Source organism: Sandarakinorhabdus sp. DWP1-3-1 (genome assembly GCF_049896705.1).
Lineage (GTDB): Bacteria > Pseudomonadota > Alphaproteobacteria > Sphingomonadales > Sphingomonadaceae > Sandarakinorhabdus.
This window is the reverse complement of the sequence record NZ_JAFCUV010000002.1, coordinates 108,055-163,611: the sequence shown is the minus strand read 5'-3', so window position 1 is coordinate 163,611 and position 55,557 is coordinate 108,055. Positions and strand designations below refer to the sequence as shown.

The window sequence follows — 55,557 nt, the reverse complement described above, 5'->3', positions numbered from 1 at the left end:
AGCAGGTCGCCGGGCTGGATGACGGTGTCGCCCTCCATCACCTCGGGCACGCCCTGGCGGTGGATGCCGACCGACGGCTGGAACCAGGTGCCGAGCTTCAGGCCGGCGATGCGTTCGCGGTACCACCAGACGACATCCTTGGCGGTGGTCTTGCCCGGCGTGATGACCTTGCCGGAAAAGCCTTCGGCGATGATGGCGTGGGCGGTGCGGACGATCGACGGATAGACCGCCATTTCGGCGGGGATGCGGGTTTCGAGCCAGTTGACGGCGAGCCGATCGGCCGGGACGATGCGGTCGCGCAGGTCCGCCGGCAACGCCGCGACCAGGTCGTCGCGCTGGCTGGCGGTCAGCCCGTCGCCGAAGGTGACCTGCGACGAGACGTTGAGGGCGATCTTGGCCGGGTTGCGCGCCTTGATGATGTCGGCAAGCGCCGCCCATTGGTCGGGCTGCTGCTCGGGCTTCCAGGCCGGCGCGAACAGGCCGCCGAGGCCGTAGCGGCTGACGGTCAGCCGCTCGACGGGCTTGCCGGCGCCGGGATCATGAAAGACCAGAATGGTGCGCCGCCGCGCGTGCATCGATTCGGCATCGAGCATCGTGGCGACGACCGGATCTTCGAGATACTCGCGCGCCACCAGCACCCACATGTCGATGCCGTTCTTGCGCATGATGGCGGGAAGGACGGTATCGAGGCGTTCCTTGAGCCAGCGGTCCTGCAGCGCGGCGCGGTCCTTCAAAGGCAGGATGGCGGGGATGGCGGGGTCGCTGGCCTCCACCTGGCAGAAGGGTGCGGCGGTCGCGGGTACGGCGAGCAGCAGCAATGCGGCGGCGAGTGATTTCATGGGGTCCCCCTTGGATCGGGGCACCTTAGGGGCTGCCTTGGCACCTTGTCATCAGAACTCGAACGCCGCCAGCAGCGCCCGGCGAGCCTGCCACGCCTGTTCCCACAGCGCCGGATTGCCGAGGTCGCCCGGGCCGATGGTTTCGGGCCAATGCGCGGTGACCAGCGCCGCCAGCCGGTCGGCCTTGGCGTCATCGAGCAGGAAACGCGGGTCGATCGTCGAAGGGTCGGCGACGACGCGCAGCCGCAGGCAGGCCGGGCCGCCGCCGTTGCGCATCGACTCGCGAACCTGGACATAATGCACGGCGCGGATCGGGCCGTTGCCGGCGACGAGGCTGTCGAGATACGCCTTCACCGGGGCGCAATCGTGCGATTCCATCGGCAGGATCAGCGCCATGCTGCCATCGGGGACCGTCACCAGCTGCGAATTGAACAGATAGGACCGGATGGCATCGGCGAGGCTGACGGCGCTGGCCGGGACCTCGACGACGACGGCTTCGGGCAGCAGGCGGGCGAGATCGGCCTTGAGCGCGCCCGCGTCGGCGAAGGCCTGTTCATGGGCGAACAGCACATGTTCGTTGGCAACCGCGACGACATCATTGTGGAAGGCGCCGGCGTCGATGGCGGCGGTGCTTTGCGCGACGAACAGCGTGCGTTCGGGCGCGAGGCCGTGGCGGCGGGCGACGGCCTCGCTGGCGCGGCGGTTCTGGCGGGCGGGAAACTTGCCGCCCTCTTCGCCATAAACGAACACTTCCACGCCGACGTCGCCGTGCGCGCTGGTGAGGCGCATGTGGTTCGCGGCCCCTTCGTCCCCGAACGTCGCCGGCACCGCCTCGTGCACCGCGAACGCCGGATTTGCGAAGGCGAGCCGCAGTTGCGCCAGCGTGTCGGGGTGTTCGAGGCTGCGGTGGGTCATTCGCGACAGGTTGGCGACGCTGAGGTGGGTGCGGCCGTCGGCGCAATCGGCGGCTGGCGACACCGTGGCGGCATTGGCGGTCCACATCGAGGAGGCGGAGCAGGCCTGCGCGAACAAGCGCGGGTCGCCGGCATGGGCGGCGGCGCAGACCTGGGCATCGCTGCCGGCGAAACCCAGCTGCCGCAGCCAGGTGGCGTTGGGGCGCTCCAGCGGCAGCAGGAAGCCCTGCGCCAGACCCAGGCCCATGGCGAAGCGCATCTTGGCAAGGCCCTGCAGCGCCGCGTCGCGCGGGCGGCTCGTGGCGCCCTGGTTCGACGCGCTGGCGAGGTTGCCGAAGCTGAGCGCGGCATAGTTGTGGGTCGGGCCGATCAGGCCGTCGAAGTTGATTTCCCGGATCACGCGCGCAAGCCCGTCGCGATGCCGCCTTCGGGCGCGTCGGCTTCCAGGCTGGCGACCGGCCAGGCGGTATAGTCAGCGGCGTAATAGGCGCTGGGGCGGTGGTTGCCGCTGAGGCCTATGCCGCCGAAGGGGGCGTTGGACGCGGCGCCGTTGGTCGGCCGGTTCCAGTTGACGACGCCGGCGCGGCTGGCGGCCCAGAAGCGGTCGTACAGCGCCGCGTCGCCGCCGATGAGGCCGGCGCTGAGCCCGAATTGCGTTGCATTGGCGGCGGCGATGGCGGCGTCCCAATCGGCGACGCGGATCACCTGCAGGAACGGCCCGAACAGCTCGGCGTCGGGCAGGCCGGACAGGCCGGTGACGTCGTACAGCGCCGGGCTGAGGAACGGCCGGTCCTCGCGGTGGCGGGTCAGCGGCCGGATTACGCGGGCGCCCTTGTCGGCCAGCAGCGCCGCGCCGGCGAGCAGCCCGTCGGCGGCGTGGTTGGCGATCACTGGGCCCATGAACGGCTGGGGCTCGTCGAACGGCGCGCCGACGATGATGCGATCGATCAGCGCCGTCACCCGGTCGAGCAGCGGGCCTTCGCTGCCGTCGGGGACGATCAGCCGGCGGGCGCAGGTGCAACGCTGCCCGGCGCTGAGGTACGCCGACTGGACGACCAGCGCCGCGACGGCATCGAGCGTCGCCGGGTCGGTGTCCCAGACGACCAGCGGGTTGTTGCCGCCCATTTCGAGCGCCAGGATCTTGCCCGGGCTGTCGGCGAACTGCCGCGCGAGGGCGCCGCCGACCCCTGCCGAGCCGGTGAACAGCAGCCCGTCGATGTCGCCGGCCGCCAGCGTCCGGCCGGTGTCGCCGCCGCCATGGACGATTTTGAGCACGCCCGGCGGCAGACCCGCCGCCGCCCAGCAGTCGGCCATGAAGTCGGCGACCGCCGGCGTCAGCTCCGACGGCTTGAAGACGATGCTGTTGCCGGCCAGCAGCGCCGGCACGATATGGCCGTTGGGCAGATGCGCGGGGAAGTTATACGGCCCGAGCACCGCCAGTACGCCGTGCGGCTTGTGGCGCAGCACCTGGCGGACGCCCGCCACTTCGCCGGTGCGCGATCCGGCGCGTTCGGCCTGGGCGGTGATCGAGATGTCGACCTTGGCGGCGACACTGGCGACTTCGGTCTTCGTCTCCCACAGCGGCTTGCCGGTCTCGGTGGCGATCAGGCGGGCAAAGGCGTCGGCGCGGTCGGTCACCACCGCCTTGAAGGCGCGGACGACGGCAATGCGATCGTCGAGCGAGGCCAGCGCCCAGCCCGGCAGCGCGGCGCGGGCGGCGGCGATGGCGGCGGCGACGTTGCCCGGCGTGCCGGTCCAGATGGCTTCCCCGGTGCAGGGGTCGATCGACACGAGTTCAATATGCGACATGACGGATCGTCTCTCCAGTGCCGATCCCGATGGCATCGGCCTCGCCCTCGGGGATGCAGCGGCCGTCGTCGCCGACGTGGCCGATCCACGCCTCGAACGTCGTCAGCCGGCCGCGGGCGAGCAGCGCGCGATGGCAGCCGCCCTCGCACGGCGCCAGGCGGTCGATGACCGCTTCGCGCGAATCGCGGATACTGCGGACCTGGTCGGTGCGCGCCGTCACCGTCGGCCCGCCGTCGAAGATGTCGACATAATTGTCGTAGGTGAAGCCCTCCGCCATCAGCATCGCCAGCGCGGCGCGGCCGGTCGGGTGCGGCTGGCCGATGGCGTCGCAGGCGGCCTGGGGCAGCAGCGCCGTATAGATGGGGTGCTTGGGCATCAGGTCGGCGATGAACTGGTTGCCATGGACGGCATTGAAACCGTCGGCCTCGGGAAAGCTCATGCCGAAGAACTTGGCGCCGAGCGCGTCCCAGAACGGCGAATGGCCGTCGGCGTCCATGACGCCGCGCAGCTCCGCGAGCAATTTGTCGCCGAAGCGGGCGCGGTGCTGGGCGATGAACAGGTAGCGTGATCGCGCCAGCAGCCGGCCGAGGCCGCCGGTGCGCAGGTCCGGGTGGAGGAACAGCCCGCCGACCTCGCTGGCGCCGTCGTGGTCTGTCGTCAGGCTGAGGAATTGCAGCGCGAAGCTGCGGCCCAGCTCGCGGCTCGACTGGCTGAGCGTGCCGATCTTGTAGCTGTAGAACGGCCATTCGACGCCGATGCGGCTGAACACCATGCCGCAGCCGCCGATGCGGCCGGTGGAGACCTGTTCGAGCAGCAGGATATAGAGCTCGTTTTCGGGCGGCGCGTCGGCGCGGGCATAGCTGGCGTCGGACCAGGCCAGGCGCGCGGCCAAGGCACCGCGGTCCTGTGGCAGGTTGGTGAAGCCGCCGCCGGTCATCGCGGCGAGATCGAGCAGCGCATCGATATCGGCGCCGGAGGCGGCGCGGACCCGCCAGGTCACGGCTTGGGCTCCGCAACGCAGCCGCGCGTCCACCCGTGCTGTGCAACGCGGCAGAGGATCAGCGCCGACAGTTTTGCGCGCTCCTCGAGCGAATCGACGCACAGAAACTCGTCGACCGAATGGATGGCGCCGCCGCGCGGCCCCAGCGTGTCGACGACGGCGAGGCCGGTGGCGGCGAGGTTGTTGCCATCGCAGACGCCGCCGGTGTCGCGCCAGCCGATCGGCAGCCCGATGGCGGCGCCGCAGTCCTTGACCAGGTCGAACAGCCGCTGCTGGTTGGCGTCCATCGGCTTGGGCGGTCGGGCGAACCGGCCGTGGACGTGGATGGCGACCTCGTGCAGTGCGGACACCTCCCCGACGAGTGCGGCGATCGCAGCGTCGGCACGCGCCTGCGCTGCCAGCGTCGAGGGCCGCATGTTCCAGCGCAGTACGGCGCTGTCGGGGACGATGTTGTTGGGCCCGCCGCCGTCGATCTTCGCCGGATTGATGCTCAGGTCGGCAGCGGTCAGTGCCTTCAGCCGCAACGCCAGGTCGGCGGCGGCGAGCAGCGCGTTGCGGCCCTTTTCAGGCTCGCGGCCGGCATGGGCGGAGCGGCCGGTGACGGCGGCGGAGAAATTGCCCGAGCCCTTGCGGGCGCCGGCGAGTGTGCCGTCGGGCAGCGCCGGTTCATAGGTCAGGCCGAGGTGGCAGCGCCGGGCGGCCTCCACCAGCAGCGGCGCCGAGCCGGGGGACGACACTTCCTCGTCGCTGTTGATGACGATTTCCCAGCCGAGCCGATCGGCAAGGGGCGACGCCTCGAAGGCAGTGAGGGCCGCCAGCATGACGGCGATGCCGCCCTTCATGTCGGCGGTGCCGGGGCCGTTGAGTGTATCGGCGTCAAGCCAGCGGCAGGCCTGGAACGGGTGATCGGCGGCGAACACCGTGTCCATGTGGCCGGTCAGCAGCACCCGCACCGGCGCATCGGGGCGGCGGACGATGTGCAGGCTGCGGCCATGCGCCAGCGGCACCTCGGCACCGGTGGCATCGATCGCGGTGACCGCGGCGGGACCGCGCAGCGTCGCGGTGCCGCCCAACGGCGCGAAGGCGGCAACCAGGCGATCGGCGACCGCGGCCAGCCCATTGAGGTTGCGGCTGCCGCTGTTGATCGCGGCCCAGTCCTCGACCTGCGCCAGCATCGCGGCGCGGCGCCCGTCGATACCGGCGAGCGTCGCCGCTTCGGCGATCGAAAGCACGGCGGCGTCTGCCAGGGCGGGTTCGGCGTTCATGCCTCCCGATAGCCGATGATGCGGCGTCGCGCCACACGGCTTGTGCCAGAAAATAACAAGATGCTGCGAATGTGATATCGGAAACGCGATCGACGATCCTCGCGCCACCGCATCTTGCCTTGACCGGCAATGAAGTTTGCTACCCTATGCGCCGCCATGGACCGGTCGCGACGGGACGAGGGGCTCCGGCGCGCCAATCGAGGGGAATATTCTTGGCTGACTGGCGTATCAAATCGCTCGATTCAATTCTGGCGACGGCGGAAAAGAAGTCGCTCACCCGCTCCCTGGGAGCATTCCAGCTGACCATGCTCGGCATCGGCGGCATCATCGGCACCGGCATTTTCGTGCTGACCGCCGAGGCAGCGCAGGTCGCCGGCCCGGCGATGCTGGTCAGCTTCGTGGTCGCCGCCGTCGTCTGCGGCCTGGCCGCGCTCTGCTACGCCGAGCTGGCGTCGATGGTGCCGGTTTCGGGCTCGGCCTACACCTATAGCTATGCGACGTTCGGCGAGATCCTGGCCTGGGTCGTCGGCTGGGCGCTGGTGCTCGAATATGCGGTGGCCGCGAGCGCGGTCGCGGTCGGCTGGTCGGGCTATGCCGTCGGCGTGCTGCAGAATTTCGCCGGGATCGAGCTGCCCAAGGCGCTGGTCAACGGCCCCTATGCCGGTGGCCTGATCAACCTGCCCGCCGTGGTCATTTCCGTGGCCGTCACCGCGCTGCTGGTCGTCGGTACCAAGGAAAGCGCCACCGTCAACGCCGTCCTGGTCGCCGTGAAGGTGCTGGCGCTGACGGCGTTCGTCGCGCTGGCGGTGCCGGCGGCGCAATCGTCGAATTTCGTGCCGTTCATGCCGCTGGGCGCCAGCTCGGCGATCGGCGCGGCGGCGATCATCTTCTTCGCCTTCGTCGGTTTCGACGCGGTTTCGACCGCGGCCGAGGAAACCAAGGATCCGCAGCGCAACATTCCGATCGGGCTGATCGGCAGCCTTGTCATCTGCACGATCTTCTACCTGCTCGTCGGTGTCGGCGTCATCGGCAGCTATGGTGCCCAGCCGATCATGGATGCCGCCGGCAATGCGCCGTTCCCCGGCTCCATCGAGATGGCCGCGCTGTGCGAGGCCGACAAGGCATCGATGGTGGTCTGCTCCAAGGAGGCGCTGGCCCATGTCCTGCGCTCCATCGGCTATCCCGGCATCGGCAACGTCCTCGGCCTGGCGGCCGGCTTTGCGCTGCCGTCGGTGGTGCTGATGATGATGTTCGCCCAGACCCGGGTGTTCTTCGTGATGTCGCGCGACGGCCTGCTGCCAAAGGGGCTGTCGAAGATTCATCCGCGTTTCAAGACGCCGCACATCGTCACCATGGTGACGGGCGCCGCTGTGACCGTCGCCGCCGCCTTCTTCCCGGTCGGGCAGCTGGCGTCGGTGTCGAACGGTGGCACGCTGTGCGCCTTCTTCTTCGTGGCGCTGGCGATCATGGCGTTGCGCCGGACCAATCCGGACCGCAAGCGCAGCTTCCGCACCCCGGCGGTCTGGGTGGTGGCACCGCTCGCCGCCGCCGGCTGCCTGATGCTGTTCGCCTTCCTGTCGCTGGTCGCGCAGATGGTGTTTTTCGGCTGGGCGGCAATCGGCCTGGTGTTCTACTATCTGTACGGGCGCACCCGCTCCAACGTCGCGCTTGGTCTCGACGAAGTGAACGAGCTCGACGCCGACATCCCGCCGCAGGGCGTGCCGCCGCTGCCGGGTATTCCGACGCCGGGTGGGAAGCAGGCCTAAGCGCCGCGCGCGCCGAAGCGCCGATTGCGCCAGCAATCGAAGCATCGGCGCCGACAGGCGCCCGGCCGGCCAGCGGGGCGGTCGGCATCGCCGGCCGAACCCTTCTGACGTCACGACGGGGCTTTGCCGCGGCGCCGCCCACAAAAAAGGGGCCGGTCCTTCGCAGGACCGGCCCCTTTTCTCGTCAGGGCTTTAACCGATTTTCGCCTTCACCAGCGCCTTCAGATCCGCCTCCGGCCGCGCGCCGTAGTGGCTGATGACCTCCGCCGCCGTGATGCAGCCGATGCGGGCGCAATCGGGCAGCGAGCGGCCTTCGACCAGCCCGGCCATGAAGCCCCCCGCGAACATGTCGCCGGCGCCGGTCGAATCGACGACGCGATCGACCTTTTCGCCAGGCACGACATGGCGGTTGCCGTTTTCCAGCACGACGGCGCCTTCGCTCGATCGGGTGACGACGGCGATGCAGCTGTGCTTGGCCAGTTCCGCCATGGCTTCGTCGATGCTGGCGGTCTGGTAGAGTGCGCGCACCTCGTTTTCATTGCCGAACACCAGGTCGACATGGCTGCGCAGCAGTTCCTGGAAATCGGCGCGATGGCCCTCGACGCAGAATACGTCGGACAGGGTGAACGCCACCTTGCGGCTGTTGGCGCGGGCGACCTCGATGGCCTTCTTCATCGCGGCGCGCGGGGCGGCCGGGTCCCACAGATAGCCTTCGAGATACAGGATCTCGGCGGCGGCGACGCTGTCGGGGTCGAGGTCGGCCTCGGAAAGTTCCTGGCAGGCGCCGAGATAGGTGTTCATCGTCCGCTCGCCGTCGGGCGTCACGACGATCAGGCAGCGGCCGGTGGGGTCGCCGCCCGCCGAGGCAGCGGTCGCATAGGCGACGCCTGCGGCGCGGATGTCATGGGCGAAGACGCGGCCGAGCTGGTCGTCGGCGACCCGGCCGACAAAGGCCGGGCGGGCGCCCAGCGCCGCCATGCCGGCAACGGTATTGGCCGCCGATCCGCCGCTGATCTCGCGCCCGGGGCCCATCGCCGCGTACAGCGTCTCGGCCTCGTCGGCGGGGATCAGCCGCATCGAGCCCTTGGCGATGCCGCGATCCGACAGGAATTCCGGCGGCGCGGTGGTGATGACGTCGACAAGCGCGTTGCCGATGGCGATGACATGGTTGCGGGCGGTCATGGACGAGCCTTGGCTGTGGGAAAGTCGCTCTCCTAGTCGCAAGCCCGGCGCGCGTCATCCCCTGCTGCCCTCGCTGCGGCTTGTGCCGGGTCGCCACCCGCGCCACGGTGCCGACATGAATCGCGCCGCGCCCGCCAGCCTGTCCCTGCTTCTCGCCCTTGCCGCCTGTGCCACGCCTGTCGTCGCGCCGCCGCCGGTGGTGCGGATCGCGCCGCCGCCGCCGGGACTCGATCGCATCCTCGGTGCCAGCGTCGCCACCGTCACCGCGCTGCTCGGGGCGGCATCGCTCGACCGGACGGAGGGGCCCGCGCGCCAGCTGCAGTTCGTGCGGCCGCCGTGCGTGCTCGACGTGTTCTTCTATCCAGGGCCGAACAACGGCCCGCTGGCGGTACGGACGGCGGCGGCGCGGCGGTACGACGGCAGCCGCATCGATCCCGCAACCTGCTTGACGCTGCTGGCGCCGCCAGTGGTGCCGGCGGCGACGCTGACCCCGGCGCCGCGGCGTTAAGGCGCGCCGCGGCAATGCTTGCCGCGCGCCGGAAATGCAGTTAACGTAAACGTCAACCAACCTGGCTTTTGGGGAGCTGATCGATGGACCTGAATTTTTCCGCCGAAGACATCGCGTTTCGCGATGAAGTCCGTGCCTTCATCAAGGACAGCTATCCCGCGCACTTGAACGGCAAGATCGAGGAAGGCGAGGAGCTTTCCAAGGAAGATTTCCTGTCGTGGCACAAGGTCCTGGCCAAGAAGGGCTGGATCGCCCCGGCGTGGCCGACGCAGTACGGCGGCACCGGCTGGACCAGCGTGCAGCGCTATATCTGGTCGGAAGAAACCGCCGCCGCCGATGCCATCCGCCTGATGCCCTTCGGCCTGTCGATGGTCGGCCCCGTCATCTACACCTTCGGCACCCCGGCGCAAAAGGAACGCTTCCTCCCCGGCATCCTGTCCGGCGATGTCTGGTGGTGCCAGGGCTATTCGGAGCCGGGCGCCGGGTCGGACCTCGCCAACCTGCGCACCAAGGCGGAGCGCTTCACCGGCGACGACGGCAAGGAATATTACCGCGTCAACGGCCAGAAGACCTGGACGACGATGGCGCAACATGCCGACTGGGGCTTCTTCCTCGTCCGCACCGATCCCACCTCCAAGCCGCAGGAGGGCATTTCCTTCCTGCTGATCGACATGAAATCGCCGGGCATCACCGTCCGCCCGATCATCACCCTGGGCGGCGAGCATGAAGTCAACGAAGTCTGGCTGGAGGATGTCATCGTCCCCGTCGACCAGCGCATCTATGAGGAGAACAAGGGCTGGACCTGCGCCAAGTTCCTGCTCGCCCATGAACGCACCGGCATCGCCGGCGTGGCGGCATCGAAGCGCGGTGTCGAGCGGATCAAGAGCATCGCGCGGTCGGAAATGGACGAAGGCGAACAGCTGATCCAGAACCCGTTCTTCAAGCGCAAGATCGCCGAGCTCGAGGTCGACCTGTCGGCACTCGAGTTCACCGAGCTGCGGACGCTCGCCGGCGAATCGTCGGGCAAGGGCCCGGGGCCGGAATCGTCGCTGCTGAAGATCAAGGGCACCGAGATCCAGCAGCGGATCACCGAACTGGCGCTGGAAGCCGCCGGCCATTACGGCGCGCCCTATTTCCGCGGCTTCGGCGAGGGCGACAACGAGCATCCGATCGGGCCGGATTACACCCACCGGACGGCGCCGACGTATTTCAATATGCGCAAGACCAGCATCTACGGCGGGTCGAACGAGATCCAGCGGAACATCATCGCAAAGATGGTGCTGGGGCTCTAAACCAGGACTGCGACACGTGGCCGGCGTGGGGTGCGACACCCCTCGCCGGCATTGTGCTTAATAGTGGCGCCCATCAGAGAGCGCCGGGGAGAGAAGCGATGGATTTCAACACCACCGACGAACAGACGATGCTGCGCGACACGGTCTCGCGCTATCTTGCCGACACCTACAGCTTCGACAACCGCATGAAGACGGTGCACGGCGGCGCGGGCTGGAACCCGGCGGTGTGGAAGGCCTTTGCCGAAGAACTCGGCATCCTCGGCGCGCCGTTCAGCGAAGCCCATGGCGGCCTCGGCGGCGGCGCCGTCGAGAACATGATCGTCATGGAAGAAATCGGCCGCGCCCTGGTCATCGAGCCCTATTTGCCGACCGTCGTCATCGCCGGTGGCGCGCTGAAGGCTGCCGGCGGTGCGCTCGCCGATGCCGTCATCCCCGAAATCATCGCCGGCAACGCCATCATCGCCTTTGCCTATGCCGAGCCGCAGGGCCGTTACAACCTCGCCGACCTGCGCACCACGGCAAAGAAGGACGGTGCCGGCTATGTCCTCAACGGGCATAAATCGGTCGTCTATTCGGCGCCCTATGCGACGCACCTGCTCGTCACCGTTCGCTCGGGCGGCAGCCAGCGCGACAAGGACGGCGTGTCGCTGTTCCTGATCCCCGCCGACACCAAGGGCGTCACCCGCCGCGATTATCCGACCGTCGACGGCTCGGCCGCCTCCGAAGTCTATTTCGAGAATGTCGCCGTGGGTGCCGAGCACATGATCGGTGGTGAAGGCGCCGCGCTGCCGCTGATCGAGCAGATCGTCGACGAAGGCACCGCGGCGATCTGCGCCGAAGCCTGCGGCGTCACCCGCGTCCTCCACGCCACGACGCTCGATTATGCCAAGCAGCGCAAGCAGTTCGGCAAGGCGATCGGTGACTTCCAGGTCATCCAGCACCGCCTGGTCGACATGTTCATGGAGGTCGAACAGTCGGTCTCCATCACCCTGATGGCGACGCTGAAGCTCGACACGCCGGAACGCGCCCAGGCCGTCTCCGCCGCCAAGGCCAAGGTCGGCAAGGGCGCCAAGTTCGTCGGCCAGAACGCCGTCCAGATCCACGGCGGCATCGGCATTTCGAACGAGCTGGCGGTCGGCCATTACTTCAAGCGCTCGACGATGATCGAAGGCCAGTTCGGCTCGGTCGATCACCATATGGGACGGTATGAGCGGATCGTGATCGGGTAAAAGGGGCAGCCTCCGGCGGCCGGGGCCTTGGCCCCGGACCCCGGTTGTCCGGGCGTCGGCTTAGGGTGGTTAGCGGACATTAGGCCGAGACCCTCACTTGAGGATATCCGCGTCCACAACCTCGACACCCATGTGCCGGACGAACGCTTCGCGAAGGCTGTGTGCGTGCTTCAGGGCGTCCTCCCCATCCGGGTCCATGCCTTCTGCTCTAAAGACCCAGTTCACGAACTGGTCAGCGCTCACGGGTCCGCTTTCTGGAATGAACTGGTCTACGTGCAACAATTCACCATCATCGACCGAACCGCAAAAACCGAGGCCAATGCAGACCTCGTGTAACAATGCATCATACCCGGGGTTGCAATCCATGACCGCAGATTAGCACCCCTTCCAATGTCCGTAACTGGGCGAAAGCGGACGGACTCCCTGGGTCAGCATTACCAAATCCTCCAAAAGTCTCGAAAGTCACTTAGTTGGCGGCCTGTGCGTGCCAAGATATATCTTAGTTCGCAGGGTGTGCCGCTACTCACGATGTCAAAGAGCGAAATGCTCACCCTAATAACCAGATCGGTGATAAATGTCAAGCCCTTCCTCTCCCGCTTGCGGGAGAGGCGAGACGCGCATCAGCGCGCCGGGTGAGGGTGTAGCCGCGCATCGACACGAGAAAGACACCCTCACCCGCTCGCCGAAGTCGGCGAGTCGCCTCTCCCGCAAGCGGGAGAGGGAAGTGGACAGGGGTCCGGGGCCAAGGCCCCGGCCGCCGGAGGCTCTGTCACGGCCCTATGGCCGGCAAAAGCCCGTCGGCCGCCAATCGCCGCCCGGGATCAGAGGGGGCTTGCCCTGCGGCGCCAGGATGAGGACCAAGTTGCGGCGGCCCTTGGGTGCGGCCTGGAGATGGGGGCCGCCTTCGACGACATAGGTGCCGCCGGCCGGGATCAGGCGTTTGTCGCCGGGTGAATCCATGCACTGCTCACCTTCGACGACATAGAAGGCCTCGGGGCCGGGATGGGAGTGGACGCGGGTCTGCATGCCGGGCGGGAAGATCGCCTCGGCGAAATGTGCCGTGACCGGGCCGGGCAGCATGCGCAGTGGGCCGATTGTCGCCCGCCGGGTGCCGCCGGTGATGGGTTCGGATGGTGTGCCGAGCACGTAGAGCCAGGTCCGGGAATGCGCTTGGGTGACGGTAGCCCAGCGGTGTCGGCCGGCCTCTGCTGTCGCAGCGGACATGGTCGGAAATTCGTGGATCTGCCAATAGAGCGCGTCGGGTGCTTCCGCGATCTCGATGCGGCCGGTGGCATAGCAGCCGGGCGTGTCGTGATCGGCGGGCACCGGGGCGGTGCACAGCCCCGGCACCGGCGGCACATCGGCTTGCGCCACGATGGCGGCCAAGATGAGGATGAGTGCCGGCATAGCGTCATCGCCTTTCCGTCAGGGGGTCAGCCGGGACCCTGCGCTGCGTGCGTCATTCCCGCAATATGGGCCCGTATGAATGCCGCGCCCGCAATATGGCTGACGGTTCGGCCGAACTGCGTCGCTGAAGGCAGGGGCCGGGCGCAGCCGCCACGGTTGTTCAATCGGCTTTGACCTGGGACAGTGCAACGCGGTTGCCTTCGCTGTCTGCGAACTCGGCAACGAAGCCGGCCTCGCCGATGTCCTTCTTTGCGTAGAGGACCTTGGCGCCGCGTTGTTGCGCGCGTTTCAGCACGGTGTCGATGTCGGGCACGTCGAAATAGACCAGCGTCCCCGCTCTTGACGGCGTGTAGACATCGCCCTTCGCCAGCGCACCGCTGGCGCCGGCGGCGCCATCGGCGCGGGGAAAAAAGGCCATGTCATAGCCATCGACCTTCTGCCGGGTCAGCCGATAGCGGAAGACGTCCTCGTAAAAGGCCTGGGCCCGGTCCATGTCCTCGACCGGTATCTCGAAATGAAACACCGGGTTGTGCATGGTGGACGCCTCTTGTGCGGGTTCGCCGGCCTTCGGCGAGTCTGTCCGGGCACTGCACGCGGCGACCAGCATGCAGATCACGGCAAGGCCGCGTCGTCTCAGCATGTCCGGTGCCCGTACATTGCCGAAATATCGCCGATTCGATCAAGGGCCGCAACGAAGGAAAAGGGGTCCGGGGCCAAGGCCCCGGCCGCCGGAGGCCCCTTACTTCAGCCCCGCGATATAAGCCCGCACCAGCGCCACACCCTCGGCATGGCTGACGGTTCGGCCGAACTGCGGCATCATCACGCCGGGCTCGCTCGATTCCATGCGGTGCAGCAGGATCGACGCCTCGGGCTGGCCGGGGGCGATGGCAAACAGCAGCCCGCCGGAACCGCGGCCGGCGGCGACGGGGCGCTTGCCGATGCCCTGATGGGCGGGGTCGGGCTCGTCGTGCTGGAGGTAGAGGCCGGAATTGGAGGCGAAGCCCTTGGGCGAATGGCAATGGCCGCAGTTGACGTCGAGATAGGCCCGCGCACGGTCGGCCACGGGGGCGGCGGTATCGTCCCAGCGGGCCAGCTTCGGCGGGTTTGCGGGTGGCCCGGTCAGCTTGCCGGTTGCCGCCCATGTCGCCAACTGGTTCGCGCCGTGCCCGTCGAGGCCGCCGTTAAGATTGCTCGCCGTCGGCCCGATCGGCACCGCGGCGCCGTCCTGCTGATGGCATTGCTTGCACTGGTTGATGTTGGGCACGGCGTAATCGAGCTGCTTCGGGGCCCCGGCGGCGTCGATGTAGGCGACCGGTACCCGCACCCCGGCGCGCTTCAGCACCGCCTCGGTTTGCGCGGCGTTCCAGACATAGGACAGCGGCACCCAGCCGTCGGCGCGGCGGACCAACAGCCGGGTTTCGATGATGCGCACGTCCTTGTCCGGCGCGCGGAAATCGGCCGGATAGGCGAAGGATTTGACGATGGTGGTGCCGACCGGGAATTCGAGAACGCCCTTGGCGGCATAGGTCGCCCTGGTGCCCGCCGGCATCCAGACATAGCGGAATTTTTCGGCATAATCGCTGAACAGCGGCGTGTTGAGCGTGTAGCGCATGACCCCCGGCGCCGGCACGCGCCCGGCGGTGTCGGCGAACAGCCGGTAGGCCGACAGCAGCGGCGCGGCCTCGTCGGCGAGCAGCCGCGCCGCATCGACCGGGCGGGCGACCTGGCGGGCGGGCGCGGCGCCGATGAGCAGCAGCGCGGCAAGGATGGCGACCCGCTTCATTTGCCCCTGGCGCGTGCTTCCTGCGTCGCCGGCAGCACCACTGTCGGCGGCTCCGGCAGGGTCTGCATGGCGAAATTCGTCACCAGCTCGGGCTTTGCCGCGCTCGTCGGAGCGCCCTGCATGCCGAGGTTCAGATTCACCATCGGGCCGTCGTTGACGAAGATGCCACCATCGGCCTTTACCAGCATGTCGCCGCCGACCTTGTAGCCCACGACCCCGTCCCACATCACCGGCGGCAGCGTGCCGCCGAGCGCGCCGGCGATCTCCTTGCCGCCCGGAAACGCCGGGGCGGTGCCGTTGCCGGCATAGCGGTTGCCGCGCACGGCGATGCTGCGCGGCAGCGGGTTATAGGCCTTGTCGGTAAAGGCGTTGCGATAGGCGACGAGCATCACCGCGTTGCCGCCATTGTCCTTGATATCATTGTCGAAGACATGGACGTTGCGGTTGGCCATGACCATCACCCCGGTGCCCGGCGGCACGCTGGCGACGATGTTGCCGACGCCGGCGAAATTGGGATGGTTGTTGGCGATCACCTGGTTCCTGAACAGCCGGATGCTGTGGCCGCCCTGTTGCGGCAGGTCGGGCAGATCGAACACCAGGATGCCGCCGGTGTTGCCGGTGGCGACATTGTCGAACACATCGGCGTTGTAGCTGTTCTCGATCTCGATGCCGGCGACATTGCCCTCCGCACGGCTGTTGCGGACGATGATCTGCGACGACTGGCCGACATAGATGCCGGCGTCGGACGCACCCTTCACATAGACCTTGTCGATGAGGACGTGCCGCGACGACACCGGATAGACGCCATAGGCGCCGTTGGTGGATTTCGGACCGCCCGTCCATTCGACGCGCAAATTGACAAAGCTGATGCCGTCGCTGCCCTTGGACTTGATGCCGTTGCCCTTGGCATTTTCGACGGCGAGGTCGCGGACCAGCACGTCGCTGGACGTGATCAGCAGGCCTTCGCCCTCACCCTTTTGCCCGGTGAAATCGAGGATGGTCTTGTCGTCGCCGGCGCCGGCGACGGTGACGCCCTTCACATCGAGCGACAGCCCGTCGGCGAGCGCGAACCGCCCCGCGGTCAGCTGCACCCTGTCGCCGGGCCTGGCATCGATCAACGCGGTCTGCAGCCGTTCCTGCACGTCGCCGCCGGGCTGGACGGTGATGGTGCGCGCGCTTGCGGGTTGCAGGGCAAAGGCGGCCGCGGCGAGCAGCAAGGCAGGTTTCAACATTTCGGTCCCCAGGAACGTTAAGCGCCAGTTTCCGACGGTTGTGCCTCGGGTTCAACCCCCCGCGGACAGATAGCCATACCAGAGCACCAGCAGCACCAGGCGCGGTGCAAAGGCGGAGCCGCTGACGGTGGCGAGGCCGATGGCTACCAGCGAAGCGACCGCGCCGGTGGCGAGCGCGGTCGGGATGACGACCAGCCCGGTGCCGGGGATGGCGGGCAGGTCCAGCAGCAGCGCCCAGCCGGTGCCGGCGATGACGAACGCCAGCCGCCGCGCCCAGGGCGATTGTGGCGCGGTGCGGGTGAGCAGCAGCAGCCCACGCGCCTCGCTGCGGCCGGCGTGAGCGGTCAGCGCAAAGGCCAGCAGCAGCAGCGCCGCCGGGCTGGCGGCGGTGCGGAAATCGGCGGCAAAGGCATAGGCGGCGACGCCGGCGGCGACGAGCTTGAACAGCCGCCCGGCACCGATCAGCCGGTATTCGGCGGCGACCAGCCCGGCGAACGGGATGGCGATCACCCGCGGCGCCGGGGCGTTCGGCACGACGGCGGGTGGCGGCCCCAGCGCGCTCAGCCGGGCGATCCGCCCCGGTACCAGGTTGCGCTGGCTGGCGCGGTGCGGGCGATAGACGAGGCCAGCCAGCGCCGCGACGGCGACGGCGATCAGCACCCAGGCCAGCCGCGATTCGACATAGCCGGGTGAAAACAGCCCGGCCATGACGTCGAGCGGCACCCGCCCGGGCAGTACGTCGACGCCGCCGATGGCGAAATCATCGGTGCCGCCCGGGGCGCCATATTGCAGCGGCCGCAGGAAGCCGGGGAAATCGACGATCGCCGTCGCAAAGCTCGCCGCCTTGCCCTGGCCGATGACCGGCGCGATCAGCGAGGCCATCCACGACACGAAATAGAGGAAATCGCCGAAGCCGCCGCGGGTTGGCGGCAGCGCGTCGAACAGGATGCGCAGCGCCGCCAGCCCGAGCAGCGCCGGCGCCGCCACCAGCCACAGCGCCAGTGCGATCTGCCCGGCATCAAAGCCGCCGGCGGCCAGGATCAGCAGCCCGAGCAACCAGCCGGCCAGCGTCAGCGCCAGCAGCATGCCGAGCAGCACCGTGCCATCGGCCGCGAAACGCCCCAGCGCGATGGCGATGCGCGGTGCGGCGGTCACTTCCTCCACCTGCCACGGCTGCCGGCGGGTGGTGTTCGACCGCAGATACAGCCAGGCGATCGGCAGCAGCAGCGTCGACACGACGATGCCGAGCGAGACGCCCAGGAACGGCGCCGTCATCACCGGCAGATGCCCGCCGATGGCGATGACGGTGCCGCCGCCGCCGTCGCCGCGCGGCAGCATGTACCGCGCCCCCACCGGCGCCACGAGCAACAGCAGCCACAGCCCCCAGCTGCGCGAATAGCGCAGCAGCGAGGTGTGCAGCGATGACCGGATGATGGCCTTCACGCCGTCCGCACCAGCGCGCCGTTTTCGACGCGCAGCACCGCGGTGGCGTGCGGCGCCAGTTCGTCGGCGAGGTGCGTCGTCATCACGACGATGGCCTCGCTGGCGCGCTGCAGGATCAGCGTGCCGAGCTTGCGCGCCGTTTCGCCGTCGAGCTCCGCCGTCGGCTCGTCGAGCGCCAGCAGGCGTGGTGCGCCGAGCAGCGCCTGGGCAAAGACCAGCCGCCGCCGCATGCCGCCCGAAAAGCTGGCGATGCGGTTGTTGATGTCGGCGTGCAGGCCGATGGCGTCGGCGATCGCGCCGAACTGGGTGTCGGCGGCCTTGGCATCGAGACCCTTCAGCGCGGCGATGTGCAGCGCGAAGTCGCGTGCCGTCAGGTCGTCGGGCAGCTCGACCGCCTGCGGGGCATAGCCCAACGTGCGCCGCAGCGCGGCGCGGCCGCCGGGCAGGGCGACGCCATCCCAGCTGATGCTGCCCTTGCCGGGCTTTTCGGCGGTCGCGAGCAGGCGCAGCAGCGTCGATTTGCCGGCACCGCTGGGGCCGATGAGCAGCGTCAGCCCCGGCTCGAAGCGATGCGAGACATCGGCGAGCACGGTCTTGGCGCCATAGCGTTTGGAAACGCCGGAAAGTTCGAGGCTGGTCATGCGCCAGCGTATTGCACCCGTAATACGGTTTCGCAAGCGCAACATGGTAGGAAAGGGCTGCGCAACTTGCTAAGGCGCGAAAGTACAGCGGACTAGGGGCAGCATGAACGAACCGGCACTGGCCCTGACCGGCCTGCGCAAGCATTTCGACAAACCGGCTGTCGATGACCTCGACCTCACCGTGCGTGCCGGGGAACTCTATGCCCTGCTCGGCCCCAATGGCGCCGGCAAGACGACGACGCTGCGCATGGTGGCGGGGTTGCAGTGGCCGGACGCCGGCGGCATCCGCATCTATGGCGTCGACGCCATCGCCGATCCGATCGCCGCCAAGCGGCTGGTCGCCTGGCTGCCCGACGAGCCCTTGCTCTACGACAAGCTGTCGCCGCTCGAATATCTCGAATTCGTCGCCGGCCTGTGGAGCGTCGACCCCGCCGTTGCCGAGGCGCGCGCCACCGACCTGCTGACCGTGCTCGGCCTGTGGGACCAGCGTTCGTCGCGCTGCGAGACGTTTTCGCGCGGCATGAAGCAGAAGGTGGCGCTCGCCGGGGCGCTGATCCACGAACCGCGGCTGCTGATCCTCGACGAGCCGCTGACCGGCCTCGATGCCGCCGCATCGCGGCTGGTCAAGGACCTGCTCGCCGCGCGCGTCGCCGCCGGCGCGACGGTGATCCTGACGACGCATATCCTGGAGGTTGCCGAGCGCATGGCGACCCGCATCGGCATCATCCGCGCCGGGCGGCTGGTGGCGGAAGGCACGCTGGCCGAACTGCGCACCGCCGGCGGGCGTGCCGGGGCGACGCTGGAGGAGATGTTCCTGGCGCTGGCGCAGGGATGACGCCGTGACGGACACCGCCACCGCCATCGCAACCGCCACCGGTCCCGGCTTTCTGGCGCTGGTCCGGCATGAATTGCGGCTGGCGATACGCGAGGGCGCCGGCAGGCAGCGCAAGGCGCGCCTGATCGTGTTGTTGGTGCTGATGCTGGTGCCGGCGCTGGCCGGGGTCGGCCTGGCGATCTCGCTGGCGCCGGAGCCCGATGTGCCGCGCGCCGCCTTTGGTTATGTCGCCGCCGGCTGGGCCGGGCTGGTGCTGCTGATGCTGTCGGGCGCCTGTGTCTATGTGCTGCGCGCCTTTCACGATCGCGGCGATCTCGATCTGCTGCTGGCGGCGCCGATCTCGCCGGCGCGGGTGCTGGCCGCGAAATCGGTGGCGGTGCACGCGTCGGTGGCGCTGCCGCTGCTGCTGTTGTCGGCGCCGTTCGTCATTGCCTCGGTGGCGACGGGGCATCCCGGCTGGGCCGGCGGCTCCCTGATGATCGTGGTCGCCGCGGTTATCGCCACGTCGATGGCGTTCGTCATCGCCGGCGGGCTGTTCCGGTCGCTGGGCTCGCGGCGGGCGCGCATGGTCATCCAGGCCGGCGGCGGCATCTTTGCCGCCTGCGTGGCGATCCTGGGGCAGACGCCGACCTTCATGCCCGACCGGTTCGAGGCGCTGAAGGCGGCGATCCGCCCGGCGCCGCCGCCGCCGCTCGACTGGCCGGCGCGGGCGATCTTCGGCGCGCCGCTGCCGCTGCTGGCGCTGGTGCTGGTGGCGCTGGGCTTTGCCTATGGCGCGGCGCGGCTGGCGGCGCGCAACCTTGCCGATGCGGCGCCGATCCCGGTGGCGACGGTGTCGAACCATGTCACCCGGCCGTTCCGCGGCGGCGTGCTGCGCAGCCTGCTCACCAAGGAACTGGTGCTGCTGTGGCGCGATCCGGAGCTGCTGTCGGCGGTGGCGCTGCAACTCGCCTATATGGTGCCGGCCTTCGGGCTGATCTTTGCCGGCGGCACGGTATCGACCGCGCGTCTGGTGGCGGCGACGGTGCTGTTCGCCGCCATGCTACCGTCGAGCCTGGGCTGGTTGACGTTGTCGGGGGAGGATGCGCCCGACCTGATCGCGTCGGCGCCGGTGCCGGCCGGGGTGGTGAACCGTGTCAAGGTCCTCGCCGCCTGCCTGCCGTCGCTGCTGCTGGCGCTGGTGCCGCTGACGTTCATTGCCATGCGAGAGCCGTCGGCGCTGCTGGTGGCGGTGCCGATGTGCCTGCTCGGCGGATTTTGCGCCGCACTGCAGCAGCAGCTGATCGGCCGCCCGCAGAAACGCAGTACCTTTCGCCGCCGCCAGAGCGGATCGATGCTGCTGGCGATCAGCGAATATGTGATGGCCGGCGGCTTTGCCGGGACAGCGGCGCTGCTGGTGCAGGGCTCGCCCTGGGCGGCGCTGCCGGCGGCGCTGAGCCTGGCGGTGCTGGGGGTGTCGTGGCTGGTGCGGACGGAGCGCTAAAGTCGGTGGAAGAGGGTAACAAGCGGACGTTCCCTTTCCTCGCCCGCCTGCGGGAGAGGCGAGACGGGCGCCAGCCCGCCGGGTGAGGGTGTAACTTCGCGTCGGAACGATAGAACACCCTCACCCGCTCGCCAGAAATCGCGAGTTGCCTCTCCCGCAAGCGGGCAAGGGAAGGGCTGTTATCGCGCATCTGCTACCCCCGCTCACGGTATGGGGTCGAGTCGATCAATCGTGCCAGGTCACCCCATCGCGCTCGGTCAGCGCGATCGCCGCCGTCGGCCCCCAGTTGCCCGCGGCATAGGGTTTTGGCGCCATGCCCGTCGCCTCCCAGCCGGCGCGGATCGCGTCGATCCAGGTCCATTGCGCCTCGACCTCGTCGCGGCGGACGAAGAGCGTCTGTTTGCCTTCGATCAGGTCGAGCAGCAGGCGCTCGTACGCGATGCGGCGGCGGACGTCGGCGAAGGCGTTGCTGATGCCGATGTCGAGCGGCACCGAGCGCAGTTTCAGCCCGTCGCGGTCGAGGCCGGGGGCCTTGGCCATCATCGACAGGCCGACATTTTCATCGGGCTGCAGGCTGATGACGAGGGTGTTCGGCTTCAGCGACGCCTCGCCGAACATCGAATGCGGCACCGGCTTGAACCGGATGATGATTTCGCTGCTGCGTTCGGGCAGGCGCTTGCCGGTGCGCAGGTAGAAGGGCACGCCCTGCCAGCGCCAGTTGTCGACATGCGCCTTCAGCGCCACGAACGTCTCGATCTGGGATGCCTTGCCCAATTCCTCGGCATAGCCCTTGACCGGCTGGCCCTCGATGGCGCCGGCGCCATATTGGCCGCGAACGCTGCAGCCTTCGACGCTGTGGCGGTCGATCGGGCGCAGCGCGCGCAGCACCTTGACCTTTTCGTCGCGGACGCTGGTCGGGTCGAACTGTGCCGGCGGCTCCATGGCGACCAGCGCCAGCAGTTGCAGCATATGGTTCTGCACCATGTCGCGCAGCGCCCCCATCCCGTCATAATAGCCGGCGCGGCCTTCGAGCCCGACAGTCTCGGCGATGGTGATCTGGACATGGTCGATGCCGCGGGCGTTCCACAACGGCTCGAACAGAGCGTTGCCGAAGCGCAGCGCCAGCAGGTTCTGCACGGTTTCCTTGCCGAGATAATGGTCGATGCGGAAGGTGCGATCCTCGGGGTAGGCGGCGGCGACGGCATCGTTGATGGCGCGGCTGGAGGCAAGGTCGGAGCCGAGCGGCTTTTCGAGCGCCAGGCGGACGCCGGGGCCGGCGAGGCCGCTGCCCGACAGGCCGGTGATCGTCGGGCCGAACAGGCTGGGCGCCGTCGACAGGAAGATGGCGAGATTGGCCTTGTCCCCTGCCGCATCGGCGAGCGCGCCGAAGCCCGCCGGCTCGCTGGCATCGAGAGGCACATAGGCGATGCGATCGAGGAAGCGCTGGACCTTGGCGGGGTCGCGGCGATCGGCATCGACATATTGGTCGAGCGCGGCGGCGGCGATCGCGACGAATTCCGGCGTGTCATGGACGCTGCGCGCGGTGGCGATGATGCGCAGGCATTCCGGCAGCAGGCCGTCGGCGTCGAGGTTGAACAATGATGGCAGCAGCATCCGCTTCGACAGGTCGCCGGTGGCGCCAAAGAGCAGGAGGTGCGTGCAGGGATTGGCCATCCGCCGGGTTTTAGCGGCGGAAGCAGCCCTAGGCTATGCCCGTCAGCCTGGGACGGCGATCAGGCCCAGGCGCGCCGCCACCTCGAGCACCGGAGTGCGCTCGGGGATGACGAGGATGCCGCCGGGATCGCGGCTGTCGACGACGGCAACGGCGCCCTTTGGGCAGAGCTTGAGGCATTTGGCTTCGACGAGGCGCACGCGGGCATGCTTGGGCTTGGGCAGCTGCAGCGCCCTCCTGAGCGCCTTGCCGAGCGGCTGGTCGCCGTCGGCACCGAAACCGCCGCCGACTTTCCGGCTGCATTTCCCGCAGATGGCGACGAGGCTGGTCGCCGGCTGGCGGGCGATGCGGATGGGCTTGGTCATGGATTTCCTTGGGCGCTGTCGCTGGTGAACGTCCTGCCACGATGATGGGTTTCGCGCGGGCCCGGCGGCGCTACACTCCGGTCATGTCCATTGCCCTGATCGGCGCCGGTTGTTCCGGCTTTACCACCGCCAAGCGGCTGCGCGATGCCGGGCTCGACTTCGACTGGTTCGAGGCATCGGACCGGATCGGCGGCAACTGGGCGTACCAGAACCCCAATGGCATGAGCTCGGCGTACCAGTCGCTGCACATCGACACGTCGAAGACCCGACTGCAGTTCGAGGAGTTTCCGATACCGGCGGACTGGCCTGATTTCCCGCATCACAGCCTGATCGCCGGCTATTTCAACGCCTATGTCGATCATTTCGGCCTGCGCGAGCTGGTGCAGTTCGAAACGCCGGTGACCGCCGCGACGCGGCGGGCAGATAGCCGCTGGGATGTGACGACCCGTCACGGCACCAAAGCGTATGACACTGTCGTGGTCGCCAACGGCCACCATTGGTCGCCGAACCGCCCGGAATGGCCGGGGCAATTCGATGGCACCATCATCCACGCCCATGACTACAAGACCCCGTTCGCGCCCGTCGATTGCGTCGGCAAGCGGGTGGTCGTCGTCGGCCTGGGCAACAGCGCCGTCGATATCGCGTCGGAGCTCGGCCAGCGGTCACTAACCGAAAAGCTGTTCGTGTCGACGCGCCGCGGTGTCTGGGTGCTGCCCAAGTTCCTCAACGGCAAGCCCGTCGACAAGACGCCGATGCCGTCGTGGTTCCCGTTGCCGCTGGCCCGCGCGCTCGGCCGCCGCGCCGTCATCCGTGCCATCGGCCGCATGGAGGATTACGGCCTGCCGACGCCCGATCACCGGCCATTGGACGCCCATCCGACGGTCAGCGGCGAATTCCTGACCCGGATGTCGAACGGCGACATCACGCCGAAGCCGGCGATCGAACGCTTTGACGGCAGCGACGTGGTGTTCACCGACGGCAGCCGCGAACGGGTGGACATCGTCATCACCGCCACCGGCTACAATATCGACTTTCCGTTCCTGAAGCCCGAGGACGCGCCGGTCACCGACAACCACATCCCGCTGTTCAAGCGCATGGTCCAGGCCGACCCGGCGCTGCACGGCCTGTGGTTCATGGGGCTGGCGCAGGCGCTGCCGACACTGGTCAATCTCGCCGAGCAGCAATCGAAGCTGCTGGTGGCGTATCTGACCGGCCGCTATGCGCTGCCTGACCCGGCGGCGATGGCGCGGGTGATCGTCGAGGACGAAAGGAAATACCAGGCGCACTACTACGCCAGCCGGCGTCACACGATGCAGGTCAATTTCGAGCCCTATGTGGCCGACCTGGTGCGTGAGACGGCGGCAGGCGCGCGGCGCGTCAAGATCGCGGCATGATGTCGGTGGGGTAACAACGTCACTGGCGGCGCAGTGTGGGAATGCGCTAGGACAGTCCCGACTTCATGCCCCTTCTGATCCCACTCCTTGCGGCGGCCATTGCGGCACCGGCCATTCCGGTGACCCATGACGATCCGCGCGGGCTGATCCCGGTCACGCGGCCGCCGGTCAGCGGTGGCCAGGCGGCGTGCGGCGAGGTGCCGGCCCGGCCGCTGACCCTGCCCGATCTGGTCGACATCGCGCTGTGCCGCAACCCGCAGACCGCGGTGGCCTGGGCCGGCGTGCGCGGTGCCGCCGCCGGCATCGGCATTGCGCGATCGGCCTATCTGCCGACGATCGATCTCGCCATCGGCCCGACGCTCAACCGTATCGACACCAACGGCGGCTTCGGCGACGGCAGCAGCGTCAACAGCGGCGCCAATCTGGCCGTGAATTATCTGCTGTTCGATGGCGGCGGCCGCGCCGCGCGGGTCGCCTCCGCGACGGCCCGGCAGCGTTCCGCGCTGGCGCAATATGCCGATGCGGCACAGGGCGTCGTGCTCGATACCGTGGCGGCCTATAACGGCCTCCTCGCCAATCGCGCCGTCGAGACCGCCAACATCGCCAATGTCGCCTTTGCCCGGCAGTCGCGCGACCTGGCTGCGGCGCGGCGCAATGCCGGCGTTGCGACCAGTGCCGACCGGTTGCAGGCCGAAACGTCGCTGTCGCAGGCCGAGCTGCAGCTGATCCAGACCCGCGGCAACCTCGAGACATCGGCGGCGCAGCTGGCGGTGACCATCGGCCTGCCGCCACAGGCCCGGCTCGATCTCGCCGCGCCGGCGCCGCTCGCCACCGGGCAGTTGCTGCAATCGGGCGCCGATGCGCTGATCGCCGATGCCGAGCGGCTGCGCCCCGATCTTGTCGCGGCGCGCGCCAATGTCGCCGGTGCCGAGGCCGATGTCCGGGCCCAGCTGTCGGCCGGGCGGCCGAGTGTCGGCGTCTCCGCGTCGAACAACCTGTCGGCGACCGACACGCGCTTCAACAGCAACAGCGGCAACATCGGGCTGACGCTGTCGATCCCGATCTTTTCGGGCTTCAACCAGCGCTACAGTATCGCTTCGGCCCGCGCCGAGGCGGAGCGCCAGGCGGCGCTGGCCGAACAGACGCGCCAGCAGGCCGGGCTGTCGGTTTATACGAATTTTGTCAGCCTGAGGGTTGCGCTCGCCAGCCTGGAGACGGCGCGGGTGCTGATCGCCAGCGCGACCGAATCGGCCAATCTGGCGCAGGGCCGCTATCGTGCCGGCGTCGGGCTGTTCGCCGATCTGCTCAACGCGCAAAGCGCGCTGGCCTCGGCGCGGCAACAGCTGGTGCAGAGCGAATTCAACGTCCGCAACGCCAATGCCAATCTGGCGCGCGCGATCGGCGGCATCGGGGAGGCGATCGATGCGGAACGGTGACCTGACGTGACACGGCGGAGATGGATCATCCTCGGGGTCGCCGTCGCGGCGGTCGTCGCATGGTTTGCCTGGCGCGCATTGAACCCGCCGCCGGTCATCGACCCGTACAAGACGGCGACCATCGCGCGCGGCGACCTGACCGAGGAGATCACCGCCAACGGCGTCATCAACCCGGTGCGGGTCGTGTCGGTCGGCACCCAGGTGTCGGGCACCGTCCAGTCGCTCTATGCCGATTTCAACGACCGCGTCGTCGCCGGCCAGATCCTGCTGCGGCTCGATCCAGCGCTGTTCATCTCCCAGCTGCAGTCGAGCCAGGCCAGCCTCGCCAACGCCCGCGCCACGGCGGCGCTGCAGGCCGCCAATGCCCGGCGCGCGGCCGAACTGGTGACGAAGGACTATATCAGCCGGCAGGATTACGAAACGACGCTGGCGTCCGCCAAGACCTCGGCCGCGTCGGTCGCCCAAGCCGAAGCGCGGGTCCGGCTCGATGCCGCCAATCTCGATTTCAGTGTCATCAAGTCGCCGGTTTCGGGCATCGTCATCAGCCGGCAGATCGATATCGGCCAGACCGTCGCCGCTTCGTTCAACACGCCGACGCTGTTCCAGATCGCCCGTGACCTGACCCAGATGCAGATCGAGGCGTCGGTGGCGGAGGCCGATATCGCCCGGGTGAAGCCGGGTCAGCCGGTCAACTTCACGGTCGATGCCTATGGCGCGCGGCAGTTCCGCGGCACCGTCCAGCAAATCCGGCTGAACCCGACCACCCAGCAGAATGTCGTCACCTATACCGTCATCGTCATGGCGGCGAACCCCGATGGCGCGCTATTGCCGGGGATGACCGCCAATGCCAGCTTCATCGTCGCCGAAAAGCGCAATGTCGTGCTGCTGCCCAACGCCGCGTTGTCGTTCAAGCCCGAGGGATGGAAGCCGGTCCGCGCTGCCCGCAACCGCCCGCGCGACCCCGACGAGGTGACGGTGTTCGTCGAAGTCGGCACCACGGCCGAGCCGCGGCAGCTGAAGCTCGGCGCCTCCGACAGCGATTCGAGCGAAGTCGTGGCCGGGCCGCTGAAGCCCGGCGACCGCATCATCATCGGCAAGGGCGTCGAGGATGCGAAAAAGGGCGGCATCTTTTCCGGTCCGCCCGAGAGCAAGTACAAGAACGCCAAGGACGACACGACGAGCACGACCCGGCGCAAATGACGGCGCTGCTCAGCCTCGTCGATGTCATCAAGGACTATCGGTCCGAGGCCGGGACGTTCCGCGCCCTGCATGGGGTCAACCTCGATGTCCATGCCGGCGAATTCATGTCGATCATGGGGCCATCGGGGTCGGGCAAGTCGACGCTGATGAACATCATCGGTTGCCTCGATACGCCGACCACCGGCAGCTATCGCTTCGAAGGCACCGACACGGCGACGCTGTCGGAAAGCGCGCTGGCCAAGCTGCGCAACGCGGGCATCGGTTTCGTCTTCCAGCAGTTCAACCTGCTGCCGCGGCTGTCGGCGCTGGCCAATGTCGCACTGCCGATGGTCTATTCGGGCGTGTCGGCGCGCGATCGGGCGGCACGGGCGCAGGTGCTGCTCGACAGCGTCGGCCTCGGCGACAAGCCGAAGTCGCGGCCCAGCCAGCTGTCGGGCGGCCAGCAGCAGCGCGTCGCGGTGGCGCGCAGCCTGGCCAATGATCCGCAATTGCTGCTCGCCGACGAACCGACCGGCGCGCTCGACACCAGGACCGGCGTCGAGGTGCTGGCGCTGTTCCGCGCGCTCAACGACGACAAGGGCGTAACGGTGGTGATCGTCACCCATGATCCCGAGGTGGCGCGCGCCACCAATCGTGTCGTCCGCATCCAGGACGGGCGAGTGTTCTACGACGGGCCGCCGACCGAGGCGGCACTGTACGGCCATGCCGAGCCTGAGGTGGTGGCATGATCGGCACGGTCTCTGGTGGCGTGCCGACATGATCGGCACCATGCTCGCGGAAGCCTGGGGCGCCCTCATCGCCAACCGGCTGCGCTCGGCGTTGACCATGCTCGGCATGATCATTGGCGTCGCCGCGGTCATCCTGATGCTCGCCATCGGCGGCGGCGTGCAGAAACAGGTGTCCGACTCGATCTCCGGTCTCGGTTCCAACCTGCTCATCGTCACCGCCGGCAGCAGCCGGCAGGGGCCATTGAGCGGCGGCGCCGGATCGGGCGCGACGCTGCGGATCGAGGATGCCGAGGCCATCGCCCGTATCGACAATGTCGTCGCTGCGGCGCCGTCGACGACGGTGCCGGCGGCGCAGGCGGTGGCGGGGCCGGTCAACTGGTCGACGCAGGTCACCGGCTCGGTGCCGGCCTATTTCCTCGTCAACGAATGGACGGCGGGCGACGGCCGGGTGTTCAGCGACCGCGAGGAACGCGCCGGCGCGCGCGTTGCCGTCATCGGGCAGACCGTCGCCGACAAATTGTTCGGCGCCAACGATCCGCTTGGCCAGATGGTGCGGGTGAAAGGCGTCAGCCTGCAGGTCATCGGCGTGATGGCCAAGCGCGGCCAAGGGTTCGGCGGCCAGGACCGCGACGATGTCATCATCGTGCCGCTGACGACGGCATTGCGCCTGCTGCAGGGCAATGCCTTTCGCCGCTCGATCCGCAGCATCTCGGTATCGGTCAGCTCGGCCGAAGCGCTCGACCAGGTCGAGCGCGACATCACTTTGCTGCTGCGCCAGTTGCACCGGCTGAAGGGTGATGACCAGGATGATTTCTCGGTCGCCAACCTGACCGCGATCACCGACACGCTGAGCACTACGACCCGCGCCATCTCGCTGCTGCTCGCCGCCATCGGATCGATCTCGCTGGTCGTCGGCGGCATCGGCATCATGAACATCATGCTGGTCAGCGTGACGGAGCGCACGCGGGAGATCGGCATCCGCATGGCGATCGGCGCGTCGCGCGCCGCCGTGCGCCTGCAGTTCCTGCTGGAGGCGCTGATGCTGTCGCTGATCGGCTGCGGAATCGGCGTCGCCGCCGGCACCGGGCTCGCCATGCTGGCGGGCAAGGCGATCGGCTTCGATACCGCAGTGACGCTGTATGCCGTTACCGTGGCGTTCGCGGTGTCGGCGTCGATCGGCATCTTCTTCGGCTGGTGGCCGGCGACCCGCGCCTCGAAGCTCAGCCCGATCGAGGCGTTGCGAAGCTAGGCCGCGTCAGCCACAGGAATCGGCCCCAGAGCAGGCTCGCCGATACCAGCGACGCGACGATCACCGCCCAGACGATGCCGTTGACGCCCAGCCCGAGCAGGATGGCAAAGGCATAGCCGAGCGGCATCATCACCAGCAGATAGCTGGCGAAATGCGTGGCCGTCGGCATCCAGACATCGGATTGCGCACGCAACGCCTGCGAGCCGACGACCTGCAGGCCATCGGCGACGAAGAACAGGCACGACAGCAGCAGCGCCGCCGCCGCGACGCGCCGGACCTCCGGGTCGCTGGTGTAGCCCGCAGCGATCAGCTGGTTGCCGAAGCCGACGATGGCGCAGATGAGCAGCGTCGCCGCCACCGTCGCGACAAAGCCCATGCGCGCCGCGCGGCGCACCCCCGGCGGATCGCCGGCGCCATAGGCGCGGCCGACGAACACGCTGGTCGCGGTCGCCAGTCCCAGCGGCACCATGAAGATCAGCGCCGCCATGTTGAGCACGATCGCCCAGCTGGCGACGGCGAGCGCGCCCAGCCAGCCGGCGATGACCGACATGGCGGCAAAGGAGCCGGCCTCCACGAAATAGCTCATCGAGGCGCCATAGCCGATGCGCCGCATGGCGGCTGCGGCCAGGGGATCGCGCGGCGCCCGGGCAAAGACGCCCAGCGACCGGGCCTGCGACCAGCTGGCGATCAGCACCCAGACGAACACCAGCAGCGCGACGCGGGAGATCAGCGTCGCCCAGGCGCTGGCGACGGCGCCGTCCACAGGAAGCCCGCTGTCGCCCGGCACCAGCCACAGGTTGATGGCCAGATTGACGACATTTGCGCCGAACATGGCGATCATGCCGGGCACGGCGCGGCCATGCGCCTCCAGCCAGAAGATGCCACCGTCGGCGATGAGGATCGGTATCATCGACAGCGCCAGCACCTGCAGCACCGGCGTCGCACCGTCGGCGAGCGCCGGATCGAGGCCGATATGGTGCATGACCGGGCCGCCGAGGCCCGCCAGCACCGCCGCCGCGACGACGCCGATCCAGAAGGCATAGGCGATGCCGCGGCGCAGGATGGCGCCGGTGTCGGCGGCGCGACCCTCGCCGATGGCCAGCGACGTCATCACCTGGATGCCCGACATCAGGCCAACCGAGGTGGTGATGACGACGCCGGTCGGCGCCCAGCCGAGCGCCTGGTAGCCGAGTTGCGTCGCCGAATATTGCCCGACGATCACCGCGTCGACGAGGCCCATCGCCATGATGCCAACGCGCGACACGACGACCGGCGTCGCCAGCCGCAGCAGCGAACCGAACGAAAGCGGCAGATCGGTCTGGGGGGTGTCCCCGGACATGGCGGCGTTTCCAGTTTTGTTGAATTCAGCCGGCCCCTCTAGGCGGCTCCGCCCCGGCGGGCAAGCATCGGGCGCGGCGGCGACAAGATATGCTTTGGCATGGCCGGCTTGCAGCCCGGGCGCCGGCGCTTTACCTCGGCCGACGAAACAATCGATCAGAGGCCCGTTGCCCATGACCAACCCGCTGTTCCAGCCCTTCGCCTTCAAGGGGCTGCACTTGCCAAACCGCATCGTGATGGCGCCGATGACCCGCAGCTTTTCGCCGGGCGGCATCCCGGGCGACGATGTCGCGGCCTATTACCGCCGCCGTGCCGAAGGCGGTGTCGGGCTGATCGTCACCGAAGGCACAGGCGTCGAGCGCACCGGTTCGACCAACGATCCCAACGTCCCGCATTTCTTCGGCGATGCGCTGCCCGGCTGGGGCAAGGTCGTTACCGAAACCCACGCCGGCCACGGCCTGATCGCGCCGCAGCTCTGGCATGTCGGCGCCGCCATCAACCACGCCAACCCGGCACCACCCGAACAGGAAAGCCCGTCGGGCCTGTTCAAGCCCGGCAAGCCGTTCGGCAAGGCGATGGCCGACAGCGACGTCGCCGATGCCATCGCCGCCTTTGCCCGCGCCGCCGCCGAGGCGAAACGGCTGGGCTTCGACGCGGTCGAGCTGCACGGCGCCCATGGCTATCTGATCGACCAGTTCTTCTGGGAAGGCACCAATGCCCGGGCCGACAGCTTCGGCGGACCGACGATCGCCGACCGCGGGCGCTTTGCCGCCGAGATCCTGAAGGCGGTGCGTGCCGCCGTCGGCCCCGATTTCCCGGTCATCATTCGCATCTCGCAGTGGAAGCAGCAGGATTTCGCCTATCGCATCGCCACAACGCCCGACGAGATGACGGCCTGGCTGCAGCCGCTGGTCGATGCCGGTGCCGACATCCTGCATTGCTCGCAGCGTCGATTCTGGGAGCCGGAATTCCCCGAACTCGACGGCGATGCCGGCCTCAATTTCGCCGGCTGGGCGAAAAAGCTGACCGGCGTACCGACCATCACCGTCGGCAGCGTCGGCCTGTCGGGCGAATTCATCGCGGGCTTCGGCGGCGAGAAATCGGAGCCGGCGAGCATCGACAACCTGCTCGAGCGCCTGGAACGCAAGGAGTTCGACCTGGTCGGGGTCGGCCGCGCGCTGATCGTCGATCCCGACTGGGCGCTGAAGGTCCGCGATGGCCGAATGGCCGAACTCAAGGAGTTCGACCGTTCGGCGCTGGCGACGCTCGTCTAGCGCCTAGACGGAGCCATCTTCGGTCGGCGGGCCGCCGTCCTTGGGCGCGCGGTTCGACCGTTTGCTCCAGTAGACGGCGAAGGCGATGACGATGGCGAGGAAGACGGCGACCAGCGTGAACAGGTTGAGGGCCGGCAGCATCGAGGCGCGATCCATGGTGGTGCTCCTGAATTGATTGCAAGGTTTGTCGCAAACGCCGTCCGGACGGCCCGCGTTCCGGGCGGTCGCCAATAGGTCGCAGGTTGCCGCGCGCCGCCTGTGACCTATGATGGTCCGATGGCCATGATCGAAGACGCCCCCGACCGCCGGCTGCCGCATATCCGGCCGCGCGATGCCGCGACGCTGCTGGTCATCCGCCGCGACGGCCCGGTGCCGCGCGTGCTGATGGGCCGGCGGGTACGTGGCCATGCCTTCATGCCCGACAAATGGGTGTTCCCGGGCGGTCGCATCCACCCGTCGGATTTTCGCGTGGCGACGGCGTCGGATCTCCACCCCGATGTTGCGGAACCGCTGGCGCGGACCTGTGCGTTGCCCCGCGCCCGGGCGCTTGCTGCCACGGCGATCCGGGAGACGTTCGAGGAGACCGGGCTGATCGTCGGCCGTCCGGGCCGCGCCGCGACGCGCAGCAGCGAATGGCGGGACTTTCTCGGCACCGGCCATTTGCCCGACCTGGCGCCGCTGCGCTTCGTTGCGCGCGCCATCACGCCGCCGGCGCGGACCCGGCGTTTCGATGCGCGCTTCTTCACTGTCGACGCCGATCACCTCGTCAGCCTCGACCCTGGCGCAGGTTCGGGCGAGCTCGATGAAATCGCCTGGTTCGATTGGGAGGCGGCGGCGGCGCTCGACCTGCCCTCGATTACCCGCGCCATCCTGGCGGAGGTCGCTGCCGGCGCTGGTGACGCCGCCCGGCCCATCCCATATCATCGGTTCGACCATGGTCGTCATCGGCTGCTGTCGGTGTAGCGCACCGGCCACCGGCTTCACCGCTGACTGCGGAGCCGGAACGGTTTTCCCGCGTTGCGTGCACAGGCCTTGGTACGTTATCGACGCCGCAGCAGACGGAAACGCATGTCATCCCTGTCCCCGATAGAGGCTGCGTCGCCGACGCAAGACGACGGTTTTCACGTTCTCGCCAACACGATGCCGCAGATGGTGTGGTCGACGCTGCCCGACGGTTATCACGACTATTATAACGCCCGCTGGTATGAATTCACCGGCATGCCGGCCGGATCGACCGATGGTGAAGGCTGGAACGGCATGTTCCATCCCGAGGACCAGGAACGGGCCCGCGAACTTTGGCAGCACAGTCTCGACACCGGCGACCCCTATGACATCGAATATCGCCTGCGCAGCGCCGATGGCGAATATCGCTGGGTGCTCGGCCGGGCGCTGCCGATGCGCGGCCCCGATGGCCGCATCACGCGCTGGTTCGGGACCTGTACCGACATCCATGACCACAAGCTGGCGCTCGAGCAGCGCGAGATCATCTCGCACGAGTTGAGCCACCGCATAAAGAACATATTTTCGGTCATCGGCGGGCTGGTCGGCATGGTCGCCCAGGCGCGGCCGGAACTGCAGCCGGTCGCTGACGAACTGCGTGAGCGCATTCTATCGTTGGGACGGGCCCATGACTTCGTCCGCCCGCACAGTGCGGCGTCGGCACCGGCGCAGCCCCAGGGCCATTTGCACGGCATGCTGGAGCAATTGCTTGCGCCCTATGGCATCGCCGGCCGCTCACGCATAAAGGTGCGGGGCGATGATCCGGAGATCGACGATCGTTCGGCGACGCCGTTGGCGCTGGTGTTCCATGAACTGGCCACCAACGCTGCCAAATATGGCGCATTGTCGACGCTCCACGGGACCGTCGACATCGATCTGCAGCCGATCGTGGACGGTGTCAGGGTGGTATGGACGGAACGCGGCGGTCCCACGGTCGCGGCCCCGCTCGTCGACGGCTTTGGTGCGCGACTGATGACCTTGAGTGTGGTCAGGCAACTCGGCGGTACCCTCGACCGCGACTGGCGTCCCGAGGGGCTTGTCGTTACCCTGACGATACCGAGGGCCGCAATGCGTCGTCGTTTGCAGCGGGGAACAGCATAAGGTCCGGATCGGCCGGCGCGATGCCGGCAAGCGCGGCCGCGGCGGCGTTGAGGATCGTTTCGTCGCGGAACGGCTTGCGGATATAGCCGATGGCGGTGTCTGCCGGTGCAGCGATCTGCGCCGGATTTGCCGTCACATAGACGATCTTGATGCCGCGCCCGGCCAAGTCTCGCGCCAACTGTGGCCCGGTCGGCCCGTCCCGCAGGTTGAGATCGACAAAGGCGAGATCGGCATGCGCGGCGGCGGCCAACGCCTCGGCCCGGTCGGCCGCGATGGCCGCAACCGTATAGCCCGCGTCGGCGAGGACGCGCTCTATGTCGAGCGCGACGAAGATTTCGTCCTCGACAATCAGGATGGTAGGCAACGGCATGGGCTCTCTCGTGGCAACTGCGACATTCAATGTCTGATGACGCAATCCGTTCCGCGCTCATTTTGACAGGTTGCCGCAATCGTCCCATCAACCCGGTGGTTGCGGTTCCGGTTCCGGCACGGATTCCGGCTCCAACGGCGCGGTCGCCCGGTCGATTGCCCGCGCAGCCCCGTCGATCCGATCGATGTCGACCGTGCCGTCGGCGGCGTCGGTAATGATGCCGGTGATGGCATCGGCGGCATCCCCGGCATCGGGACCGGCGACGGCGTCGATCAGGTCGCCGATCGGCTCGTCACGCCGGCCGGATCGCGGGGCTTCATCGCCTTGCAGGGCGCTGGTCATGAAGCGTTTCCACAGCTTTGCGGGCACGCTGCCGCCGACGACGCCGTTCATCGGGCTGTTGTCGTCGTTGCCGACCCAGACGCCGACGACCAGATCGCCGGCAAAGCCGATGAACAGCGCGTCGCGATGGTTCTGCGTGGTGCCGGTCTTGCCATAGGTCGGGATCGACAGCCGCGCGGCGTTGCCGGTGCCGTTGCGCACCGCCGACTGCAGCAGCTCCAGCATCGGCGCCCGCGCCGGCCAGGGGGTGAGAACTTCGGCGGCATTGCGGACTGTCGCCAGGACTCCGGTGGCGGGGGGACGCGCCAGCGCCGTGGCCTTGACCGGGCGGTTGCCGCGCGCGACCGCGGCAAATGCCTGGGTCATCTCGAGCAGGGTAATCGGCGAAGTGCCGAGCGCCATCGCCGGATATTCGCTGATCGGTGCCGTCACGCCCAGCTTGCGCGCCTGCTCGATGACCGCTGCGGTGCCGACCTGCTGCGCCAGCCGCACGGCAACGACATTCGACGAGGCGGCAAAGGCAGTGGCGAGGCTGACACGGCCGCGATAACGGCCATCGTCGTTCTTGGGGCTGTAGTCGTCGATGGTGATCGGCTCGTCATCGACCATGTCGCCGGGCCGCATTCCGGCGTTGAGCGCGGCGAGATAGACGAACAGTTTGAACGACGATCCGGGCTGGCGCATCGCCTGGGTGGCGCGATTGAACGGCGTGACGTCGTAATCGGTACCGCCGACCATCGCGACGACGGTGCCGTCGCGACGCATGGCAACCAGCGCCGCCTGGCCGACATCGAGGCCGCGACTGCCGGCGACGGCATCGGCCACGGCGCGTTCGGCAGCGCGCTGCAGCCTGGGGTCGAGGGTCGTCTGCACGACGACATCGCCATAATCGGCCTCGCCGGCGGCAGCGCGCGCCTGGGGCAGCGCCCAATCGGCGAAATAGCTGCCGCTCGGCAGCGCCTTGCGACCTGGTTCATAGCGCGCCGGGCGGGCGGCGGCGGCCTGGGCCGCGGTCAGCGCGCCGGTTTCGACCATCGCCTGCAGCACCAGGCGCGCGCGGGCCCGGGCGTCCTCGAGATGGCGGCTCGGCGCCAGGCGCGACGGTGCCTGCACCAGCCCTGCGAGCATCGCCGCCTCGCCGAGCGACAGGTCCTCCGGATCCTTGTCGAAATACACCCGTGCCGCGGCACGGATGCCATAGGCGCCATCGCCGAAATAGACGCTCGACAGGTAACGGTTGAGGATCTCGTCCTTGGTCAGCCGCGCCTCCAGCCAGAAGGCGATGATGATTTCCTGCAGCTTGCGCTTGATCGTGCGTTCGGGGCTGAGAAAGCTGGTCTTGGCGAGCTGCTGGGTCAGCGTCGAGCCGCCCTGGGTATAGCCCGACCCCTGCGCATTGCGGGTCAGCGCCCGGGCGATGCCGCGCGGATCGATGCCCCAGTGATTATAGAAACGCCGGTCCTCGATGGCGATCAGCGCGCCGGGCACATACTTCGGCAGCTGCGCGATATCGACCGGCGCTTCCTTGTAATCGCCGCGCCGGGCGATCGGGCGGCCATCGATGGCGGTCAGCACCAGCGAGGGCTTGCGCGCCGGTTCGAGTGCGCGGCCCAGCGGCGCGCTGGTAACCAGCCAGGCGAGCAGCGCCAGCACGATGCCGAGGGTGATCGCGGCGGCGGGCAGCAGTTTCGGTCGGGCACGCTGCCAGACTGTCCGAGTCTCCGCGGGCGCGGGCGCGGGCTCCAGCTCCGGCGACCCCATGCTGTCGGGCGCCGGCGTCATTCAGGCCCGTTCGCGCGTGGCGCTGAAGCGGATGGCGGTTTCACGGTCGGTGACATAGCGCAATTCCCACGCATCGCGTGCCATGAACACCGGGGCGCCGTCGCGATCCTCCGCCATTGCCGGGCGATTGTCCTCCATGAACTGTTTCAACGCCGCCGGTTCGCCGGCGATCCAGCGCGCCGTCTCGTAGGGGCTGGGCTCGAACGACGCGGCGACGCGATATTCGGCTTCCAGTCGCGAGATCAGCACCTCCAGCTGCAGCTGGCCGACGACGCCGACGATCCACTGGCTGCCGAGCAGCGGCTTGAACAGCTGGGTCACGCCTTCCTCGGCCATGTCGGTCAGCGCGGTGCGCAGCTGTTTCGACTTGGTGGGGTCGCCGAGCTTGACGCGCCGCAGGATCTCGGGCGCGAAATTGGGGATACCGGTGAAGGTGACGTCGTCCTTTTCGACAAGGGAGTCGCCGACCCGCAGCACGCCGTGGTTGGGGATGCCGATGATGTCGCCGGGAAAGGCCTCGTCGGCGATCTCGCGGTCCTGAGCGAAGAAGAAGATCGGCGAGTTGATGGCGATGGCCTTGCCGGTGGCGACCTGGCGCAGCTTCATGCCGCGGCGGAACTTGCCGGAGGCGATGCGCAGGAAGGCGATGCGGTCGCGGTGCTGCGGGTTCATGTTGGCTTGCACCTTGAACACGAAGCCCGACACCTGCGGATCGAGCGGATCGACGGCGGCCGGGAGCGCCGGCTGCGGCCGTGGGCTGGGCGCGAACTCGGCCAGCGCGTCGATCAGGGCCTCGACACCGAAATCCTTCAGCGCCGACCCGAACAGGACCGGCGTCAGCGCGCCCTTGCGGTACAGATCGGCATCGAGCGTCGCATAGCCGCCCAGCGCCAGCTCGGCCTGGTCGCGCAGCCGCTCGGCGATCGGCCCGCACAGCGTGTCGATCAGCGGATCGTCGAGGCCGGTTGTCTGCACTGTTTCGCCCGCCGCATTGGTGCCGGTGCCGTCGGGCTTCAGGAATTTGTGGGTCCTGAGGTCGTACAGGCCTTTGAATTCCCCGCCCATGCCGGCCGGCCAGTTGAGCGGCGCGACGTCCAATGCCAGCATGTCGGCGATTTCGTCGAGCAGCGCGAACGGGTCGCGGCCTTCGCGATCGACCTTGTTGATGAAGGTCAGGATCGGCACGTCGCGCAGCCGGCACACCTCGAACAGCTTGCGCGTCTGCGCCTCGATGCCGCGCGCCGCGTCGATGACCATGACGGCGGAATCGACCGCGGTCAGCGTGCGATAGGTGTCTTCGGAAAAGTCTTCGTGGCCCGGCGTGTCGAGCAGGTTGAAGGTCATGCCGCCACGCTCGAAAGTCATCACCGACGAGGTGACGGAGATGCCGCGCGCCTGCTCGATCTTCATCCAGTCCGACCGCGCCCGGCGATTCTGGCCGCGGGCACGGACTTCGCCGGCCATGTGGATGGCGCCGCCGAACAGCAGAAGTTTCTCGGTCAGCGTGGTCTTGCCGGCGTCGGGATGCGAGATGATCGCAAAGGTACGCCGCTGGTTAGGAGCGGTCATGGCCGGTGGGCAATGACAGGCTGCGCGGCGCGGCGCAATGGGGCGATGACGACAGGGCGACGGCGGGATGCGGTGACACGAGTCCGGCGGGGCCTTCGCAGCCGCCCCAATCCGCTATAGTCTAGGCGTAACAGGGGACTATTCGAGGATCTGCGCATTGCGCTTTAGAAGTTTCGCAAAACTGGTGGCGGCGGCGATGGCTTTTGCCGTCGCGGCCCCGGGTGGTGGCGCCAGCCTCTACGCCGTGCCGAAATATGCCGCGATCCTGATCAATAGCGACACCGGCGAAGTGATGTACGCCCGCCAGGCCGATGAAACCCGCTTTCCGGCGTCGATCACCAAGGTGATGACGCTTTATGTCGCCTTCCAGGAGCTGAAGGCCGGCAATATCCGCGAGAGCGACGAGATCCGCATTTCCAGCCATGCCGCCTCGCAGCCGCCGTCGAAACTCGGGTTGCGGCCCGGCGCGACGATCAGCGTGCGCGATGCAATGGGCGTGGTCGCCACCCGATCCGCCAACGACATCGCCGTGGCGCTGGCCGAGTATATCTCGGGCAGCCACACCGAATTCGCCGCGCGGATGACGCGCGAGGCGCGCCGGCTCGGCATGTCGCGCACCACCTTCGTCAATGCGACCGGCCTGCCGAACGCCGGGCATGTCACGACGGCGCGCGACATCGCTACCCTGTCGCGGGCGCTGATCCGCGATTTCCCGAAACGCTATCCGCTGTTCAGCCAGGTCGCCTATGAATATGAAGGCCAGCAGATCGGCAACCACAACCATCTGCTGAAGACCCTGCCCGGCGTCGACGGCATCAAGACCGGTTTCACCAACGCCGCCGGCTTCACCCTGGCGGCATCGGCGGCGCATGACGGGGTCCGGCTGATCGCCGTCGTGCTCGGTGGGCCGAACCGCATGATGCGCGACGGCAATGTCTCCGATTTGCTCGATACCGGCTTTTCGGTGCTGACCCGGCGTTCTCGCGGCGAACAGACGACGGTTGCGCAGAACTTTGCCGAGCCCGACGACCTGTCGGATGCCGTCATGGACCGGCTGGCCAGCGAGGCACCGTCGGCCGATGGCCTGGTGCTCGCGGCGCCGCCCGCGCCCCTGCGCCGCCGGCCCTGATGAGCCCTCGACTCTGACCCGCCGCCATATCCATTCCGGGTCGCCGTTCGAGGCGATGGTCGGCTATTGCCGCGCCGTGGTGCAGCCGCCGTTCGTCTTCGTCGCCGGTACCGTCGGTCGTGATCCGGTAACGGGTGACCTGCCCGCCGATGTCGAGGGCCAGTGCGCCAATGCGCTGGCGATCATCGCCGCCGCGCTGGCCGAGGCCGGGGCCGGCTTCGCCGATGTCGTACGCGTCACCTATTACGCGCCGGAACGCAGCGATTTCGAGCGATGCTGGCCGCAGTTGCGCGCGACCTTCGGCGCCAGCCCGCCGGCGTCGACGATGGTCGTCGCCGGATTGATCGACCCGGCGATGCGGATCGAGATCGAGGTGACCGCAATGCTGCCGCAAAGTCACCGCTGATAGCGACCGCAACCCGGCGTTGCGGGGAACGCCATGGCCTGGTCGTTGCTGCTCATGCTCCAGCTTGCCACACCGGGAATCGACGCTCTGGCCGATTTCGACCTTCGCAAGCTGAAACCGGCAACGGGCTGCCGCGGCACGGGTGACGAGATCGTCGTCTGCGGGCGGCGGGAGCCAGTCGATCGCAACCGGCTCCAGCCGCTGCCGCAGACCAGCTACGACACGCCGCTGGTCGCCGAGACCGGCATCATCGGCAAAGTTCGCGGCAGCATGACGGCCGCCCCGTTCGCGCTGCCGAACGGCGTCGTCAGCAATCGCGCCATGGTCAACGTCAAGATCCCGTTCTGACGCCCTCAGGGTTTGGTGAAGCGATAGAGGAAACGGTCGGTCTTGCCGCGCACGGCCGGGTCGAACACCAGCTTGGTCGGGTCGTCGCCGGCGGTCTGCAGCACCGGGCTGCTGCCGGCGTATCTGAACCCCGCCTTCTCGAAATCGGCGCGGACAACTGCCGGGTCGATGCGGTGCGTCTTGTCGGCCTGTTCGCGCGCATCCAAGCCGGTGACGCCGACATGGTCGATGACGATGACGCTGCCGCCCTTCTTCATGGCCTGGAACAGCCTGGCGTTGAACGCCGCCGGGTCCATGCGCGGGAACTTATACTTGTCGCTCTGCCAGTAGAGGTCGTGATAGGTCAGGTGGAAAAAGGCGACGTCGAGGCCGGTGGGGAATGGCACGTCGGCCGGCATGGCCTTCAACAGGGTAACGTTCGTGTCACGCCTGGTGAGCGCATCCCAGTTGGCGAGTGCCTTGGGATCTTCGAGGAACGGCGGCGGTTCCAGCGCGGTCACACGGCCGGTGGGTCCGACAACGCGTGACAGCAATTCGGTGTAGTAACCATTGCCAGCCATGACATCGAGGACACGGTCGCCGGGCTTGATGCCGCTGGCGGCAAGGACCTCGACCGGCTTGCGCGCCGTATCGAGTGCCACCGCTTCGGCGGGGCGATCGGCAAGCGACACCGGCGCTGCCGCCAAGGGCGCGGCGAGCACGGCGACGGCAAGAATCAGGTGGCGCATGACTCTCTCCCGCAACTGTCCGCACAGGTTAATATGCCGTGCGGACAGTGCAAGAGGTGCTTACGCCGCCAGCGCCATCCCGGGCTTCAGCACGACCTTGGTGACGTCGTTCTGCTGGTCGTGGAACATCTTGTAAGCCTCGGGCGCCTGCTCGAGCGGCATGCGGTGGCTGATGAGGAAGGTGGTGTCGATCTTGCCTTCGAGGATCGCCGTCAGCAGTCCGGGCAGGTAGCGCTGCACATGGGTCTGGCCGGTCTTCAGCGTCAGGCCCTTTTCCATGATGGCGCCCATCGGAAAATTGTCGAGGAAGCCGCCATAGACGCCGGGCACCGATAGGCGGCCACCCTTTCGGCAGGCATAGACCGCCTGGCGCAGCGCGTGCGGGCGATCGGTGCCGAGGAAGGTCGAGACCTTGATCTGGTCGATGACATTGTCAGCAAACAGGCCATGGCTCTCGAGGCCGACCGAATCGATGCAGGCATCCGGACCGACACCGCCGGTCATCTCGCGCAGGGCGAGCGCCACGTCCGTGATCTCGAAATCGATGGTCTCGGCGCCGAATTTCTTCGCCAGCTCGAGCCGGTGCGGGAAATGGTCGATGGCGATGACGCGGGCGGCGCCCATCAGGAATGCCGACTGCACGGCAAACAGCCCGACCGGGCCGCAACCCCAGACGGCGACGGTATCGCCGGGCTCGATATCGGCATTTTCCGCCGCCATCCAGCCGGTCGGCAGGATGTCCGACAGGAACAGCACCTTGTCGTCGTCGATGCCATCGGGAATGACGATCGGGCCGACATCCGAATATGGCACGCGCACATATTCGGCCTGGCCACCCGAATAGCCGCCGGTCAGGTGCGAATAGCCGAACAGCCCGGCCATGCCCTGACCGTAAACCTTTTCGCCCAAGTCCTGGTTTTCGGGCGGATTGCCGTTGTCGCACGCCGAATACTGCGTCTTCTTGCAATGATAGCAACTGCCGCAAGCGATGACGAAGGGGACGACGACGCGCTGGCCCTTCTTCAGCGTACTCTTCGGCCCGACCTCGACAACCTCGCCCATGAACTCATGGCCCAGAATGTCGCCGGCCTTCATGGTCGGAATATAGTGATCATAAAGGTGCAGGTCCGAGCCGCATATTGCGGTCGACGTCACCTTGATGATGGCATCACGCGGATTGACGATGCCGGGGTCGTCGACGGTATCGACGCGGACGTCGTGCTTGCCGTGCCAGGTGAGTGCGCGCATCGCCTATTCCTTTTCCGCCAGCGCGGCATTGCGCGCGCCGGTGCTGATTTCGCCGGTTTCCATCAATTGCTTCAGCCGCCGCAGGTCGTGGCGCGACTGGATCGCCGGCTCGCGGCCGAACAGCTTCGCGACCGCCTTGCCGATCATGCCGGCCGGCGGATCATAGGCGATCGTCGCCGTCACGACGGTGCCGCGATCGCCGGCGTCCGCGAACTGGACATGGCCGCTGTTGGTGATGTCGCCCTCGGACGTCCAGGCAAACTCACTGCCGGGGGTTTCCTGGGTGATGACGCTGTCCCACTCGACGGTGGCGCCCGCCGGGGCCTTCACGACCCAATGCGAATGCCGATCATCGGCCACGTCGACCCGGACGATGTTTTCCATGAAGGACGGCAGGTTCTGAAAATCGCGAAAATAGTCGTAAAGTTCCTGCCGCGGCCGGGCGATCGTCACGCTGCGCGCGGTAACCTGGTCGCCGACCGCGACCTTGCCTCTGCTCGCCTCGGCACGGTCGGCGTTATCGCGCAAAGCAGCGTCCGGTGCATCGTCGCGATGCACCGTTTCATGATCTGACATGATGGCCTCCGTTGGTTCAGGCGTTGGGTCAGGCGTTGGGTCAGGCGTTGGGACGGGTCAGGTTGGTCTCGGCCAGATGTTCGGCGATGAACCAGACCTGCGATTCATTGGTGCGGATGACATTGCTGACGAGAATGTCGTTGGTGCCGTCGTCGCCCGCCTCATCGGCCTCGTCGGCCATCTCGCGCGAGGCCTTGAGGATGATCTCATGAGCTTCGAGAAGGCGCGACAGCTGCGACGGTACGTCCTCGCGGCCCTTGGGCGGACGCGGGATCGTCGTCATCTCGGCAACATCGGGGGCCATGGCGATCGACAGGCCGCCCAGCATCATGATGCGTTCGGCGATCAGGTCGACGAGAGCGGCCTGCTCCTCGTAATGCTTGTCGAGCAGCAGGTGCAGTTGATAGAAAGTGGCGCCGGACATCTGCCAGTGATGCTTCTTGTACAGGTCGCGGATCGTCATGGTTTCGGCCAGAACCTGGTTCAGCGCGGCAACGCTCTGGCTGCGGGCGTTGCCCTCGAGCGCAATCGGCAGGTCCTTCAGCGTGCCGAACGGCTGGATCTCGCGATAGTCGACGCGGAACTGCGGCTGGGCTTCGCTATCGGTGGTGATCTTGTCGGAAATCTTGGAAGCGGCTTTGGCCATGGCGGAGCACCTTCTGTCTGGAAAATCGGAACGCATCCGCTCAACGTCCGCTTTCGGGGGCAGTTCCCTCGGGTGTGAATCTGCCGCGCCGGCTTGACCGGCCGGCGGCGTGCGGCGACGCTGCCGCGATGGACTTCGAAAAGCTCTTCTCGATCGCCAGCACCGGCGCGCTGATCGGCTGGGTGCTGCTTGTGCTGGCGCCGCTGCGGCGCGAGTGGGCCGTCCTCGGTGCCCGGCTGGTGGCGGCGCTGCTCTGCGGTTTCTATTTCACGCTGGTGGTCACCGGCCTCGCCGGCGGCGGCGGCATGGCGGAAGGGGCCGGCTTCGACACGCTGGCCGGGGTGCGGCTGCTGCTGTCGACCCCGCAGGCGCTGCTGGCCGGCTGGGTGCATTACCTGGCATTCGACCTGTTCGTCGGCAGCTGGGAAACGGCGGACGCGCCCAAGGCGCGGGTGCCGCACTGGCTGCTGCTGCCCTGCCTCGCCCTCACCTTTGTCGCTGGGCCCGTCGGCCTGCTGCTTTATCTTGTCGTGAAGGCGGTCCGGCAACGGTGACAAATGTCATCGACGCCACCATAACAGGGGACATGGATCTCCAGCCCGTGCGTTCGCCCTGTACAAATGTCTGCCGCATCGATGCCCGCACCGGGCTGTGCGAGGGCTGTCGCCGCACCGTCGACGAGATTACCCGCTGGCCGCTGGCGAGCGAAGCCGACAGGGCGGCCATCCTGGCTGAGCTGCCCGGCCGTCCCGGGCCCCGCAAGCGGCTGGGCGTGCGCTGGTGATACTCTCCGTTCTCGACCAGACGCCGATCGCGGCCGGCACGACGCCGTCGGCGGCGCTGGCCAATTCGATCGACCTCGCCCGGCATTGTGAAGCGCTCGGCTATCACCGCTATTGGCTCGCCGAGCATCACGCCTCCCCGGCGCTGGCCGGCAGCGCGCCCGAGATCCTGATCGCCGCCGTCGCTGCCGCCACCAGCCGCATGCGCATCGGCTCGGGCGGTATCATGCTGCCGCATTACTCGCCGTTGAAGGTCGCCGAACAGTTCAGCCTGCTCGCCGGGCTGTATCCGGGCCGCATCGACCTGGGGCTCGGCCGCGCGCCGGGCAGCGACCAGCGCACCGCCATCGCGCTGCAGCGCGACCGCCGCCAGCAGGCGCCCTATGATTTCCCGCAGCAGCTGGCGGAGCTGATCGGCTATCTCGAGAACAGCCTGCCCGGCGACCACCCGTTCGCACCCTATGCCATGACGCTGCCGGGCCTGCCCGAGGTGCCCGAGCCCTGGGTACTGGGCTCGTCGCCCGATAGCGCGCTGTTCGCCGGCGATCTCGGGCTGCCCTATTGCTTTGCCGATTTCATCAACGCCGGCGGCGCCGCGGTGGCGGCAGACTATCGCCATCGCTTCACGGCGCGCCATGCCGGTGACAAGCCGCGGGTGATGATCGCGGTGTGGACGGTTGCTGCCGACACCGATGCGGAGGCCGAGCGGCTGGCGGCCCCGGCGCGGATGATGTTCGCGCACCTGCTCACCGGCCGCTCGATCGCGGTGCCGGACCCCGAAACCGCGCTGGCCTGGCTGGCGGAGCATCCCGAGCTTGCCCGCGGCCGCGCCGGACGGCGCGTCGTTGCCGGATCGCCGGGAACCGTGCGCGCCGGGCTGGCGGCAGCGGCGGCGGAATATGGCGCCGACGAGGTTATGCTGGTCAACATTCTCCACGATCACCAGGCCCGGAAGCGCAGCTACACGCTCGCGATGGAGGCGATGGCCGGGCTGGCGCAAGCCGCGTGAGTGGCCGCAAGCGTGTGCTCGCCATCGCTTCGGGTGGCGGCCATTTCGTCCAGCTGCTGCGCCTGGCGCCGGCGTGGGCAGAACACGACGTCACCTATGCGACCGTCCATGCCGCCTCCGCCATCGATGTCGCGCCGGCACCGCTGCTGACCTTTCGTGACGTCAGCCGCGCCGACCTACGGCGGCTGCCACTGGCGCTGTGGGACATTGCCGCCATCCTGATCCGCGTGCGGCCGCAGGTCATCATCACCACAGGCGCGTTGCCGCCGCTGCTGGCCCTGGCCCTGGTGCGGCCGTTCGGCGTGCGGACGCTGTGGGTCGACAGTATCGCCAATTCCGAAGTGCTGTCGGGTTCGGGCCGCCACGCCGGCAAGGTCGCCACCGCCGTTCTCACCCAATGGCCACAGCTTGCCGAGCCCAAGGTCGAGCATTGGGGCAGCGTGCTGTGAGCGTTTTCGTGTCGGTCGGATCGATGATGCCGTTCGATCGGCTGGTCCGCGCCATGGATGCCTGGGCGGCGGCGCACCCCGATGTGCCGGTCGAAATACAGATCGGCCGCGGCAGCTATGAACCTGTCCATGCCCGCTGGGTGCGGATGATGCCGGTCGATGCCTACCGCGAGCGGGTCGCCGCGGCGCGATTGTTCGTCGCCCATGCCGGGATGGGGTCGATCATCACCGCCATCGAGGCCGGCAAGCAGCTGCTGATGCTGCCGCGCCTGCGCAGCGAAGGCGAGCACAATACCGACCACCAACTCGCCACCGCCGCCAGCATCGGCAACCGCGCCGGACTGCATGTTGCCGCCGATGCCGCCGACCTGCAGCTGCGCGCGTCGGCGCTGCTTGCCGACAGCGGTGCACCACCGGCGCCGATCGCGCGCTTTGCCGATCCGGCCTTTACGGATCGCATCCGCGCCTTCATCGAGGCGGCATGAGCCTTATTCTACCGCTGCCGACCGACGATCCCTTGCGCTTTCGCCTCGACGTCACGCCGCAACTGTGCGTCGGCCATCCCGACAGCCAGTTCCTGTTCGGTGGCGCCGGCATGGCATCGGGGCTGGCGGCGATCGAGGCGGCGACCGGGCGGCAGACCGTGTGGGCGGCGGCGCAGTATCTGTCCTATGCGCGGCCGGGCACGACGCTCGATCTCGATGTCGTCGTGCCGGTCAGCGGCAAATACACCAGCCAGGCGCGGGTGACGGCGCGCGCCGGCGATACCGAGATCTTCACCGTCAACGCGGCGCTCGGCGCGCGGCCGGATGCGCCCGAGGCGCAATGGGCGGCGATGCCCGACGTGCCGCGGCCCGAGGACTGCCCGGCGATGGAGTATAACTGGATCCGCCGCGCCGACGACATCAACGGCAGCTTCCACCAGCGCGTCGCCGCCGGCCGCTTCGGCGTTGCCCGCCGCGAAGGCGGCCCCAGCCCCGACGGCATCGCCCGGCTGTGGTGCGCGCCGGTCGACGCGTCGGTGACCGTCGACCGCATCCTCCTCGGCATCATCGGCGACTTCCTGCCGTCGGGGATCGGCAATGCGCTCGGCACCAATGCCGGCGGCAACAGCCTCGACAACACCATCCGCTTTGCCCGGCTGGTGCCGACCCGCTGGGTGCTGGCGGATATCCGCATCCATGCGACGGCGCAGGGCTTTGCCCATGGCCGGGTGCACCTGTTCGCCGAGGACGGCACGCTGCTGGCGACGGCCAGCCAGTCGGTCATCCTGCGGATACATTGATCAGGTTGCAGCTTGTTTCGGCAGCGTTAGTCTGCGGCATGAAGACCAGCCTCCTCCCCCTCCTCGTCTGGGCCGCCGCCGCGAATGCCGCGCCGACCGCCAGCCCCGCCACCATCGCCGACAATGCCGCGCTCGCCGCGACGCTGAACTGGGATGACCGGCTGGACTTCGATTTCGCCAGCCGCGGCCTGGTCGCCGGACCGGCCGCGCCGCAGATCCGCGACAAGGCCGGCGCGGTGCTCCACGATTTCGCCGAGGATGCGCAATTCAGTGGCCCGGCGCCGGCGACGGTCAACCCCAGCCTGTGGCGCAACGCGACGCTGCTCGCCAAGGCCGGGCTGTTCAAGGTGGCGGACGGCATCTGGCAGGTCCGCGGCCATGACCTGTCGAACATGACGGTCATCGCCGGCAAGACCGGCTGGATCCTCGTTGACCCGCTGACGACGACGGAAGCCGCCGCTGCCGCGCTGGCGCTGGTCAACGCCAAACTCGGTACCCGGCCGGTCATTGCGGTCATCTACACCCATAGCCATGCCGACCATTTCGGCGGCGCCGGCGGCGTCATTACCGCCGCCGATGCCGCGGCCGGCAAGGTCGCCGTGATCGCGCCGCAAGGCTTCATGGAGCATGCGGTATCGGAAAACGTCATCGCCGGGCCGGCGATGCTGCGCCGGGCCGAGTACATGTTCGGCGCGCTGCTGCCGCGCAGCGCCACCGGCCATGTCTCGGCGGGGCTCGGCCCCGCCCGCACCGCCGGTGTCATCTCGCTGATCGCGCCCAACGACAGCATCCGGGCGACCGGCGACACACGTACCATCGACGGCGTGCGCTTTGAATTCCAGATGACGCCGAACACCGAGGCGCCGGCGGAGATGAACTTCCACCTGCCCGGCCTGCGCGCCCTGTGCATGGCGGAAAACGCCAATGGCGCCATGCACAATCTGCTGACGCCGCGCGGCGCGCTGGTCCGCGACGCTCATGGCTGGTCGAATTACCTGCTGGAGGCGCGGCGCCGCTATGCCGGGAAATCGGACGTTGTCTTCACCTCGCATTTCTGGCCGCGCTGGGGTGCCGACGAGGTCTCACGCTACCTGCTGCTCCACGCCCAGGCCTATGCGTTCGTGCATAACGAGAGCGTGCGGCTGATGAACAACGGCCTCAACGCCGTCGAGATCGGCGAGGCGATCAAGCTGCCGGCGCCGCTCGCCCGCGCCTGGTACAACCGGCCCAACTATGGTTCGCTGAAGTTCAACGCCCGGGCGGTGTACCAGCGTTATCTCGGCGCCTTCGATGGCGATCCGGTCAATCTCGACCCGTTGCCGCGCAATGACGTCGCCGTCCGCTATGTCGCGGCGATGGGCGGCAGCGCCAAGGTGATGCAGTTGGCGGCCACGGCGGCGGCGACGGGTGATGACCGCTGGGCGGCGACGCTGCTGGGCCATGTCGTTCGCGCCGACCCGGGCGATGCCGGGGCCAGGGAGGCGCTGGCGAAGCGTTATGAGCAATTGGCCTATCGCAGCGAGGCGGCGCCGTGGCGCGATTTCTACCTGTCGGGCGCGCTCGAGCTGCGGGACGGCCCGAAAACCACGGCGACGGTCAACGGCAACGGCATCGCCGCCAACCTGCAGGTCGCGCAGCTGCTCGACACGATGAGCGTGCGGGTAAAGCCGGAGGCGGCGAGCGGCGCGCCGTTCACCGTCGCCTTCGTCATTCCCGACATGAAGGAGCGCCATCTGGTGACGATTGCCAATGGCGTGATGCTCCACGAAATCGGTGTTGCCGATGCGGCCGACGCGACGCTGACCGTGTCGCGCCTGGCGCTGATCGGCATGGTCGGCGGGCAGGTCATGGCGATGGACCTGATGGACCAGGGCAAGCTGCAGATTGACGGCGATCCGCTGGTGCTGCAGCGTTTTCTGACGCTTTTCCAGCCACCGCGGCCGGTATTCCCGCTCGTCACGCCATAAAGCTGCTATTGCCCGGCGATGAGCAAGGCTGTCTATCATGGCCCTCTGGGCCTGCCGATCTGGACCTGGGCGGCGCCGTTGGCGGCACTCGGTGTCTCGGCGCTGATGCTGGCCCCGGTCGCGCTGCCGCCGCTGGTACTGGCACCGATCCTGATCGCCGCGGTGTTGGCGGCCGTCCACCATGCCGAAGTCATCGCCCATCGCATCGGCGAGCCCTATGGCACGCTCGTACTGGCGCTCGCGGTGACGACGATCGAGGTCGCGCTGATCGTCTCGTTGATGATCGCCGGCGGTCCGGCGACGACGGCGCTGGCGCGGGACACGGTCTTTGCGGCGGTGATGATCATTCTGAACGGCATCATCGGGCTATGCCTGCTCGTCGGCGGCATCCGCCACCTGGAGCAGCGTTTCAACGTCGACGGCGTCAACGCGGCGCTGACGGTGCTCGGCGCGCTGACCGTGCTGACCATGCTGCTACCCAATGTCACGATGACGGTGCCTGGCCCGGTCTATGCGCCGAGCCAGCTGGCGTTCGTCGCGCTGGTGTCCCTGATCCTCTATCTCACCTTCGTCTTCACCCAGACCGTGCGGCACCGTGACTATTTCCTCGACCTCGATGCGGTCGAGGCGCATGTCGCGCCGCCGCCACCCGCGACCGCGATCGCCGCGTCCGCGCTGCTGGCGTCGGCGCTTGTGGGTGTCGTGATGATCGGCAAGGCCTTGGCGCCGACGATCGAGGCCGCAGTGGCGGCCGCCGGCGCGCCGGTCGCTCTGGTCGGGGTCATCATTGCCGGCATCGTGCTGCTGCCCGAAGGCCTGGCGGCGATGCGTGCGGCACGGGTGAACCGCCTGCAGGACAGCATCAACCTGGCACTGGGTTCGGCGCTGGCCTCGATCGGCCTGACCATACCGACGGTGGCGGTGGTGTCGCTGGTGATGGGCGTGCCGCTGACGCTCGGGCTCGATGTCAAGGACACGCAGCTGCTGGCGCTGTCGCTGTTCATGGCGGTGCTGTCGCTGCGCACCGGGCGCACGACGATCCTCAACGGTGTCGTCCACCTGGTGATCTTTGCGACCTATCTGTTCATTGTCGTCGTGCCGTAGGCAATGCCGCCGCTTTGGTCCAGGATGCGGCCGACAGGGGGGATAGATGATGACGATGACGCACCGGGTTGCCGCGATTCTTCTCGCCTTGGCGCCCGCGCCGGCGATCGCCGCCCCCGATGCGGCGGCGCTGCGGGAGGTCGATCGCATCTTCGGCGAATGGCGCCTCGCCGCCCACGTCCCCGGGCTCGTCTATGGCGTCGTCGTCGATGGCCGGCTGGTGCACGTCAGGGGCCTCGGTGTGCAGGACCTCGAATCGAACCGGCCGGTGACCGCCGACAGCCTGTTCCGCATCGCCTCGATGTCCAAGGCGTTCACCGCGCTGGCCATCCTGAAACTGCGCGATGACGGCAAGCTGGCGCTCGACGCGCCGGCCGAAACCTACCTGCCAGAGATCGCGGCCTGGACCTATCCAACGACCGACAGCCCCCGGATCACGGTGCGCAATCTGCTCACCCATTCGTCGGGTTTTGTGGAGGACAATCCTTGGGGCGATCGCCAGCAGGTGATGGCGGAAGCCGATTTCACCGCCCTGCTGAAGGGCGGCGTCGCCTTTGCGCAGGGCCCCGGGCTGGGCTTTGAATACTCGAACCTCGGTTATGCCATGCTCGGGCGGATCATCGGCAATGTCTCGGGGGTTCGTTACCAGGACTATATCCGCCGCGAGATGATGACGCCGCTGGGCATGACGTCGACCGGTTACGACGTGTTCGCCTCGTCGGCAGCGCGGCGGGCGATCGGTTACAGCTGGCGCGACAACCGCTGGGTGCGCGAGGCCGACATGAAGGATGGCGCGTTCGGCGCGATGGGCGGCATCGAGACCAGTGCCAGCGATTATGCGAAATGGGTCGTGGCGCTGCTCGCCGCCTGGCCGGCGCGCGACGGTGCGGAAACGGGCCCGGTCCGGCGGGCGACGATCCGGGAGATCGTCACCGGCAGCAATTTCGTGCGGGGGCAGAACCGCCCGGCGGCGGCGGGGCCGCCGTGTCGGCAAGCGGCGACCTATGGCATGGCGTGGAGCGTCATCGACGATTGCGACCTCGGCCGCGTCGTCACCCACACCGGCGGCTACCCCGGCTATGGCTCGGTGGTGATGCTGTTGCCGGACAAGGGCGTCGGCATCTTTGCGCTGGGCAGCCGGACCTATGGCGCCGGCGTGCTGCCGACCTACCGCGCCGCCCTTGCGCTCAACGCCGCCAAGGCGATCCCCGATCGCATGGTGCCGGTCAGCGCCGGGCTGGCGGCGTCCTATGCTGCGGCGCGGGCGGTGTGGCGGGCCAGTGCCGTCGAGGCGGCGCCACTGGCCGACAACATGCTGATGGACCGCGATGCCGCGGCCTGGAAGACGGCGATCGACAAGCTGAAGGCCGAAGTCGGCAAATGCGCGGCCGATGAAAAGGTGACGCCGGTTTCCGCGATGGAGGGGAAATTTACCTGGTCCTGCACGCATGGCCGCGTCACCGGCCGGGTGCAACGCGCCCCGACACCGGCGCTTGCAATCCAAGCACTGGAGTTCAACGCGGCAACGCCGTGACAAGGGGGACGCCGCGATTCGCGGGCGCTCGGATCGAATATCGCACGCCGGGCGTTACATTTGCACGGACGGTCGCACAACCTGGTGTCGCGTCTGAACGCGAAGGCGCGGGTCTGCCTGACCATGCCTCCGGAGGCTGGCTTCAGGTTGGAAAGACGTGTCGTGCCTGCACTCCGAATCAAACTGCCGACGATCCTCGTCGTCGAGGATGACGCCCTCGTTCGCATGGCCGCCGTCGAGCTGGTCGACGAGCTCGGCTTTGCGCTTTTCGAAGTGGCAAGCGCCGATGCGGCGCTTGCCATGCTCGAAAGCCATGACGAAATCACGATCGTCTTCACCGACATCCACATGGCCGGCTCGATGGACGGCCTGGAACTGGCGGCGCTTACCCACCAGCGTTGGCCGGCCATGGGCTTCATCATCGTCAGCGGCGAACATGACATGAAGGCGACAGACATGCCGGAAGGCGCGCGCTTCTTCGCCAAGCCGTACAGCTACGACATGGTCCAGGCGGCGCTGCGGCGCATGTCGGACGAGATCACCGCCGCCGCGCAGCGCTAGCAGCAGCCCCCGGCGGCTTCCAGAGGCGGCGCAGCCGACCCGCCCGGTCGGGCGCGGCGCGCAGGCGGGCCACCAGTCGTTGCGCGCCCCAGGTCTGGGTGCCCCAGATGCGCGATCATCTTGATGATGCGGGGCCGGGCGCATCGCAGCCCAAGGCCGAAAGCGGTCGAGCCGACATTTCCGGCCCGGCACCGACTGTCTAGGGCGTCCAGCGCACGCCAAACGGCGCCGGCCATTGATGCGGTGGCACGACGAACTGCAGCGCCTTGACCGGATATTTCGCCCAGACCAGCGCCGTGCTGGCGGTGAGACCGTGGCGCCGCAGGGTCGCCAGCGCCTCGCGGGCGATCGCCTTGCGGCTGGCGAGGCCCTGGTTCGACAGGCCGCCCTCGCGCAGCGTCACCAGCGTTTCGGGGATCGGCCGGGCGCGCAGCTTTGCCACTACGAAAAACCGCACCATCCAGTCGAAATCGGCGCCGATGCGAATCGTCGGGTCGAATGGCCCGACCCGCGCCATGGCCGTACGGCGCACGTAGAATCCGGGATGCGGCGGCATATGCGCCAGCCGCAGCATCCAGGGCGCGAACGGCCGCGCCGGATAGGCCCGGCTGAGCCTCGTCACATCGTCGACGGCGACGATGGCGACGCCGCCCGACACGGCGCCGGCATCGGGGTCGGCGAGCGCTGCCTCGGCGATCAGGCGCACGGCATCGGTTCGGCAGTAGAAATCATCGGCGTTGAGGAAGCCGATGATGTCGCCGCTGGCCCGCGCCACGGCCTTGTTCATCGCGTCGTACAAGCCCTTGTCGGGTTCGGAGACGAAGACATGGCCCGGGCGGGCATGGGCGGCGACGACGGCGGCGGTGTCGTCCTTCGACGCGCCGTCGACGACGATGTGCTCGATGTCCGGCCAGTCCTGCGCGGCGACCGACCGGCAGGTGTCGCCGATCGTGGCGGCGGCATTCCACGCCACGGTGACGATGGTGACCTTCATGCCGACAGGCGCGTCGTCGGGTTCTCGCTGAAATCGCGCCAGGCATCGGCCAGGCCCTCGCGCAGGCCGATCTGCGGACGCCAGCCCATGGCCAGCAGCCGCGACGAGTCCATCAGCTTGCGCGGCGTGCCGTCGGGCCGGCTGCGGTCGAAGACCAGCTCGCCGGTGAAGCCGACCGTATCGCAGATGATTCGCGCCACCTCGGCTATCGTCACTTCCTGCCCGGTGCCGACGTTGATGTGCTCGGGGCTCGAGTAATTCTGCAGCAGGAACACCAGCGCGTCGGCGAGATCATCGACGTGCATGAACTCGCGCAACGGCGTGCCGCTGCCCCAGACGGTCATCGTCGCGGCGCCACTGTCGCGCGCCTCGATAGCCTTCCGCAACAGCGCCGGGATGACATGGCTCGATTCAAGGTCGTAGTTGTCGCCGGGACCGTAGAGATTGGTCGGCATGGCGCTGATGAAGTCGAGGCCGTGCTGCTGGCGATAGGCCTCGGCCAGCTTGATGCCGGCGATCTTGGCGATCGCATACCATTGGTTGGTGGCTTCCAGCGGCCCGGTCAGCAGCGCAGCCTCGGTCATCGGCTGGGCGGCGTCGCGCGGATAGATGCACGACGAGCCGAGAAACAGCAGCTTGGCAACGCCGGCGTCGGCCGCGGCGCGCATGATATTGGCCTCGATGAGGAGGTTGTCGTGCAGGAAATCGACGGGCCGCGCCGCATTTGCGGCGATGCCACCGACCCGCGCGGCGGCAACGATGACGACGTCGGGCCGTTCGGCGGCGACAAATGCCTCCACCTCGGCCTGGCGGACCAGGTCGACACGGTCGCGGCCGGCGGTCAGCACGCGGTGGCCGTCGCGCTGCAGCCGGCGGACGAGCGCGCCGCCGACCATGCCGCGGTGCCCGGCAATCCAGATCGTCTTGCCCGACAGGTCGAACATCAGCGCGTCTGCTTCGCCTCGGCCCAGTCGGCGGCGACCATCTCGCGCACCAGGTCCTGCATCGTCGAAGTATGGACCCAGCCGAGCTTTTCCTTGGCCTTGGTCGGGTCCCCGAGCAGCAGATCGACCTCGGTGGGGCGGAAATAGCGCGGATCGACCTCGACCAGCACCTCGCCGGTGCGGGTGCAGCGGCCCTTTTCATCGACGCCGGTGCCCGACCATTCGATGGTGCGGCCGGTTTCGGCAAAGGCGAGTTCGACGAAGACCTTGACCGTCGTCGTGGTACCAGTGGCGAGCACCCAATCCTCGGCGGTGTCGTGCTGGACGATGCGCCACATGCCCTCGACATAGTCCTTGGCATGGCCCCAGTCGCGCTGGGCATCGAGATTGCCGAGGAACAGCTTGGCCTGGGTGCCTTCGGCGATGGCGGCGACGGCGCGGGTGATCTTGCGGGTGACGAAGGTTTCGCCGCGCAGCGGGCTTTCATGGTTGAACAGGATGCCGTTCGACGCATGGATGCCATAGGCCTCGCGGTAGTTGACCGTGATCCAATAGGCGTAAAGTTTGGCCGCGGCATAGGGCGAGCGCGGGTAGAAGGGGGTGGTTTCGGACTGCGGCACCGCCTGCACCAGGCCGTAAAGCTCCGATGTCGAGGCCTGGTAGAAGCGGGTGGTTTTTTCGAGGCCGAGGATGCGGATCGCCTCGAGCAGGCGCAGCGTGCCGATGCCGTCGGCGTTGGCGGTATATTCCGGCGTTTCGAAGCTGACCTGGACATGGCTTTGCGCCGCGAGATTGTAGATCTCGTCGGGGCGGGTTTCCTGCACCAGCCGGATCAGGTTGGTCGCGTCGGTCAGATCACCGTGGTGCAGCCGGAAATTGGTATGGCCCTCGTGCGGGTCCTTGTAGAGATGATCGATGCGGCCGGTGTTGAACGACGAAGAGCGGCGCTTGACGCCGTGCACTTCATAGCCCTTTTCCAGCAGCAATTCGGAAAGATAGGCGCCGTCCTGGCCTGTAACGCCGGTGATAAGAGCGACTTTTGACATGGAACTCCACGAAACGGCGAGCCTGTGGCCCGATCATGTGCGGCGTTTAGGCGGCTGCACGCGCCTTGGCTAGGCCCGCGAACACTAGCGCGGCAGCTTTCGCAACAGCGGGACCAGCAGGACGACGGTGAAACCTGCGGCGATCAGCACTGTCGGTAGGCTGGCGCCGCGCGAAATGGCGGCGCCGATGGCGAGAACCGCGGCGACCTGAAAGCCGGCGTTGACGATATTGTTGGCGGCGATGGCCCGCGCCCGGCCGGCGGGGCGGGTCGCGGTCTGCAGGACACCGTAAAGGGGTACGGAAAAGATGCCGCCGGCGATGGCCAGCACCAGCAGATCGGCCAGCACCCGCCAGCCCGAGGGGCGTGACAGGAACTGCGTGACGTCCCCGGCGGCCGCGAACAGCCCGCGTTCGGCGAAAAACAGGTCGACGCCGGCCAGCGCCATGACCAATCCCGCCCAGGGCGACAGGCGCGTCGAGATGCGACCGCCGAGCAGGCGGCTGACGCCGGCCGATCCAAGGGCGACGCCGATCGAGAAAGCGGCGAGAAACAGCGTCGCGACACCTTCGCTGCCGCCCATGTCGTTGCGCGCCAGCGGCACGAACTGGCTCGTGTAGACGGCGCCCAGCGCCCAGAACCAGCTGATGCAGAGGGTGGCGATGCGCAGTTCGGTATTGGCAAAGGCCTCGCCGAGCGCCCGACGCGAGGCGCGGAGCGGATTCCAGTCGATGGCGACCTCGCTGGCGGGCGGGGCGGCGGGAATATGGCGCGATGCGAGCCAGCCGAGGACGGCGACGAGGATGGCGACCGGGCCGGCGATGCCCGCGGGCAGCAGGCCGCCGGCGATCTGGCCGAGCAGGATGGCGACGAAGGTGGCGCCTTCGACCAGCCCGGTGCCGAGCAGCAGTTCACCGGGTGCGAGGTGCTGGGGCAAAATGGCGTATTTGACCGGGCCGAACACCGTCGAATGCACCCCCATCAGGAAGACGACGACGAGCGCCAGCGGCTCCGACCGTAGCGCCAGTGCCGCGGCACCGAGCGCCATGAAGGCGATTTCGGCGATCTTGACCCGGCGCGCGATCATCGCCTTGTCGCGGGCGTCGCAGATTTCGCCGGCGACGCCCGAAAACAGCAGGAACGGCAGGATGAAAACGCCGGTCGCGACGGTGGCGAGGGTGGCGGCCCCGACCGGATCGTCGCTGCGCAGGTGGAAGGCGACGAGGAAGACCAGCGCCGTCTTGAACAGATTGTCGTTGAAGGCGCCGAGGAACTGGGTGACGAACAGCGGCCCGAAGCGTCGGTCGAGGAGCAGGGTCGCCATGGCGTGCACCTTCCCCGATCGTGACGCCGGC

The 55,557-nt window shown here is 68.1% G+C and carries 55 protein-coding genes (1 of these 55 only partly in view); 27 read left to right on the top strand and 28 right to left on the bottom strand.

The genetic code is table 11. The features are described from left to right. The 5 genes in view from ACP7AI_RS10155 to ACP7AI_RS10135 are tightly spaced (at most 51 nt apart) and all read right to left on the bottom strand, a layout consistent with a single transcriptional unit that may run on beyond the window. Window positions 1-839, bottom strand: the 5' portion of a protein-coding gene (locus tag ACP7AI_RS10155) for a M24 family metallopeptidase (RefSeq protein WP_426166946.1). It extends 526 nt beyond the left edge of the window; only the first 839 of its 1,365 coding nucleotides appear in the window; it begins with the start codon at window positions 837-839; its stop codon lies off the left edge, out of view. Between the two features lie 51 nt (window positions 840-890). Next, window positions 891-2,153, bottom strand: coding sequence for an N-succinylarginine dihydrolase (locus ACP7AI_RS10150; RefSeq protein WP_426166944.1), 1,263 nt, complete (start codon window positions 2,151-2,153; stop codon window positions 891-893). Further along, complete coding sequence (gene astD / locus ACP7AI_RS10145) at window positions 2,150-3,562, bottom strand: succinylglutamate-semialdehyde dehydrogenase (RefSeq protein WP_426166942.1); 1,413 nt, start codon at window positions 3,560-3,562, stop codon at window positions 2,150-2,152. Before astD ends, ACP7AI_RS10150 begins: the two co-directional genes overlap by 4 nt. Further along, window positions 3,549-4,562 carry an arginine N-succinyltransferase gene (locus tag ACP7AI_RS10140; RefSeq protein WP_426166940.1) on the bottom strand — a complete coding sequence of 338 codons (1,014 nt, stop codon included), beginning with the start codon at window positions 4,560-4,562 and terminating at the stop codon, window positions 3,549-3,551. Before ACP7AI_RS10140 ends, astD begins: the two co-directional genes overlap by 14 nt. After that, window positions 4,559-5,737: a hydrolase gene (locus ACP7AI_RS10135; RefSeq protein ID WP_426168291.1), complete on the bottom strand. Its 1,179-nt coding sequence runs from the start codon at window positions 5,735-5,737 to the stop codon at window positions 4,559-4,561. The genes ACP7AI_RS10140 and ACP7AI_RS10135 overlap by 4 nt, the downstream gene beginning before the upstream one ends. A gap of 302 nt (window positions 5,738-6,039) precedes the next feature. Between ACP7AI_RS10135 and ACP7AI_RS10130 the strand changes: the two genes are divergently transcribed. Continuing rightward, window positions 6,040-7,593, top strand: coding sequence for an amino acid permease (locus ACP7AI_RS10130; protein ID WP_426166938.1), 1,554 nt, complete (start codon window positions 6,040-6,042; stop codon window positions 7,591-7,593). A gap of 192 nt (window positions 7,594-7,785) precedes the next feature. Here ACP7AI_RS10130 and ACP7AI_RS10125 read toward each other — a convergent pair whose 3' ends face one another. Then, window positions 7,786-8,775, bottom strand: coding sequence for an adenosine kinase (locus tag ACP7AI_RS10125; RefSeq protein WP_426166936.1), 990 nt, complete (start codon window positions 8,773-8,775; stop codon window positions 7,786-7,788). A 115-nt stretch (window positions 8,776-8,890) separates the two neighbouring features. On the opposite strand from ACP7AI_RS10125, the gene ACP7AI_RS10120 reads away from it, so the two are divergent. The 3 genes from ACP7AI_RS10120 (at window position 8,891) to ACP7AI_RS10110 (ending at window position 11,804) form a co-directional block, all read left to right on the top strand. Then, window positions 8,891-9,283, top strand: a complete 393-nt coding sequence (locus ACP7AI_RS10120) for a hypothetical protein (RefSeq protein ID WP_426166934.1) — start codon at window positions 8,891-8,893, stop codon at window positions 9,281-9,283. 83 nt (window positions 9,284-9,366) lie between these two features. Beyond that, window positions 9,367-10,575, top strand: a complete 1,209-nt coding sequence (locus tag ACP7AI_RS10115) for an acyl-CoA dehydrogenase family protein (RefSeq protein ID WP_426166932.1) — start codon at window positions 9,367-9,369, stop codon at window positions 10,573-10,575. 98 nt (window positions 10,576-10,673) lie between these two features. Next, a complete protein-coding gene (locus ACP7AI_RS10110; protein ID WP_426166930.1) occupies window positions 10,674-11,804 on the top strand; it encodes an acyl-CoA dehydrogenase family protein in 1,131 nt (376 codons plus the stop codon). Window positions 11,805-11,897: 93 nt separating this feature from the next. Here ACP7AI_RS10110 and ACP7AI_RS10105 read toward each other — a convergent pair whose 3' ends face one another. The 7 genes from ACP7AI_RS10105 to ACP7AI_RS10075 form a co-directional block, all read right to left on the bottom strand. After that, a complete protein-coding gene (locus tag ACP7AI_RS10105) occupies window positions 11,898-12,170 on the bottom strand; it encodes a hypothetical protein (RefSeq protein WP_426166928.1) in 273 nt (90 codons plus the stop codon). Between the two features lie 411 nt (window positions 12,171-12,581). Beyond that, entirely contained in the window at window positions 12,582-13,211 is a 630-nt protein-coding gene (locus tag ACP7AI_RS10100; RefSeq protein WP_426166926.1) for a cupin domain-containing protein, read from the bottom strand. Window positions 13,212-13,371: 160 nt separating this feature from the next. Then, complete coding sequence (locus ACP7AI_RS10095; RefSeq protein WP_426166924.1) at window positions 13,372-13,746, bottom strand: VOC family protein; 375 nt, start codon at window positions 13,744-13,746, stop codon at window positions 13,372-13,374. Between the two features lie 204 nt (window positions 13,747-13,950). Further along, window positions 13,951-14,994, bottom strand: coding sequence for an SO2930 family diheme c-type cytochrome (locus tag ACP7AI_RS10090; protein ID WP_426166922.1), 1,044 nt, complete (start codon window positions 14,992-14,994; stop codon window positions 13,951-13,953). Next, window positions 14,991-16,226, bottom strand: coding sequence for a parallel beta-helix domain-containing protein (locus ACP7AI_RS10085; RefSeq protein WP_426166920.1), 1,236 nt, complete (start codon window positions 16,224-16,226; stop codon window positions 14,991-14,993). Before ACP7AI_RS10085 ends, ACP7AI_RS10090 begins: the two co-directional genes overlap by 4 nt. 51 nt (window positions 16,227-16,277) lie before the next feature. Then, window positions 16,278-17,669 carry a hypothetical protein gene (locus tag ACP7AI_RS10080; RefSeq protein WP_426166918.1) on the bottom strand — a complete coding sequence of 464 codons (1,392 nt, stop codon included), beginning with the start codon at window positions 17,667-17,669 and terminating at the stop codon, window positions 16,278-16,280. Beyond that, window positions 17,666-18,310, bottom strand: a complete 645-nt coding sequence (locus tag ACP7AI_RS10075; protein ID WP_426166916.1) for an ATP-binding cassette domain-containing protein — start codon at window positions 18,308-18,310, stop codon at window positions 17,666-17,668. The genes ACP7AI_RS10080 and ACP7AI_RS10075 overlap by 4 nt, the downstream gene beginning before the upstream one ends. Before the next feature lie 103 nt (window positions 18,311-18,413). Between ACP7AI_RS10075 and ACP7AI_RS10070 the strand changes: the two genes are divergently transcribed. Beyond that, on the top strand, window positions 18,414-19,145 hold the full coding sequence (locus ACP7AI_RS10070; protein WP_426166914.1) for an ABC transporter ATP-binding protein: 732 nt from the start codon (window positions 18,414-18,416) through the stop codon (window positions 19,143-19,145). A gap of 4 nt (window positions 19,146-19,149) precedes the next feature. Further along, a complete protein-coding gene (locus tag ACP7AI_RS10065; protein WP_426166912.1) occupies window positions 19,150-20,628 on the top strand; it encodes a hypothetical protein in 1,479 nt (492 codons plus the stop codon). 225 nt (window positions 20,629-20,853) lie between these two features. Here the strand turns inward: ACP7AI_RS10065 and zwf are convergent, their stop codons facing one another. Together zwf and ACP7AI_RS10055 are read right to left on the bottom strand one after the other, a co-directional pair. Next, window positions 20,854-22,302: a glucose-6-phosphate dehydrogenase gene (gene zwf, locus ACP7AI_RS10060; protein ID WP_426166910.1), complete on the bottom strand. Its 1,449-nt coding sequence runs from the start codon at window positions 22,300-22,302 to the stop codon at window positions 20,854-20,856. A 42-nt stretch (window positions 22,303-22,344) separates the two neighbouring features. Beyond that, window positions 22,345-22,665, bottom strand: coding sequence for a (2Fe-2S) ferredoxin domain-containing protein (locus tag ACP7AI_RS10055; protein ID WP_426166908.1), 321 nt, complete (start codon window positions 22,663-22,665; stop codon window positions 22,345-22,347). 83 nt (window positions 22,666-22,748) lie between these two features. Between ACP7AI_RS10055 and ACP7AI_RS10050 the strand changes: the two genes are divergently transcribed. The 5 genes from ACP7AI_RS10050 to ACP7AI_RS10030 all read left to right on the top strand — a co-directional run bounded on the left by ACP7AI_RS10050 (window position 22,749) and on the right by ACP7AI_RS10030 (window position 28,672). Beyond that, complete coding sequence (locus tag ACP7AI_RS10050) at window positions 22,749-24,059, top strand: flavin-containing monooxygenase (protein WP_426166906.1); 1,311 nt, start codon at window positions 22,749-22,751, stop codon at window positions 24,057-24,059. Window positions 24,060-24,124: 65 nt separating this feature from the next. Beyond that, complete coding sequence (locus tag ACP7AI_RS10045) at window positions 24,125-25,495, top strand: TolC family protein (protein WP_426166904.1); 1,371 nt, start codon at window positions 24,125-24,127, stop codon at window positions 25,493-25,495. Window positions 25,496-25,501: 6 nt separating this feature from the next. Further along, a complete protein-coding gene (locus ACP7AI_RS10040; protein ID WP_426166902.1) occupies window positions 25,502-26,695 on the top strand; it encodes an efflux RND transporter periplasmic adaptor subunit in 1,194 nt (397 codons plus the stop codon). After that, window positions 26,692-27,423 (top strand): ABC transporter ATP-binding protein, encoded by a 732-nt coding sequence (locus ACP7AI_RS10035; protein WP_426166900.1) that lies wholly within the window; start codon window positions 26,692-26,694, stop codon window positions 27,421-27,423. The genes ACP7AI_RS10040 and ACP7AI_RS10035 overlap by 4 nt, the downstream gene beginning before the upstream one ends. Window positions 27,424-27,451: 28 nt before the next feature. Further along, window positions 27,452-28,672, top strand: a complete 1,221-nt coding sequence (locus tag ACP7AI_RS10030) for an ABC transporter permease (protein WP_426166898.1) — start codon at window positions 27,452-27,454, stop codon at window positions 28,670-28,672. Here ACP7AI_RS10030 and ACP7AI_RS10025 read toward each other — a convergent pair. After that, entirely contained in the window at window positions 28,644-30,011 is a 1,368-nt protein-coding gene (locus ACP7AI_RS10025) for an MATE family efflux transporter (RefSeq protein ID WP_426166896.1), read from the bottom strand. The two genes, ACP7AI_RS10030 and ACP7AI_RS10025, sit on opposite strands and share 29 nt — an antisense overlap. 172 nt (window positions 30,012-30,183) lie before the next feature. Here ACP7AI_RS10025 and ACP7AI_RS10020 point away from each other — a divergent pair, with 172 nt between their 5' ends. Then, on the top strand, window positions 30,184-31,284 hold the full coding sequence (locus tag ACP7AI_RS10020) for an NADH:flavin oxidoreductase (protein WP_426166894.1): 1,101 nt from the start codon (window positions 30,184-30,186) through the stop codon (window positions 31,282-31,284). A 3-nt stretch (window positions 31,285-31,287) separates the two neighbouring features. On the opposite strand, the gene ACP7AI_RS10015 is transcribed toward ACP7AI_RS10020, so the two are convergent. Beyond that, window positions 31,288-31,440 (bottom strand): hypothetical protein, encoded by a 153-nt coding sequence (locus ACP7AI_RS10015; protein WP_426166892.1) that lies wholly within the window; start codon window positions 31,438-31,440, stop codon window positions 31,288-31,290. A gap of 120 nt (window positions 31,441-31,560) precedes the next feature. Between ACP7AI_RS10015 and ACP7AI_RS10010 the strand changes: the two genes are divergently transcribed. Together ACP7AI_RS10010 and ACP7AI_RS10005 are read left to right on the top strand one after the other, a co-directional pair. Beyond that, window positions 31,561-32,247 (top strand): NUDIX hydrolase, encoded by a 687-nt coding sequence (locus ACP7AI_RS10010; protein WP_426166890.1) that lies wholly within the window; start codon window positions 31,561-31,563, stop codon window positions 32,245-32,247. Between the two features lie 105 nt (window positions 32,248-32,352). Beyond that, the gene (locus ACP7AI_RS10005; RefSeq protein ID WP_426166888.1) at window positions 32,353-33,384 is read left to right on the top strand and encodes a PAS domain-containing protein; all 1,032 of its coding nucleotides are present in this window, start codon (window positions 32,353-32,355) and stop codon (window positions 33,382-33,384) included. On the opposite strand, the gene ACP7AI_RS10000 is transcribed toward ACP7AI_RS10005, so the two are convergent. The 3 genes from ACP7AI_RS10000 to ACP7AI_RS09990 form a co-directional block, all read right to left on the bottom strand. Then, window positions 33,326-33,754, bottom strand: a complete 429-nt coding sequence (locus ACP7AI_RS10000) for a response regulator (RefSeq protein WP_426166886.1) — start codon at window positions 33,752-33,754, stop codon at window positions 33,326-33,328. The genes ACP7AI_RS10005 and ACP7AI_RS10000 overlap by 59 nt on opposite strands. 87 nt (window positions 33,755-33,841) lie before the next feature. Further along, complete coding sequence (locus ACP7AI_RS09995; RefSeq protein ID WP_426166884.1) at window positions 33,842-35,878, bottom strand: transglycosylase domain-containing protein; 2,037 nt, start codon at window positions 35,876-35,878, stop codon at window positions 33,842-33,844. Then, window positions 35,879-37,447, bottom strand: coding sequence for a peptide chain release factor 3 (locus tag ACP7AI_RS09990; RefSeq protein ID WP_426166882.1), 1,569 nt, complete (start codon window positions 37,445-37,447; stop codon window positions 35,879-35,881). It lies immediately after the preceding gene. A 157-nt stretch (window positions 37,448-37,604) separates the two neighbouring features. Between ACP7AI_RS09990 and ACP7AI_RS09985 the strand changes: the two genes are divergently transcribed. From ACP7AI_RS09985 to ACP7AI_RS09975, 3 genes are read left to right on the top strand one after another with little or no spacing between them, the layout of a single operon-like run. Next, window positions 37,605-38,576, top strand: coding sequence for a D-alanyl-D-alanine carboxypeptidase family protein (locus tag ACP7AI_RS09985; RefSeq protein ID WP_426166880.1), 972 nt, complete (start codon window positions 37,605-37,607; stop codon window positions 38,574-38,576). Between the two features lie 55 nt (window positions 38,577-38,631). Continuing rightward, the gene (locus ACP7AI_RS09980; RefSeq protein ID WP_426166878.1) at window positions 38,632-38,982 is read left to right on the top strand and encodes a Rid family hydrolase; all 351 of its coding nucleotides are present in this window, start codon (window positions 38,632-38,634) and stop codon (window positions 38,980-38,982) included. Window positions 38,983-39,027: 45 nt separating this feature from the next. Next, window positions 39,028-39,330, top strand: a complete 303-nt coding sequence (locus ACP7AI_RS09975; RefSeq protein ID WP_426166876.1) for a 5'-nucleotidase — start codon at window positions 39,028-39,030, stop codon at window positions 39,328-39,330. Window positions 39,331-39,335: 5 nt separating this feature from the next. Here ACP7AI_RS09975 and ACP7AI_RS09970 read toward each other — a convergent pair whose 3' ends face one another. From ACP7AI_RS09970 to ACP7AI_RS09955, 4 genes are read right to left on the bottom strand one after another with little or no spacing between them, the layout of a single operon-like run. Next, window positions 39,336-40,058 (bottom strand): class I SAM-dependent methyltransferase, encoded by a 723-nt coding sequence (locus ACP7AI_RS09970; RefSeq protein WP_426166874.1) that lies wholly within the window; start codon window positions 40,056-40,058, stop codon window positions 39,336-39,338. A 60-nt stretch (window positions 40,059-40,118) separates the two neighbouring features. Beyond that, window positions 40,119-41,306, bottom strand: coding sequence for a zinc-dependent alcohol dehydrogenase (locus ACP7AI_RS09965; RefSeq protein WP_426166872.1), 1,188 nt, complete (start codon window positions 41,304-41,306; stop codon window positions 40,119-40,121). 3 nt (window positions 41,307-41,309) lie between these two features. Next, a complete protein-coding gene (locus tag ACP7AI_RS09960; protein ID WP_426166870.1) occupies window positions 41,310-41,882 on the bottom strand; it encodes an SRPBCC family protein in 573 nt (190 codons plus the stop codon). Window positions 41,883-41,922: 40 nt separating this feature from the next. Next, entirely contained in the window at window positions 41,923-42,528 is a 606-nt protein-coding gene (locus ACP7AI_RS09955) for a Dps family protein (protein WP_426166868.1), read from the bottom strand. 128 nt (window positions 42,529-42,656) lie between these two features. Between ACP7AI_RS09955 and ACP7AI_RS09950 the strand changes: the two genes are divergently transcribed. The 10 genes from ACP7AI_RS09950 to ACP7AI_RS09905 all read left to right on the top strand — a co-directional run bounded on the left by ACP7AI_RS09950 (window position 42,657) and on the right by ACP7AI_RS09905 (window position 51,219). Beyond that, complete coding sequence (locus tag ACP7AI_RS09950) at window positions 42,657-43,082, top strand: ABA4-like family protein (RefSeq protein WP_426166866.1); 426 nt, start codon at window positions 42,657-42,659, stop codon at window positions 43,080-43,082. Window positions 43,083-43,114: 32 nt separating this feature from the next. Beyond that, window positions 43,115-43,312, top strand: coding sequence for a DUF1289 domain-containing protein (locus ACP7AI_RS09945; RefSeq protein WP_426166864.1), 198 nt, complete (start codon window positions 43,115-43,117; stop codon window positions 43,310-43,312). Next, window positions 43,309-44,319, top strand: a complete 1,011-nt coding sequence (locus ACP7AI_RS09940) for an LLM class flavin-dependent oxidoreductase (protein ID WP_426166862.1) — start codon at window positions 43,309-43,311, stop codon at window positions 44,317-44,319. The genes ACP7AI_RS09945 and ACP7AI_RS09940 overlap by 4 nt, the downstream gene beginning before the upstream one ends. Then, the gene (locus ACP7AI_RS09935; RefSeq protein ID WP_426166860.1) at window positions 44,316-44,768 is read left to right on the top strand and encodes a UDP-N-acetylglucosamine--LPS N-acetylglucosamine transferase; all 453 of its coding nucleotides are present in this window, start codon (window positions 44,316-44,318) and stop codon (window positions 44,766-44,768) included. Before ACP7AI_RS09940 ends, ACP7AI_RS09935 begins: the two co-directional genes overlap by 4 nt. After that, window positions 44,765-45,253 carry a glycosyltransferase gene (locus ACP7AI_RS09930; RefSeq protein WP_426166858.1) on the top strand — a complete coding sequence of 163 codons (489 nt, stop codon included), beginning with the start codon at window positions 44,765-44,767 and terminating at the stop codon, window positions 45,251-45,253. The genes ACP7AI_RS09935 and ACP7AI_RS09930 overlap by 4 nt, the downstream gene beginning before the upstream one ends. After that, the gene (locus ACP7AI_RS09925; protein ID WP_426166856.1) at window positions 45,250-46,053 is read left to right on the top strand and encodes an acyl-CoA thioesterase; all 804 of its coding nucleotides are present in this window, start codon (window positions 45,250-45,252) and stop codon (window positions 46,051-46,053) included. The genes ACP7AI_RS09930 and ACP7AI_RS09925 overlap by 4 nt, the downstream gene beginning before the upstream one ends. Window positions 46,054-46,091: 38 nt before the next feature. Then, a complete protein-coding gene (locus tag ACP7AI_RS09920; RefSeq protein WP_426166854.1) occupies window positions 46,092-48,020 on the top strand; it encodes an alkyl/aryl-sulfatase in 1,929 nt (642 codons plus the stop codon). Window positions 48,021-48,038: 18 nt separating this feature from the next. Then, a complete protein-coding gene (locus ACP7AI_RS09915; protein ID WP_426166852.1) occupies window positions 48,039-49,124 on the top strand; it encodes a calcium:proton antiporter in 1,086 nt (361 codons plus the stop codon). A gap of 55 nt (window positions 49,125-49,179) precedes the next feature. After that, window positions 49,180-50,658 (top strand): serine hydrolase domain-containing protein, encoded by a 1,479-nt coding sequence (locus ACP7AI_RS09910; protein WP_426166850.1) that lies wholly within the window; start codon window positions 49,180-49,182, stop codon window positions 50,656-50,658. A 162-nt stretch (window positions 50,659-50,820) separates the two neighbouring features. Further along, window positions 50,821-51,219 (top strand): response regulator, encoded by a 399-nt coding sequence (locus tag ACP7AI_RS09905; protein ID WP_426166848.1) that lies wholly within the window; start codon window positions 50,821-50,823, stop codon window positions 51,217-51,219. Between the two features lie 199 nt (window positions 51,220-51,418). Here the strand turns inward: ACP7AI_RS09905 and ACP7AI_RS09900 are convergent, their stop codons facing one another. The 4 genes from ACP7AI_RS09900 to ACP7AI_RS09885 form a co-directional block, all read right to left on the bottom strand. Then, window positions 51,419-52,213: a glycosyltransferase family 2 protein gene (locus ACP7AI_RS09900; protein WP_426166846.1), complete on the bottom strand. Its 795-nt coding sequence runs from the start codon at window positions 52,211-52,213 to the stop codon at window positions 51,419-51,421. After that, window positions 52,210-53,157 (bottom strand): GDP-L-fucose synthase family protein, encoded by a 948-nt coding sequence (locus tag ACP7AI_RS09895; RefSeq protein WP_426166844.1) that lies wholly within the window; start codon window positions 53,155-53,157, stop codon window positions 52,210-52,212. Before ACP7AI_RS09895 ends, ACP7AI_RS09900 begins: the two co-directional genes overlap by 4 nt. Next, window positions 53,157-54,203 carry a GDP-mannose 4,6-dehydratase gene (gmd, locus tag ACP7AI_RS09890; protein ID WP_426166842.1) on the bottom strand — a complete coding sequence of 349 codons (1,047 nt, stop codon included), beginning with the start codon at window positions 54,201-54,203 and terminating at the stop codon, window positions 53,157-53,159. The genes ACP7AI_RS09895 and gmd overlap by 1 nt, the downstream gene beginning before the upstream one ends. 84 nt (window positions 54,204-54,287) lie before the next feature. Further along, window positions 54,288-55,526 carry an MFS transporter gene (locus ACP7AI_RS09885; RefSeq protein ID WP_426166840.1) on the bottom strand — a complete coding sequence of 413 codons (1,239 nt, stop codon included), beginning with the start codon at window positions 55,524-55,526 and terminating at the stop codon, window positions 54,288-54,290. Window positions 55,527-55,557 lie beyond the last annotated feature (31 nt).

Excerpts from the sequence above, each read along its gene's own strand:
- astD (WP_426166942.1), bottom strand. The coding sequence starts at position 3,562 with ATGTCGCATATTGAACTCGTGTCGATCGACCCCTGCACCGGGGAAGCC.
- ACP7AI_RS10135 (WP_426168291.1), bottom strand. The coding sequence starts at position 5,737 with ATGCTGGCGCAGGTCGAGGACTGGGCCGCGATCAACAGCGGCAGCCGC.
- ACP7AI_RS10125 (WP_426166936.1), bottom strand. The coding sequence starts at position 8,775 with ATGACCGCCCGCAACCATGTCATCGCCATCGGCAACGCGCTTGTCGAC.
- ACP7AI_RS10120 (WP_426166934.1), top strand. The coding sequence starts at position 8,891 with ATGAATCGCGCCGCGCCCGCCAGCCTGTCCCTGCTTCTCGCCCTTGCC.
- ACP7AI_RS10115 (WP_426166932.1), top strand. The coding sequence starts at position 9,367 with ATGGACCTGAATTTTTCCGCCGAAGACATCGCGTTTCGCGATGAAGTC.
- ACP7AI_RS10110 (WP_426166930.1), top strand. The coding sequence starts at position 10,674 with ATGGATTTCAACACCACCGACGAACAGACGATGCTGCGCGACACGGTC.
- ACP7AI_RS10105 (WP_426166928.1), bottom strand. The coding sequence starts at position 12,170 with ATGGATTGCAACCCCGGGTATGATGCATTGTTACACGAGGTCTGCATT.
- ACP7AI_RS10100 (WP_426166926.1), bottom strand. The coding sequence starts at position 13,211 with ATGCCGGCACTCATCCTCATCTTGGCCGCCATCGTGGCGCAAGCCGAT.
- ACP7AI_RS10095 (WP_426166924.1), bottom strand. The coding sequence starts at position 13,746 with ATGCACAACCCGGTGTTTCATTTCGAGATACCGGTCGAGGACATGGAC.
- ACP7AI_RS10090 (WP_426166922.1), bottom strand. The coding sequence starts at position 14,994 with ATGAAGCGGGTCGCCATCCTTGCCGCGCTGCTGCTCATCGGCGCCGCG.
- ACP7AI_RS10085 (WP_426166920.1), bottom strand. The coding sequence starts at position 16,226 with ATGTTGAAACCTGCCTTGCTGCTCGCCGCGGCCGCCTTTGCCCTGCAA.
- ACP7AI_RS10075 (WP_426166916.1), bottom strand. The coding sequence starts at position 18,310 with ATGACCAGCCTCGAACTTTCCGGCGTTTCCAAACGCTATGGCGCCAAG.
- ACP7AI_RS10070 (WP_426166914.1), top strand. The coding sequence starts at position 18,414 with ATGAACGAACCGGCACTGGCCCTGACCGGCCTGCGCAAGCATTTCGAC.
- zwf (WP_426166910.1), bottom strand. The coding sequence starts at position 22,302 with ATGGCCAATCCCTGCACGCACCTCCTGCTCTTTGGCGCCACCGGCGAC.
- ACP7AI_RS10055 (WP_426166908.1), bottom strand. The coding sequence starts at position 22,665 with ATGACCAAGCCCATCCGCATCGCCCGCCAGCCGGCGACCAGCCTCGTC.
- ACP7AI_RS10050 (WP_426166906.1), top strand. The coding sequence starts at position 22,749 with ATGTCCATTGCCCTGATCGGCGCCGGTTGTTCCGGCTTTACCACCGCC.
- ACP7AI_RS10045 (WP_426166904.1), top strand. The coding sequence starts at position 24,125 with ATGCCCCTTCTGATCCCACTCCTTGCGGCGGCCATTGCGGCACCGGCC.
- ACP7AI_RS10035 (WP_426166900.1), top strand. The coding sequence starts at position 26,692 with ATGACGGCGCTGCTCAGCCTCGTCGATGTCATCAAGGACTATCGGTCC.
- ACP7AI_RS10030 (WP_426166898.1), top strand. The coding sequence starts at position 27,452 with ATGATCGGCACCATGCTCGCGGAAGCCTGGGGCGCCCTCATCGCCAAC.
- ACP7AI_RS10025 (WP_426166896.1), bottom strand. The coding sequence starts at position 30,011 with ATGTCCGGGGACACCCCCCAGACCGATCTGCCGCTTTCGTTCGGTTCG.
- ACP7AI_RS10020 (WP_426166894.1), top strand. The coding sequence starts at position 30,184 with ATGACCAACCCGCTGTTCCAGCCCTTCGCCTTCAAGGGGCTGCACTTG.
- ACP7AI_RS10015 (WP_426166892.1), bottom strand. The coding sequence starts at position 31,440 with ATGGATCGCGCCTCGATGCTGCCGGCCCTCAACCTGTTCACGCTGGTC.
- ACP7AI_RS10010 (WP_426166890.1), top strand. The coding sequence starts at position 31,561 with ATGGCCATGATCGAAGACGCCCCCGACCGCCGGCTGCCGCATATCCGG.
- ACP7AI_RS10005 (WP_426166888.1), top strand. The coding sequence starts at position 32,353 with ATGTCATCCCTGTCCCCGATAGAGGCTGCGTCGCCGACGCAAGACGAC.
- ACP7AI_RS10000 (WP_426166886.1), bottom strand. The coding sequence starts at position 33,754 with ATGCCGTTGCCTACCATCCTGATTGTCGAGGACGAAATCTTCGTCGCG.
- ACP7AI_RS09995 (WP_426166884.1), bottom strand. The coding sequence starts at position 35,878 with ATGACGCCGGCGCCCGACAGCATGGGGTCGCCGGAGCTGGAGCCCGCG.
- ACP7AI_RS09990 (WP_426166882.1), bottom strand. The coding sequence starts at position 37,447 with ATGACCGCTCCTAACCAGCGGCGTACCTTTGCGATCATCTCGCATCCC.
- ACP7AI_RS09980 (WP_426166878.1), top strand. The coding sequence starts at position 38,632 with ATGGTCGGCTATTGCCGCGCCGTGGTGCAGCCGCCGTTCGTCTTCGTC.
- ACP7AI_RS09970 (WP_426166874.1), bottom strand. The coding sequence starts at position 40,058 with ATGCGCCACCTGATTCTTGCCGTCGCCGTGCTCGCCGCGCCCTTGGCG.
- ACP7AI_RS09965 (WP_426166872.1), bottom strand. The coding sequence starts at position 41,306 with ATGCGCGCACTCACCTGGCACGGCAAGCACGACGTCCGCGTCGATACC.
- ACP7AI_RS09960 (WP_426166870.1), bottom strand. The coding sequence starts at position 41,882 with ATGTCAGATCATGAAACGGTGCATCGCGACGATGCACCGGACGCTGCT.
- ACP7AI_RS09955 (WP_426166868.1), bottom strand. The coding sequence starts at position 42,528 with ATGGCCAAAGCCGCTTCCAAGATTTCCGACAAGATCACCACCGATAGC.
- ACP7AI_RS09950 (WP_426166866.1), top strand. The coding sequence starts at position 42,657 with ATGGACTTCGAAAAGCTCTTCTCGATCGCCAGCACCGGCGCGCTGATC.
- ACP7AI_RS09945 (WP_426166864.1), top strand. The coding sequence starts at position 43,115 with ATGGATCTCCAGCCCGTGCGTTCGCCCTGTACAAATGTCTGCCGCATC.
- ACP7AI_RS09925 (WP_426166856.1), top strand. The coding sequence starts at position 45,250 with ATGAGCCTTATTCTACCGCTGCCGACCGACGATCCCTTGCGCTTTCGC.
- ACP7AI_RS09920 (WP_426166854.1), top strand. The coding sequence starts at position 46,092 with ATGAAGACCAGCCTCCTCCCCCTCCTCGTCTGGGCCGCCGCCGCGAAT.
- ACP7AI_RS09915 (WP_426166852.1), top strand. The coding sequence starts at position 48,039 with ATGAGCAAGGCTGTCTATCATGGCCCTCTGGGCCTGCCGATCTGGACC.
- ACP7AI_RS09910 (WP_426166850.1), top strand. The coding sequence starts at position 49,180 with ATGACGCACCGGGTTGCCGCGATTCTTCTCGCCTTGGCGCCCGCGCCG.
- ACP7AI_RS09900 (WP_426166846.1), bottom strand. The coding sequence starts at position 52,213 with ATGAAGGTCACCATCGTCACCGTGGCGTGGAATGCCGCCGCCACGATC.
- ACP7AI_RS09895 (WP_426166844.1), bottom strand. The coding sequence starts at position 53,157 with ATGTTCGACCTGTCGGGCAAGACGATCTGGATTGCCGGGCACCGCGGC.
- gmd (WP_426166842.1), bottom strand. The coding sequence starts at position 54,203 with ATGTCAAAAGTCGCTCTTATCACCGGCGTTACAGGCCAGGACGGCGCC.
- ACP7AI_RS09885 (WP_426166840.1), bottom strand. The coding sequence starts at position 55,526 with ATGGCGACCCTGCTCCTCGACCGACGCTTCGGGCCGCTGTTCGTCACC.